The sequence below is a fragment of the Psychromonas sp. SA13A genome, from assembly GCF_011378715.1.
Taxonomy (GTDB): domain Bacteria; phylum Pseudomonadota; class Gammaproteobacteria; order Enterobacterales; family Psychromonadaceae; genus Psychromonas.
Map to the genome: position 1 here is coordinate 1 of NZ_WTKU01000013.1, position 57,671 is coordinate 57,671.

General features: G+C 37.3%; 43 protein-coding genes, 1 tRNA gene and 2 rRNA genes (1 of these 46 running past the window's edge). 28 read left to right on the forward strand and 18 right to left on the reverse strand.

Annotated elements, in window-relative coordinates; genetic code table 11:
• Positions 1 to 138: 138 nt before the first annotated feature.
• The 4 genes from rrf (GQR44_RS12245) (at position 139) to GQR44_RS12260 (ending at position 1,023) form a co-directional block, all read left to right on the forward strand.
• Positions 139 to 254, forward strand: a 5S ribosomal RNA gene (rrf, locus tag GQR44_RS12245).
• A gap of 69 nt (positions 255 to 323) precedes the next feature.
• Positions 324 to 439: ribosomal RNA gene (gene rrf, locus GQR44_RS12250) — 5S ribosomal RNA — on the forward strand.
• Positions 440 to 447: 8 nt separating this feature from the next.
• Positions 448 to 523, forward strand: a tRNA-Thr gene (locus tag GQR44_RS12255).
• Positions 524 to 771: 248 nt separating this feature from the next.
• A complete protein-coding gene (locus tag GQR44_RS12260) occupies positions 772 to 1,023 on the forward strand; it encodes a DUF2498 family protein (protein WP_166372060.1) in 252 nt (83 codons plus the stop codon).
• 231 nt (positions 1,024 to 1,254) lie between these two features.
• On the opposite strand, the gene GQR44_RS12265 is transcribed toward GQR44_RS12260, so the two are convergent.
• Positions 1,255 to 1,506, reverse strand: coding sequence for a hypothetical protein (locus GQR44_RS12265; protein ID WP_166372061.1), 252 nt, complete (start codon positions 1,504 to 1,506; stop codon positions 1,255 to 1,257).
• Between the two features lie 455 nt (positions 1,507 to 1,961).
• Here GQR44_RS12265 and GQR44_RS12270 point away from each other — a divergent pair, with 455 nt between their 5' ends.
• The gene (locus tag GQR44_RS12270) at positions 1,962 to 3,383 is read left to right on the forward strand and encodes an MDR family MFS transporter (RefSeq protein WP_166372062.1); all 1,422 of its coding nucleotides are present in this window, start codon (positions 1,962 to 1,964) and stop codon (positions 3,381 to 3,383) included.
• Positions 3,384 to 3,422: 39 nt separating this feature from the next.
• On the opposite strand, the gene GQR44_RS12275 is transcribed toward GQR44_RS12270, so the two are convergent.
• A complete protein-coding gene (locus tag GQR44_RS12275) occupies positions 3,423 to 5,147 on the reverse strand; it encodes a GGDEF domain-containing protein (RefSeq protein WP_166372063.1) in 1,725 nt (574 codons plus the stop codon).
• A 255-nt stretch (positions 5,148 to 5,402) separates the two neighbouring features.
• Here GQR44_RS12275 and GQR44_RS12280 point away from each other — a divergent pair, with 255 nt between their 5' ends.
• The gene (locus GQR44_RS12280; RefSeq protein ID WP_166372064.1) at positions 5,403 to 6,635 is read left to right on the forward strand and encodes a divalent metal cation transporter; all 1,233 of its coding nucleotides are present in this window, start codon (positions 5,403 to 5,405) and stop codon (positions 6,633 to 6,635) included.
• A gap of 191 nt (positions 6,636 to 6,826) precedes the next feature.
• On the opposite strand, the gene GQR44_RS12285 is transcribed toward GQR44_RS12280, so the two are convergent.
• Positions 6,827 to 8,887, reverse strand: a complete 2,061-nt coding sequence (locus tag GQR44_RS12285; RefSeq protein ID WP_166372143.1) for a bifunctional 2',3'-cyclic-nucleotide 2'-phosphodiesterase/3'-nucleotidase — start codon at positions 8,885 to 8,887, stop codon at positions 6,827 to 6,829.
• Positions 8,888 to 10,042: 1,155 nt separating this feature from the next.
• Between GQR44_RS12285 and GQR44_RS12290 the strand changes: the two genes are divergently transcribed.
• The 8 genes from GQR44_RS12290 (at position 10,043) to GQR44_RS12325 (ending at position 20,933) form a co-directional block, all read left to right on the forward strand.
• On the forward strand, positions 10,043 to 11,392 hold the full coding sequence (locus tag GQR44_RS12290; protein WP_166372065.1) for an extracellular solute-binding protein: 1,350 nt from the start codon (positions 10,043 to 10,045) through the stop codon (positions 11,390 to 11,392).
• A gap of 86 nt (positions 11,393 to 11,478) precedes the next feature.
• Positions 11,479 to 12,342 carry a sugar ABC transporter permease gene (locus tag GQR44_RS12295; RefSeq protein WP_166372066.1) on the forward strand — a complete coding sequence of 288 codons (864 nt, stop codon included), beginning with the start codon at positions 11,479 to 11,481 and terminating at the stop codon, positions 12,340 to 12,342.
• 6 nt (positions 12,343 to 12,348) lie between these two features.
• Positions 12,349 to 13,311, forward strand: coding sequence for a carbohydrate ABC transporter permease (locus GQR44_RS12300; protein ID WP_166372067.1), 963 nt, complete (start codon positions 12,349 to 12,351; stop codon positions 13,309 to 13,311).
• Positions 13,312 to 13,313: 2 nt separating this feature from the next.
• On the forward strand, positions 13,314 to 14,411 hold the full coding sequence (gene ugpC, locus GQR44_RS12305; protein ID WP_166372068.1) for a sn-glycerol-3-phosphate ABC transporter ATP-binding protein UgpC: 1,098 nt from the start codon (positions 13,314 to 13,316) through the stop codon (positions 14,409 to 14,411).
• 40 nt (positions 14,412 to 14,451) lie between these two features.
• Positions 14,452 to 15,450 (forward strand): LacI family DNA-binding transcriptional regulator, encoded by a 999-nt coding sequence (locus GQR44_RS12310; RefSeq protein ID WP_166372069.1) that lies wholly within the window; start codon positions 14,452 to 14,454, stop codon positions 15,448 to 15,450.
• 475 nt (positions 15,451 to 15,925) lie between these two features.
• The gene (locus tag GQR44_RS12315) at positions 15,926 to 17,596 is read left to right on the forward strand and encodes a diguanylate cyclase (RefSeq protein WP_240923647.1); all 1,671 of its coding nucleotides are present in this window, start codon (positions 15,926 to 15,928) and stop codon (positions 17,594 to 17,596) included.
• Between the two features lie 194 nt (positions 17,597 to 17,790).
• Positions 17,791 to 19,203, forward strand: a complete 1,413-nt coding sequence (locus GQR44_RS12320) for an esterase-like activity of phytase family protein (RefSeq protein ID WP_166372070.1) — start codon at positions 17,791 to 17,793, stop codon at positions 19,201 to 19,203.
• Positions 19,204 to 20,090: 887 nt separating this feature from the next.
• Positions 20,091 to 20,933 (forward strand): nitrate- and nitrite sensing domain-containing protein, encoded by an 843-nt coding sequence (locus GQR44_RS12325; protein WP_166372071.1) that lies wholly within the window; start codon positions 20,091 to 20,093, stop codon positions 20,931 to 20,933.
• A 49-nt stretch (positions 20,934 to 20,982) separates the two neighbouring features.
• Here the strand turns inward: GQR44_RS12325 and GQR44_RS12330 are convergent, their stop codons facing one another.
• From GQR44_RS12330 to betI, 5 genes are all read right to left on the reverse strand, one after another.
• Positions 20,983 to 21,462, reverse strand: coding sequence for a MarR family transcriptional regulator (locus GQR44_RS12330; RefSeq protein ID WP_166372072.1), 480 nt, complete (start codon positions 21,460 to 21,462; stop codon positions 20,983 to 20,985).
• Between the two features lie 149 nt (positions 21,463 to 21,611).
• Positions 21,612 to 22,829 (reverse strand): BCCT family transporter, encoded by a 1,218-nt coding sequence (locus GQR44_RS12335; RefSeq protein ID WP_166372073.1) that lies wholly within the window; start codon positions 22,827 to 22,829, stop codon positions 21,612 to 21,614.
• 269 nt (positions 22,830 to 23,098) lie between these two features.
• Positions 23,099 to 24,790 (reverse strand): choline dehydrogenase, encoded by a 1,692-nt coding sequence (betA, locus tag GQR44_RS12340; RefSeq protein ID WP_166372074.1) that lies wholly within the window; start codon positions 24,788 to 24,790, stop codon positions 23,099 to 23,101.
• Positions 24,791 to 24,792: 2 nt separating this feature from the next.
• The gene (gene betB / locus GQR44_RS12345; protein WP_166372075.1) at positions 24,793 to 26,259 is read right to left on the reverse strand and encodes a betaine-aldehyde dehydrogenase; all 1,467 of its coding nucleotides are present in this window, start codon (positions 26,257 to 26,259) and stop codon (positions 24,793 to 24,795) included.
• Positions 26,247 to 26,855, reverse strand: a complete 609-nt coding sequence (betI, locus tag GQR44_RS12350; RefSeq protein WP_166372076.1) for a transcriptional regulator BetI — start codon at positions 26,853 to 26,855, stop codon at positions 26,247 to 26,249. The genes betB and betI overlap by 13 nt, the downstream gene beginning before the upstream one ends.
• 737 nt (positions 26,856 to 27,592) lie before the next feature.
• Here betI and glpT point away from each other — a divergent pair.
• Positions 27,593 to 28,963, forward strand: coding sequence for a glycerol-3-phosphate transporter (gene glpT, locus GQR44_RS12355; RefSeq protein ID WP_166372077.1), 1,371 nt, complete (start codon positions 27,593 to 27,595; stop codon positions 28,961 to 28,963).
• Between the two features lie 377 nt (positions 28,964 to 29,340).
• Complete coding sequence (gene glpQ, locus GQR44_RS12360; protein ID WP_166372078.1) at positions 29,341 to 30,420, forward strand: glycerophosphodiester phosphodiesterase; 1,080 nt, start codon at positions 29,341 to 29,343, stop codon at positions 30,418 to 30,420.
• A gap of 141 nt (positions 30,421 to 30,561) precedes the next feature.
• Here the strand turns inward: glpQ and GQR44_RS12365 are convergent, their stop codons facing one another.
• From GQR44_RS12365 to rhlB, 6 genes are all read right to left on the reverse strand, one after another.
• Positions 30,562 to 31,341, reverse strand: a complete 780-nt coding sequence (locus GQR44_RS12365; RefSeq protein WP_166372079.1) for a DeoR/GlpR family transcriptional regulator — start codon at positions 31,339 to 31,341, stop codon at positions 30,562 to 30,564.
• Between the two features lie 261 nt (positions 31,342 to 31,602).
• Positions 31,603 to 33,132, reverse strand: coding sequence for a glycerol kinase GlpK (gene glpK / locus GQR44_RS12370; protein WP_166372080.1), 1,530 nt, complete (start codon positions 33,130 to 33,132; stop codon positions 31,603 to 31,605).
• A gap of 115 nt (positions 33,133 to 33,247) precedes the next feature.
• Positions 33,248 to 34,066 carry an MIP/aquaporin family protein gene (locus GQR44_RS12375; protein WP_166372081.1) on the reverse strand — a complete coding sequence of 273 codons (819 nt, stop codon included), beginning with the start codon at positions 34,064 to 34,066 and terminating at the stop codon, positions 33,248 to 33,250.
• Between the two features lie 682 nt (positions 34,067 to 34,748).
• Complete coding sequence (locus GQR44_RS12380; protein WP_166372082.1) at positions 34,749 to 35,414, reverse strand: hypothetical protein; 666 nt, start codon at positions 35,412 to 35,414, stop codon at positions 34,749 to 34,751.
• Between the two features lie 585 nt (positions 35,415 to 35,999).
• Entirely contained in the window at positions 36,000 to 36,914 is a 915-nt protein-coding gene (locus tag GQR44_RS12385) for a guanosine pentaphosphatase (protein WP_166372083.1), read from the reverse strand.
• A gap of 1 nt (position 36,915) precedes the next feature.
• Entirely contained in the window at positions 36,916 to 38,172 is a 1,257-nt protein-coding gene (gene rhlB / locus GQR44_RS12390) for an ATP-dependent RNA helicase RhlB (RefSeq protein WP_166372084.1), read from the reverse strand.
• Positions 38,173 to 38,296: 124 nt separating this feature from the next.
• Between rhlB and trxA the strand changes: the two genes are divergently transcribed.
• From trxA to polA, 7 genes are all read left to right on the forward strand, one after another.
• Complete coding sequence (gene trxA, locus GQR44_RS12395) at positions 38,297 to 38,623, forward strand: thioredoxin TrxA (protein ID WP_025563658.1); 327 nt, start codon at positions 38,297 to 38,299, stop codon at positions 38,621 to 38,623.
• A 165-nt stretch (positions 38,624 to 38,788) separates the two neighbouring features.
• Entirely contained in the window at positions 38,789 to 40,057 is a 1,269-nt protein-coding gene (gene rho, locus GQR44_RS12400; protein ID WP_166372085.1) for a transcription termination factor Rho, read from the forward strand.
• Between the two features lie 249 nt (positions 40,058 to 40,306).
• The gene (gene ubiD / locus GQR44_RS12405) at positions 40,307 to 41,776 is read left to right on the forward strand and encodes a 4-hydroxy-3-polyprenylbenzoate decarboxylase (protein WP_166372086.1); all 1,470 of its coding nucleotides are present in this window, start codon (positions 40,307 to 40,309) and stop codon (positions 41,774 to 41,776) included.
• A 117-nt stretch (positions 41,777 to 41,893) separates the two neighbouring features.
• Entirely contained in the window at positions 41,894 to 42,589 is a 696-nt protein-coding gene (gene fre, locus GQR44_RS12410) for an NAD(P)H-flavin reductase (protein ID WP_166372087.1), read from the forward strand.
• Between the two features lie 65 nt (positions 42,590 to 42,654).
• Positions 42,655 to 43,839: an HDOD domain-containing protein gene (locus GQR44_RS12415; protein WP_166372088.1), complete on the forward strand. Its 1,185-nt coding sequence runs from the start codon at positions 42,655 to 42,657 to the stop codon at positions 43,837 to 43,839.
• Between the two features lie 73 nt (positions 43,840 to 43,912).
• A complete protein-coding gene (locus GQR44_RS12420; protein ID WP_166372089.1) occupies positions 43,913 to 45,022 on the forward strand; it encodes a 1-acyl-sn-glycerol-3-phosphate acyltransferase in 1,110 nt (369 codons plus the stop codon).
• A gap of 381 nt (positions 45,023 to 45,403) precedes the next feature.
• Positions 45,404 to 48,202 (forward strand): DNA polymerase I, encoded by a 2,799-nt coding sequence (gene polA, locus GQR44_RS12425; protein ID WP_166372090.1) that lies wholly within the window; start codon positions 45,404 to 45,406, stop codon positions 48,200 to 48,202.
• 205 nt (positions 48,203 to 48,407) lie between these two features.
• Here polA and GQR44_RS12430 read toward each other — a convergent pair whose 3' ends face one another.
• The 3 genes from GQR44_RS12430 to GQR44_RS12440 form a co-directional block, all read right to left on the reverse strand.
• Positions 48,408 to 48,878, reverse strand: a complete 471-nt coding sequence (locus GQR44_RS12430; protein WP_166372091.1) for a chemotaxis protein CheX — start codon at positions 48,876 to 48,878, stop codon at positions 48,408 to 48,410.
• A 48-nt stretch (positions 48,879 to 48,926) separates the two neighbouring features.
• Positions 48,927 to 49,406, reverse strand: a complete 480-nt coding sequence (locus GQR44_RS12435) for a transcriptional repressor (RefSeq protein ID WP_166372092.1) — start codon at positions 49,404 to 49,406, stop codon at positions 48,927 to 48,929.
• An 84-nt stretch (positions 49,407 to 49,490) separates the two neighbouring features.
• The gene (locus GQR44_RS12440) at positions 49,491 to 50,564 is read right to left on the reverse strand and encodes a helix-turn-helix domain-containing protein (RefSeq protein ID WP_166372093.1); all 1,074 of its coding nucleotides are present in this window, start codon (positions 50,562 to 50,564) and stop codon (positions 49,491 to 49,493) included.
• Between the two features lie 159 nt (positions 50,565 to 50,723).
• Here GQR44_RS12440 and GQR44_RS12445 point away from each other — a divergent pair, with 159 nt between their 5' ends.
• The 4 genes from GQR44_RS12445 (at position 50,724) to GQR44_RS12460 (ending at position 55,503) form a co-directional block, all read left to right on the forward strand.
• Positions 50,724 to 52,124, forward strand: coding sequence for an ethanolamine ammonia-lyase subunit EutB (locus GQR44_RS12445; protein WP_166372094.1), 1,401 nt, complete (start codon positions 50,724 to 50,726; stop codon positions 52,122 to 52,124).
• On the forward strand, positions 52,121 to 52,981 hold the full coding sequence (gene eutC, locus GQR44_RS12450; RefSeq protein ID WP_166372095.1) for an ethanolamine ammonia-lyase subunit EutC: 861 nt from the start codon (positions 52,121 to 52,123) through the stop codon (positions 52,979 to 52,981). The genes GQR44_RS12445 and eutC overlap by 4 nt, the downstream gene beginning before the upstream one ends.
• A 29-nt stretch (positions 52,982 to 53,010) precedes the next feature.
• A complete protein-coding gene (gene eat, locus GQR44_RS12455) occupies positions 53,011 to 54,402 on the forward strand; it encodes an ethanolamine permease (RefSeq protein ID WP_166372096.1) in 1,392 nt (463 codons plus the stop codon).
• 333 nt (positions 54,403 to 54,735) lie between these two features.
• Entirely contained in the window at positions 54,736 to 55,503 is a 768-nt protein-coding gene (locus tag GQR44_RS12460; RefSeq protein ID WP_166372097.1) for a ferredoxin--NADP reductase, read from the forward strand.
• Between the two features lie 168 nt (positions 55,504 to 55,671).
• Here GQR44_RS12460 and norR read toward each other — a convergent pair whose 3' ends face one another.
• Positions 55,672 to 57,228 carry a nitric oxide reductase transcriptional regulator NorR gene (gene norR / locus GQR44_RS12465; RefSeq protein WP_166372098.1) on the reverse strand — a complete coding sequence of 519 codons (1,557 nt, stop codon included), beginning with the start codon at positions 57,226 to 57,228 and terminating at the stop codon, positions 55,672 to 55,674.
• A 192-nt stretch (positions 57,229 to 57,420) separates the two neighbouring features.
• Between norR and norV the strand changes: the two genes are divergently transcribed.
• Positions 57,421 to 57,671 carry the beginning of an anaerobic nitric oxide reductase flavorubredoxin gene (gene norV, locus GQR44_RS12470; RefSeq protein WP_166372099.1) on the forward strand. It continues 1,291 nt past the right edge of the window, so 251 of the gene's 1,542 nt are visible here — the first part of the coding sequence; it begins with the start codon at positions 57,421 to 57,423; the stop codon falls past the right edge of the window.

Sequence of the window (57,671 nt, forward strand, 5' to 3'; positions counted from 1 at the left end):
TACAACATTGATTGATTTAGAACGATATCTATTAGTTTTCCTAAGAGTGTTTTTTATTTAGAACTGCCAACGGACATTAACCAAAAGACGTTAATCTCCTCATGGCCGTTGAATAAAAAGACATTCACCGTTTTTATGCTTGGCGACAATAGCGCTGTGGTACCACCTGATCCCATGCCGAACTCAGAAGTGAAACGCAGCTGCGCCGATGATAGTGTGGGGTCTCCCCATGCGAAAGTAGGTCATCGCCAAGCGCCTAATTCAAAACCCCAGTCCAATGACTGGGGTTTTAATATTTATAACGCTATAAATATAAGATTTTTTCTGATAATAATAGCGCTGTGGTACCACCTGATCCCATGCCGAACTCAGAAGTGAAACGCAGCTGCGCCGATGATAGTGTGGGGTCTCCCCATGCGAAAGTAGGTCATTATCAGATCCCCATTTGCTGATATGGCTCAGTTGGTAGAGCGCACCCTTGGTAAGGGTGAGGTCGGCGGTTCAAATCCGCCTATCAGCACCATTCCCCTGTTCCATATCTTCAAAATTTTACTTCAAACATTCCACATAAAGTATTAACCACTATTCAACTTTATTAGCTTTCTTAATTTATCTCCCAAAACTTAGTTTTAATTTCTAATTTATTAATATTCTTAAATTCGCATAATAATGGCAATCTCGATTATTTAACAGTTTGCTGCTTTAACTTGCGGTTTACCTGTGACTCTGGGTAATATATTACCCATAAGTATTCATTACAGGAATAAAGCAATGAGCAACGATAAACAAACAATTAACAGTGCTGACATTATTAAACTAGCCAATGCACAGTTACCAGAGCATGAAGATTTTATCGAAGGCATTAAGGTAGAAGCTGTGTCAGAACAACATGGTGTGATCACCTTTAAAGGGGAATCCTTTTTAGATGACGAGGGTCTACCAACAGCAAAAAGTATGACTGCATTCAACCTATACAAATGGCTCTGCCACCATTTCTCAAATAAATACACGTTAGTTGATTGAGAGCGTAATAACAAAATACTCCATTCTTCTTATCTTATGTGTCTACTTTTAGCAAAAAAATAAAGTAGGCAAATAAAAAGAACTAATCACAGAAATTTTCGCCATGAACTATTTGACAGGATAAGGCCGTGGAGCAGATCTTTGTTTTTGCCTTTTTAAGATTAATGAGGGCAGCGATTATTGCTAATCCTCATTATTCTATTTTAAATATTTCTATTTAAATGCTCTGTGTTAGTGCTTAGTGGGATTGGTGCCATTGCGTACTAAATCTTGGCCTGTTTGAAAAACCTCTTCTGTAACCCAGCGTGAAAGCAGTAATTGATGCTTATCATCTAATACTGCGACGAAGCGGCGTCCATCTTTATTGTTTGTTGCTAATGCTACACCTTCGATGTTCGTAATACCTAGTCCACCGTTTTCAACAAGTTTTAAAAAATTTTCTAACTCTGTTAACGTTGAAATTATCTCTGCATTGTTATTCATAGTGCTTTTCCTATTGTTATTCTTTTTGTTGCCAAATAAATTATTGTTGGAATGTTACGGTGTTTATTTTTTTAAGGCAATCTTTGGCTCAGAGAAGGGGCTTCTCTGCTATATAACTATTGATAATAATGCCAGGTTATAAAGTGAAATCTGCTTCATCCTTTTAGCTCTCTCAGGTTTTATAATTACTAAGCGAATTCTTTACACTGGGGATTACTTACACCTTAAGTTTAATTATGTCAGTTCTGTTGTGCTTATATCTGTAGCACTTTTGCGATCAGAAATAGGTTGATGTGTCTTGGTAATCTGTCATTATTTAAGCTGTTAATTTTTAAACTGCTAATTTTTTGATTTGCTAACTATTATGTGAATCTAAGAAACGATTTGAAACTATTAATCATTAAAATAATGAGCGTCAACTTGAACCTATTATCTTCGTTATCTCTTCCAATATCATGAGTCAGCCTTTAACGCGACAAGCCTTTTTAGTGTTTTTTTCTGCGGTCTTTTTACCGATGTTTTTGGCTGCCGTTGATCAAACTATTTTGGCAACAGCGACACCTAGTATTGTCGGTGATCTTGGTCAGCTTCATTTATCTTCATGGATAGCAATTGGCTATCTACTTGCTACCGTAGCATCTGTTCCAATATATGGCTGGTTAGGAGACCGTTACGGGCGTCGTAATGTATTAGTCTGGGCGTTGGGTATCTTTTGTATTGGTTCGGTCGTTGGTGGGTTGGCTGAAAACATGTCGCATATGATCATCGGCCGTATTATTCAAGGTCTCGGTGGCGGTGGCTTGATGAGTCTTTCTCAAGCGCTGATCGGTGAACTCATTCCACCCAGACAGCGTGCTAAATACCAGGGTTATTTTGCCTCTATGTTTGCTTGTGCAAGTATTGGCGGACCGGTGATAGGTGGTTTAGTGGTCACCCATTATTCTTGGCATTGGTTATTTTGGGCGAACATTCCATTAGCTGCGATTGCCGCTTGGCGTTTAATGCGTTTAACATCTAAAGTGGATTTAGCACATCGCCATCGACCTATCGATTGGGTTGGGCTGATGACTTTTCCCATTTTATGTTGTTTATTTCTTTATTGGGTCTCGGTTGCAGGTCAAAATTTTGAATGGTTATCTTTGAACAGTGCTTATTACCTTGTCCTCATTTTATTATTAGCGGTGGTTTTTTATCGCAATCAAGTTCGCCATTCGACGCCATTTTTACCCAATGAGCTACTTAAAAATCGCGCTATCTATATTCCGTTAATCACTTCGATGTTGTTTGCTGCTTGTATGTTTGCATTGATTTTTTTCTTACCTATTTATTTACAGTTAGGTTTAAAGACTAATGCTGCTACTTCGGGATTATTGTTATTACCGTTAACTGTTGGGCAAATTTCTGGCGCGTTGATCAGTGGACGCGTGATGGCTAAAACGGGCGTGCCTAAATATATTCCGGTAGTGGGAATGAGCTTATCAACGGCTGGTTTTATTGCATTGGGAAGTATACCGCCTGAGCCTATGTTGATAGCAATATTAGGTATGTTTTGTGGGATTGGCTTTGGCACTGTTATGCCTACTACTCAATTAGTGATTCAAACTGTTGCTGGTAAAGCTAATATAGGCTCAGTGACTGCATTAGCGTCTTTGTCGCGTAATTTAGGTGCTGCGGTAGGTACTGCTTTGTTTGGTGTTTTGATTTATACCTTGCTTCCAGAGTTTGATCATAATACCAGTATTGAGATGTTACGTAGTGGCCCACAGGAACCGATTATTAATGCATTTCAAACGGCTTTTTATGTTGCAGCTGTGATCACTACTTTGGCTGCGCTTAATGCTGCTCGTGCGCCTTTAATTTTACTCGCTAACGAATAAACATATGGAGTTCACTCAAAGCATTCAAGCAGCCTAAGGTTAATCAAAGGTAACTTGGTTTTTGCCGTTACCTTTGGAAACATACAAAAAGTTATCGATTCTTTTGAAGATTGAATCTTTATTATCTTGCTCTTTAATTTCAGTTAAACCGATGCTAAGCGTGACATTAGCCTTGTCTTGATAAGTCAGGCTTTCATTTATTATGATCCTGATTTTTTCAATCACGATTTTACTTTCTATCAAGGTTGTATTTGGGAAGATCACAATAAACTCTTCACCACCTATTCTAAAAAGCATATCGTCATTTCTAATGCTGCACCTTAGCGTTTTGGTGATCGCTTTTAATACGCCATCTCCAAAGCTATGACCGTAAGTATCGTTTATCTCTTTAAAGTCGTCGGCATCAAAAATAGCTATGGAGAATGTTGTGCCATACCTTTTATATAAAGAGACTAATTCTTCAATTTTTTCATCGTAAGCTTTCCTATTTTTAACTTCGGTTAAGGGGTCGATATAGGATAGTTCTTTATTGATTCTAATTTGGTCATTTAACCTCGTTAACATACTGTTATAGCTATCGATTAGAATGCTGATATCTTTAATTGCCGATGTTTCATTTTCAATCATCTGATTGGTTTGAATCACCTTGGTGATAGAGGTGATTTTTGATGTTATTTCTCTCTCTTTAAACCACTCACAGAAAATTAACACCAGTAATACTAAAATAGTAATGAATAAAAAGGTACTCAGGTTATCGTTTAAATTTTTATCTAAAGGCTCCATAGGAAAAGACGTTTTGATAAATAATAAGGTGCCACTTTCATTGCCAAATAGTGAACTAGTCGCTGAGTAAAAGTTCATTGTATTTTCTGTTTTATCTACAAAACTTAGCAATTCTTCATTCAATGGTATGATTTTTTGTAAGGCTTTATTTAAGCTGATGTCTCTGGTATCGACCTTGGCAAGATCAGCTAATCGTTGATCTTTTAGGGGAATGTTGATGTCTAATAAAAACTCATTGGTGATCTTTTTGCAATATTCATTATGCTCAAACTTAGAACTGAAATCTGTCGATTTTACGTTAATATCTTGAATAAAAAATTCAGTGGCTAGGTATAAATTAGTTTTGCTTGCGTCAGAGGTAAGGTAATGTAATTGCTTGTTTATTTCATTACTATAATCCAATGAAAAACCTATTTGAAGAATATATTTTCCATCATCGGATAATTTAATAAGGTATCTTTTGAGTCTTGAATCCATGTCGAGTTTAGGCGATGAGATATCAATGTTAATGGTTTTATTGAATATATCGTCAAATAGACTTTTGACGCTTTTGAATTGCCCCAGATTAAGCCCTATTTCTTTTTCATAAGAGGCTTTTTCAATAATGTACTCTTTATTGATCATGAATATTTCATACTGACCAAAATCTACATTTTTGTTTAATTCTCTTTCAATTTTTTTGAGGTCAAAGTCTTCTTTCTGGTTTTTATATAATTCGAATAATTGATCTAGTTTTGCAAGGTTTTCTGCTTCTGATTGAATGAATTGATACTCTAGCTTATCGAAGATTAATCTAAACTTTTCTCTTATTTCTAATGATTTGTTGTAGCTAGTATTTTTGAAGTTTGCAGAGGTGTTTTCATTAGATGAAGTATATTGGTAATAGAGACCAGAAAATATAACGATGAAAAGGCTGACGAAGACAAATACGTTAAAAGATTTTAAGCTAGTTTTGTTCCGGGTAGGGTCATATATCGGCATAATATTTCAAAATATTTGTCATTTTCATGATGATTTCACTTTATTGTATATTAATAAATGATATTACATGATTAGTTAACAAAATAAAGTAATTCACTATGAAATAGGTTACTAAGTAAACGCTTATGCCATTCTGCTTCTGACCACGCTAATTAGCTGGCTTTAAAGGTTTTTAAAAATAACGACTTACTCTTTTTTATTCGCATTAATTTCTGTATCTTAGCTGTCCATATTAATGCACATCTAGAGTTCTTCATGAATCAATCCGTATCAACCCTAAAATCACGTCTTAATGCTTTTGGCCCCGGTATATTAATGGCTACTGCTGCCATTGGTGGCTCTCATCTCGTTGCTTCTACACAAGCTGGTGCTATTTTTGGTTGGCAATTGTTATGGTTAATTGTTGCCGTTAACGTCCTTAAATATCCTTTCTTCCGGTTTGGTGTTGAATATACATTGGCCACAGGCAAAAGCTTAATTGAAGGTTATCAAAGTCGAGGCCCATGGTTTTTCTATAGCTTCATCGTACTCAATATAATCGCCGCGATAGTTAATACGGCAGGGGTGATTTTATTAACCGCTAGCCTGTTGCATTATGCCTTGCCCGTTAGTGTTTCTATTACTTTATTATGTTGGTTAATTTTAGCAGTCTGTTTAGTTATTTTATTACTTGGGCACTTTAAAGCGCTAGATAATGTCGCCAAAGTGATTATGGTGATCCTCACGATTACCACTGTGATTGCTTTTATTATTGCCTTTAATAATGGTGCGATGGCACCTGCTGATTATGTTGGCCCATCTCCCTATGAATTAGTCATGTTAAGTTTTATGGTTGCGTTAATGGGGTGGATGCCAGCACCTATTGAAGTTTCTGCATTAAGCTCTTTATGGTTAAAGGAAAAGCAAACGCAACAGGTGATCAGTAGAGAGCAAGGTTTACTCGACTTTAATGTAGGCTATTGGCTAACGGCTGGACTCGCGTTAGTCTTTTTTGGGTTAGGCGTATTAGTTCAATACGGACAAAGTAGTACGGTTGTATTAGGTGGTGTTGCATTTGCGAAACAACTTATTGATATGTATGCCATGACCATCGGTGAATGGGCACGTCCTTTAGTGTCCATTATTGCTTTCCTGTGTTTATTTGGTACGACCTTAACGGTACTTGATGGTTATGCTCGAACGCTTAATGAATCTCATAAGTTGTTAGGTTTTAAGCAATCTAAGCATAGTTTGAATATTTGGTTATTATTGCAATCTTTTACAGGGATGGCGGTTATTTTATTCTTTAAATCATCGTTAGCGCCAATGCTAACCTTTGCTATGACACTGGCTTTTGTGACGACCCCTGTATTTGCTTGGCTTAATTTTAAGTTGGTTCGTTCTGAAGAAAGTATCAAACATGGTCCATTATTACGAAGCTTAAGTTGGTTAGGTTTATTGTATCTGGTTGGCTTTGCTGCCACCTTTGTTATCTGGAAAATGTTGTAACTTAATCTATTTTACTGGGCATTGGTTAGCGGGCATTGGTTAGTGGGTATTGCCTAGTGACTAGTGCTTAGGGAATTAAAAAAAGCTTGAAAGCAGACGTTTTCAAGCTTTTTGTTTGGCTCTTTTTACAGGCTAAAAATTGCCTGTTAAAGATTGGTTAGTCGTACACACTTTAATCTTGTTTAACTGTATTATTTTATTGTAGGTGTTAAATCAATATTATAAACCGCAAATCCTAGTTCATCGCTATCTGCTCGTTTGGTTAATGAACGTTGTCCGTAGGTTGCAATAAAACTATCTGCTGTTTCACTATTTTGTGTTTCAAAACGAACATCTAATATCACTGAGGTATCAATATCTAGAAAATCCCAGTTATTATCTGCAGAAGGATTAACAGTTCCGTTAGCCTCTGTTTCAGAAGTTATGTAAGCCGCCAACACATCACGGTTAGTATCTGGTTGCTCCATCACCACATAATTACTACCTGTACCTGCAAACTTGCCGCCGAATGCCCGATAATTATTGGTCGCAATAATAAATTCTTGGGCTGCTAACTCGTCGCCTGTGATTTCATTATCTTGATCATCGGTATAGGTTAAATCAACAATACGTTGAGCATTAGGGTTAATAACGGCACAGTCACCATCAAATTTGCTGGCTTGAGTAACATCGACTTTGTAAGTGACTCCATCAATGACATCAAAGTTATAAGTGCGGTGATCTTGCCAATTAATTAAGTATTGAGGTTCGGTACTATTTTTATCAATTTGATTAAACTGATTAACACTACACTCTAGCCAATCTTGTAATTGTGCGCCTGTCACTTTAAGTGCAACGACTGTATTTGGATAAAGGTATAAATCGGCTGCATTTTTGTAAGTTAGGTCGCCGCTCGGTACTTGAACATAAGAATCAGCATCTGAACCTGCACTATGTCGGCCACCTGCTTTAAAGGGAGCAGCAGCAGACAACACTGGTAATCCTTTGAGTGATTGGTTATCCGATGCTGCTACTTGATCTTTAACATATTGCATCTGTGCATTAGAAACAATCTGAACCGTTGGGTCGTCTTGTACCAAGGTTAAGTAACTGTACATATCACTATCAGCTTTACCGATTGGGGCATTTACAAAGTCTAAGGTTGCAGCGTGTTCGATAGCAACTGCATCTTGTATATCTTTATCTGCATCAACCACGGGTACGTTAATGTTTTCTTGATTGCGTGCATAGATTTGGCGTGACTCAGATGTGGCACTTTTTATCGTCCATTTTTGGTTGCTGTATGTTAAATCGAAATCGATAACGCCTAGGTTATCGCCCCATCGTCCAGGCATTACCGCAGGAATACCGTTAATTAATCCTTTTTCTATATCAACATTTGGGATATCGGCAAACTGTGCACTTGGGAAAACAGAATGGCTGTGGCCAAACATGATGGCGTCGATACCGTCAACGGTTGTTAACGCATAGGTGGCATTTTCTGCATTAACGTCGCTAGGGTTCTCACTTGATCCAATACCAGAGTGAGGAATTGCGATAATAATATCTGCGCCTGCCGCTTGCATTTCAGGGATAAATTTCTCAGCGGTTTCGACGATACCTTTAACGGTAACTTTTCCATCAAGATTTTGTTTATCCCACTGCAGGATTTGTGGTGGAACAAAACCAATATAACCAATATTAATACTACGTTCTTCACCATTGTTATCAGTTATTAGCGTTTTTTTAATTAAGTAAGGTGTGAATAAATTATCGCCTGCTTCTTTGTCATTCCAACAGTCTGCTTGACAGTAAACATTGGCGTTTATATAAGGGAAATTTGCACCGTTAATTGCTTTTTCAAGAAAACTTAGTCCGTAGTTGAATTCATGATTACCTATGTTGCCGACTTCGTAATCTAACAAATTCATCGCTTTATGCGTTGGATGAGTGGTGAACTCATTACCATCATTGAATTCACTTGCGATGTAGTCACCCATTGGACTGCCCTGTAATAAATCTCCGTTATCAACAAGTAACGTATTATCAACCTCTGATCTAGCAATCTTGATCAAACTTGCTGTACGCGCAAGACCGATTGTGATGTCCATTTTTGTTTGGTAATAATCATAATCCATCACATTGGCATGAATATCTGATGTCTCAAGTACACGTAACTGGGCTGAAAAGGTGTCGTCAGTATCGTTAGAGTTACAGCCTTGAAGACCGATTGCTGATGAAATTAACATGGCAAGAAGTGTTTTATTCAAAATATTGTTCCCTTATATTTATATTTAAGATCCGTTTTCAAAAAGTGGTTTAGCTTCAAGTCTGAGCTATCATTCTTCCAATTTTAATTGGCGATATGCATCACTACCGTTACAGGCTAAGGCGATATTATTAATCACGTTAGTTACACTTTTATGTTGGTGCTTATTTAGCCTAAGTAATCAAGACAACCTAAAGTGTGAGCTAGTTAATAGTAACGATGATTATTATTCTGAGGGTATTGTTAATTAACAAAATATGTTGTTTTTAGTGGTTAATTTATTTTTAAGGTTATGATTTTAAGGTATTTTATTTTTATTGAAATTGATGGCTGGAGCTTATTAGCATATTTTTTTGAAGGCTTTAAAAGCATTACTTAATTGTATTATTTAACGTCTTTAGGCATTGGATAATGAATGAAAATAAGGAGTAGAAAGGGTCAATAAATATTTTTAATTTACTTTTTTGAGCATTGTAAATACTAAGGGAGTTAGATATTAGAGGGCTATTTCTGCTTTGAGCTTTAGGTCATTAAAGTATGATATAATAGCTGTTTTAAATAACACTTTTTAAGTCAGCATGAACATTTTATTTTTTGTGTTTTTTATTAAAGCTTAGATTTAAATATTAAAAATTATTTTCAAGGATCTGATCTTTACAATATGAAATTATGACCGTATATGATGAGAATACTCATTTAGGGTGTGTAATTTTTGACGTTAATAATAGCTATTTATACTCACTTTTACTCTACATTCGGCTGATTTTTTGTGTGAAATTAGTTCCTTTTTATTGTATTTCCGCTTTATTTATTACCTCTCTGCTTCATTCATCACCTTAATTAAGTGCCTTTCTATTTGCCTTCTTACTCTTCCTTTTGATCATATAAAGGACATTTTTTATGTTTTAGTGCCATTTGTTTGTATAAACTTGGATCATTTGCACATTCGTCAAAACCGGTTTTGTAAATGTTCAATAACGAGACTTAGCTCAAATAATAACCACTGCCACCTAAGGTAGACTAAAAAACAAGCAATAAAATAACTTAACGAAATCACTTATCTACATTACTTAATAATAAGCAGCCATCAGGTATTGGTTATGAGGCTATCTAGCTGATTGATATTGATATCACGCTATTATCAAATAAGGAAATAACGATGAAACTCAAGACTTTGACTATTTTTTTTGCCGCCGCAGGCCTACCATTTTCTAGTTTAGTAAATGCGACTACTGTTGAATATTGGACGGTACAAACACAATCTGACCGTATTCAGACTATTCAAATCATGGCGGATGTATTCGCGGCATTAAATCCCGGTATCGATGTGAAAGTGATTGCTGTTGATGAAAACGATATGCCAAAGCAAATCGCTGCAGCAGCTGCTGCTAATACGCTGCCAGATATGATTGAAGTGGGATCAGACCTTTCACTCGCTTTTGCAGAAGAGGGCATTATTGATACAAAATCGAGTACAGAAGTGATTCAAAAGCTGGGTAAAGAGCGTTTTTATTCTGGTGCGCTGAAGTTAGTTGAAAGTGCCGAACTTAATGAATACGTTTCAGTTCCCTATAGTGGCTGGGTGCAAGGTATTTGGTATCGTGCCGATTGGTTTAAAGAGGCTGGGTTAGCGCCGCCAACTACCTGGGAATCGATAGAAGCTGCTGCAAAGTATTTTTATAAACCAACAGAAAATCAATACGGTATTTTGATTGGCACTAAAGCAGATAATTATGCTGAGCAATGTTATACACAATTTGCATTGTCTAATGATGCTGGGCAGTTTAACAAAGACGGTGAGCTTGTTTTTAACTCGAAAGCACAAAAAGAAGTGTTAGATTTTTATAAAAACCTATCGCAATACAATCCTCCTGGTCCACAAAGTTGGAGAGCACGTGATTATTATTTACAAGGTAAGTTAGCGATGTTCTTTTACTCATCTTATATTTTAGATGATATCGCACTGGCTGAAGCGGCTGCTAGTTCGTTAAGTTCTGAAAACTTTAAAGACCTTAAAGGTGCCGCTTTTGATCCTGATTTGGCCAAAAATACGCGCTTAGCAACCACCATTACCAAAACATCACCCTCATCATTTGGCACTTTGGTTGGGTTGAGTGTAATGAAAAATGACAATAAAGAGGAAGTTGAAGCGACTAAAGCGTTTATTGAATATATGAATGAAAAAGACCAAGTGGTTGCTTATTCGCATATGGCCGTTGGTGGTCACTTACCTATGCTACGTGACATTGCGGAAACAGATGAATTTCTAAATGATCCAAAAGGTATTTTTGCGCAATATGGTAAAGAGTCAATTAAAGAGATTGTCGCTGGTTTCGATAGCATTAGAAACTTCTCCGTCGTAGAGGGCAAAACCTTCCCTAAATCTGGTGAAATATTTGCCAAACAAATTATTCCTCGCATGATTTACCGTGCAACTATCGAAGATGAAAATACACAAACTTCATTAGATTGGGCTGAAAAACAGATGCAGCAGATTGTTTCTGAGTAATTTATTTACTCGCGCTTGTTACTCTTAAATGTATTTATCAATGATCAATATGGGGTATCTAAACCTCATATTGATAAGGGAAAATGATGACGCCATTAGAACGAGCTGAAGCTAAGTTTGGTTGGAAGTTGGTTGCGCCGACTATTCTGATCCTTGGTCTATTGATTCTTTATCCTCTGATGTATAACGTTTATTTGAGCTTTTTTGATGTTCAGTTAAATGGATATAAAACATTTGTTGGTTTTGAAAACTACATGAAATTGCTGTCAAACACCGATTATTATTCGGCAATTGGCACAACCAGTTTATATTTATTGGGTACTGTAGTAGGGACCACGCTATTAGGTTTAGCGATGGCACTGCTATTGAAGGAGCCCTTTAAAGGTCGTGGTTTGGTTAATGCGGCCATTATGTTGCCCTATGTTGCACCTGTTATTTCAGTGGTGTTTGGTTGGCAGTTTTTGTTTGATCCGATTTCGGGCGTTGTAAATTATCTGTTTGTGGATGTATTGGGTGTATGGAGTGAACGTACCAATTTAATTGGCAACCCTGACTCTGCATTATGGGTGGTTGTGCTATTTGATATTTGGAAGCATGCACCCATTGCCTATTTGCTTATATTATCAAAACTCGTTTCCATTTCAGGCGACCAATACGAAGCCGCTGCGATTGATGGCTATGGCCCAGTAGGGCGTTTCTTTCATGTGACCTTACCGGAATTGTACTTTGTATTAGCGACGGTTGTATTGCTGCGTCTTATATGGAACTTGAATCGTTTTGAAGATGTGTACCTTCTTGCTCCTAATGTGCAAACCTTGCCTATTTTTACTTATTACCAAGCCTTTACTGGCGTTATCGACCAAGGCTTAGCGGCGGCAACCTCTGTTATTCAGTTAGCCGTGTTGTCTGTATTCATTTGGTTTTATATCAAAAAAATAATGAAGTGGTGATTTAATATGATAGGAAAACGCACAATAACAGGCCGTATTGGATTTGCTTTAGCCGTATTATTATTGGTGAGTTTTAGTTTATTACCCTTTGCGCAAATTCTTTCAACGTCACTGAAACACCAGTATGACTGGGGTAATCCTTCGTTAATTCCACAAACTATTAATCTAGATGCTTATAAAGAATTGTTAGGTTTAACGGAGGCTAAAAAGGTTGAAATTCCTGCGGCTATTCAAAAGATACTGAATAATCCAAAGTTACCTCAAGATAAAAAAGATGCGATTGCCGCTAAATATATGTCTAACGACAACTTATTTCCTTTTGGAAAATATATGCTGAATAGCGTTATATTTTCTGTTGGGGCTGCAACATTTTCATTGGTTTTCTCTGTTATGGGAGCCTATTCAATCAGTCGATTGCGTTTTAAAGGACAAGTGGTAATACAGCGCTCGGTATTGTTTGTTTATATGGTTGGCGGTGTGTTATTGATGGTGCCTTTGTATCAAATGGCAATGAATATTGGATTAGCTTCTTCCTTGTGGGGGAGTGCTTTCTGTTTATTCTTAATTTACATTGTTCAAACCTTACCGGTCGGTATGTATATGTTAGGGAATTACTTTCGAGGCATTCCCTTTGCATTAGAAGAAGCAGCGATGATGGATGGTTGCTCACGCAAGGAAGCGATTATCAAAGTGGTGTTGCCTCTTTCTCTGCCTATGTTGGCCACTGTCTTTATTTACTGTTTTATTATTGGTTGGAACGAGTATTTATTTGCATCTGTCTTCCTTAAACAATATCCAGAATTTCATACGTTACCATTAGCGTTACAGGAGTTGTTTGTATCCAAAAATGCAATTTGGGATCGAATCATGGCGGCATCGATGCTGACCTTGGCTCCGATTGTAATTTGTTTCTTATTTGCATCTCGCTTTATGAAGGGCGGAAAAACAGACGGCGGGGTTAAAGGGTAATTATGGCTGCTATTACATTAAAAAATATTATTAAAAGTTACGATAAAACACAGGTTGTAAAAGGTATTGATTTAGCGATTGAAGATGGTGAGTTTGTGGTGCTGGTTGGCCCTTCTGGTTGTGGTAAGTCAACCACGTTACGAATGATTGCAGGCTTAGAGCAACCAACATCGGGCGACATTATTATTGGTGACCGTGTTGTGAATGACATTGAACCGCAGGATCGTAACATTGCGATGGTGTTTCAAAATTATGCGCTTTATCCTCATAAGTCGGTTAAGGAAAACATTGTTTTTGCACTACGTCGTTTAAAGGTTGATAACGAAGAAATTGAACGTCGTTTGAGCGAGATAAGCGAGATGTTACAACTTGAGGAACTATTAGATAGAAAGCCTGCGGATTTATCAGGTGGTCAACGTCAACGTGTTGCGATGGGACGTGCCATTATACGGGAAGCAGATGTGTTTCTGTTTGATGAGCCTTTATCTAATTTAGATTCTAAATTACGTAGTCACATGCGCACAGAGATAGGTAAAATTCATAATAAATTTGGTCGTACCAGTGTGTATGTTACCCATGATCAAGTCGAGGCAATGACCTTAGCGGATAAGGTGGTAGTGTTACACGATGGTTATATTGCTCAATCCGGCACTCCCATGGAGATTTATCTTAATCCAACCAATATATTTGTTGCACAGTTTATCGGTTCACCTTCCATGAATATTATAGAGGGAACATTGTTCAATGATTATTTGGATATTGATGGTTATCATTTACCTAGAGAGCAATTATCAAATGTAGTTTATCAAGCATCTATCCCTGATTCAGGTTTAAAGGTAAAAGTAGGTATTCGACCTGACTTTTTTAACGATAAAGCCTTCTTTTCTGAAACAGAGGCTGCGTTTAACTTTACTAATCTGACTATTGACCTCATTGAACCAATGGGGTTTGATAAAGAGATTTTATTTAATCTAGCGGGCGGCTCTGTAAAAGCAAGGTTGGATCTACGTTCTGAGATTAAACGCGGTGGTGAAATTGATTTACTCGTGGATCTTTCCCGTGTATTAATCTTTGACTATCAAACTGAGCAACGTCTTTAAATATCAGATTGCTTGTTTATATCTCAACATCAGGTGATTTATGTCGATTAAAAAACTGGCCGCACATTTAGGATTATCAAAATCTACTGTATCGAGAGCCCTCAATGGCTATACAGATGTGAATGAGCAAACGCGTGAAAAAGTATTAAAGGCAGCTCAGGATATAGGTTATAAAGCGAACCCTACAGCAAAACGATTAGCTTCTGGTAAGTCTCGAAATATCGGCATCATTCTGCCTGCTCATTCAAGAATGTTTGTTTCATCTGCATTCTCCAAGGTATTAGCATCTGCCGCTGAGTTTTTAGCAAAACATGATTACCAGTTAATCGTGACAACTATTTTTGATTGGCAAGATGAACAACAAGTCTATTTTGATTTCATTACTAGTGGATTAGTTGATGGTGTTTTTATTGTACGTACCCGCCACGATGACCCTCGGATCCTAATGTTGAGGAAACATCACTTCCCTTACGTTTGTTTTGGGTTTGGTGATGATTTTACGGCTGACAGCTTTGTTGATGTAGATAATATACAAGCTTTTTATGACCTTACAAAACGTCAAATAAAGAATGGCCATTCACGTATTGCCTTCCTCGATGCGCCATTTGAATTAACCTTTTCACAAGCGCGTAAACAAGGTTATTTAAAAGCGATGCAAGAAGCTAATTTGACGCTTGACCCACGTTGGTTGTTAAGTGGTGAACTAAATGAACGTGAAGCAATGGAAATGACAAAAGAGATCATGTCTTTAGAGCAACGTCCTACTTGTATTCTGTGTGCTGACGATACAATGGCATTAGGTGCGATTGCTGCCTGTGAAGCGTTAGGTTATCAAGTGGGTATTGATATCGCTATTGCAGGTTATGGAGATTATGAACATAGCCGTTATACTAAACCTTCAATCACCACGGTAAAATACGACACTAGTGCTGTTGGTGAAGGAATGTCTAAACTAATATTAAATAAAGTAGAAAATAAGCAATTTGAAGTTAGTAATTGGCACCGAGCAACGATTGTTTCCAGACAATCTGATGCTTAAGAAATAAAATGTGCTGAGTTTTCTGCTGATAAATTAAGGAGTAAAAGGCTGTTCTTTCTATCATTTTTTATTAAAAAATTTTATCAATAGCTTCACTTTTTATACTAATAACCCCTTCTTCTGCTTATTATGAAAATCTAGGTTTTAATCGAGCTCATTACATTGTTTTATTGATTCTTATTAGTTTTTAGTGCAATGAATCAGCTATATGATGATTAAAGTGCTACGCAGTAATTATTTTATATCGTATTCATACAATTACTAAAATAATCGGTGAGCTCCCTATTTCTTGTACTAACATTATCCCTTTATATTAACTTTTACCTCGAATTAGGCTATTTTGCTGTATGCTATTTACTCTTATCCTTGATGTTTTCTATACAGATTCTACTTTTAAACCAATATAGGCATGTTATTAATGAATGTCATTTATTAGCAAAAGACTATCTTCATACTAATAATTAAAGAGGTGGGGATGAATGAAATGAAAAATACTGATAGCGTTAACGCACTCTCTTTTATTTTTAAACATATCAAACACGTTCTTATTGCGTTGGTATTAATTGGTTTTTCTTTATTGTTATTGATTGGGTTGTTGCGGTTTATTGATCAAGAGATCACTTGGTTTTTTTTTTATCCCGCAGTGATAGTCGCAATACTTTATGGTGGCATTGCCGCAGGCTTCATTACAACCTTACTGACTCCCTTGATGTTATTTTTTGCCTGGCCCTGGATCTCTACACACCCTTTAATTAATAGTATTTTTGATGTGGTTGAAATGGGTTCATTCATTATTATTTGTAGTTATATCACTTATCTCCATGGCTTATTACAGCGTAATAAAGCACAACTAGCACAATCTCAATTAGCGCATCAATCGGATCAACATGAGCATCAATTTATTACTAAACTGATTGATTCTATGCCTAATATGATCGGTTATTGGGATAAAGATTTACATTGTCAATTTGCCAATAAAGCATTCAGCGAATGGCATACACAGCAGCATAAAGACCTAATTGGTATCTCTTTTAAGGAATTGGCCGGTGAAGAACTGTTTCGCCTGAATGAGCCCCATATTAAAAATGTATTAGCGGGCAAAGCACAACGTTTTGAACGTACTCTAAAAAAGACGAATGGCTGTATTGGTAGTATTCTCGCGCAGTATATACCAGATTTTGACAGTGATGGCTCAGTGAAAGGTTTTGCTATTCAATCTAGTGAAGTGACTGAGTTAAAGGAAACAGAAGCAGAGTTAAAACTGGCAACTTGTGTTTTTGATAATACGGTTGATGCTATTTTAATTACCGATGTTAATGGCATTATTTTGTCGGTAAATCCTGCTTTTAGTTATATTACTGGTTACTCTCCAGAAGAAGCAATTGGGGAAACACCACATATTCTTAAGTCATATCGTCAGCACGAAGATTTTTATACGACCTTATGGGCGAAACTTAAGGAGCAAGGAAAGTGGTCTGGTGAAATATGGAATCGGCGTAAAAGTGGTGATATTTTTTTAGTACGTGTCAATATCAATATGGTTAAAGACGAAGAGGGTAAAGTCATCAGGTATATTTCTGTATTCAGCGATATCACCGACCTTTGGCATAAAGATGAAAGCCTAAAACATTTAGCTTTTTACGATGCATTAACTGATTTACCTAATCGCACCTTATTGATGGAGCGTTTGGGTCAAAAAATTATTAGTAGCAAACGTAAAAACAATCAAATTGCAGTGTTGTTTTTAGATCTGGATGGTTTCAAATTAATTAATGATTCATTTGGCCATAATATTGGGGATGAGCTACTTAAAGTTATTGCTAGCCGATTATTAGAACTGGTTAGGCAGTCCGATATCGTGGCGCGCTTAGGAGGAGATGAGTTTATCTTTGTTGTGGATAACCCAAAAAAGAAAGAAGAAATTTTGCATCTTGCCGAACGTATTATAGAAGCGATTAAAAAGCCGATTGAAGTAGATAGTCATAGTCTGGAAATAGGCTCATCAATAGGCATCGCGATATTTCCTGAAGATGGCGCAACTTGCATTGAATTAATTGAAAAAGCAGATCAGGCGATGTATCAATCAAAAGCATCTCAGCAACGTTCCATCCATTTTTATACTTCGAATTCGAATAAAATAGAGTGATAATTTTTCATTTTATAGTTCATTTCAAATCGCATCTCTAAGCACAACCTTCGTTGCTTCTTTACAGTATGTCCCCCTGTGCGATAAAACTGCTCTTAATTTTCTCTCGTTCATTAATTTTCTAACATTCATTAAATCGTCATATTTATTGAGTACTTTTAGCGAATAAATAATAAATTGCTATAAGGTATCAAATGTTAATAAATAAAATTGGTTTAGTGAGTGTTGTTTCTGCATTAGTGTTATTTAGTGCTGCTAATCGTAGTGTAGCTGCGGATATGGATAGTATTTTAGATACCTTTCCTAAGCAGGGCAGTGATTTGCCCTATTCAGTGTTACGCGCAGACTTAAAAGATGCAAAAACGCTGCAGCCTTTTGAAATACGTAACGGTGGATATGGCTCAGCGATGACTGCTCATCCAACTCAAAAAAATCAATTTTATGCATTAACAGACCGCGGTCCTAATGCCAATCATCAAGGTGATTATGGTAAAGGGAAGAGTTTTCCCGTTGCTGATTACACTCCTCGTATTGGACTATTTGAAGTGAAATTGAATGGCGAAATTGTGCAGATAAAGGACATTTTATTAAAGCGTCCTGATGGCAGTGTCATTTCTGGTTTACCTAATAGCTCTGCGCTAGGAGGGACTGGTGAAACTCCTTATCATGCCGATGGAAGTCCCGTATTAGTGAATGACCAACTACCCTATAACGCTGCAACTAACCCTATTAAACTAGATGATTATGGATTAGATGGAGAGGGACTAGTGGCCTTGAAAGATGGAACATTTTGGGTGAGCGATGAATATGGTCCACATATTGTTCACTTTGACCGTGATGGCGAAGAGATTACACGTATTAATGCCTTTAAAGATGACACGCGTTCGTTGTTACATTTACCTGCTGTATTTCAACATCGTCGTGCTAATCGAGGCATGGAAGGTTTAGCGATCACACCGGATCAAACAACGCTGGTGGGTATTATGCAATCAAGCATGAAGAACCCTGATAAAGCTTCACAAAAGGGCGACCTTACTCGAATTGTTAGCGTCAATTTAACTAATGGTGAAACTGAACAATATCTTTATCGCCAAGAGAAAGCCGAAAATGCTAATTCAGAAATAGCGGCATTAACTGCCAATAAATTTTTAGTGATTGAGCGAGATGGTAGCTTCCTTTTTGGTGGCCCTAAAAAAGCCAACCCTAATGCACAAAAGCAGGTATATCGAATTGATCTTACTTCTGGGACTGCGCTTTCTAGTGTGTCGTTATCCTCTTCTATGAAAGAAGATGAAAGCCATGGTTTACTGATTGATGGACTGACGTTAGAGCAATATGTGCAAAAGCATGGTTGGGATGCATTGGCGAAACAGGGCATTAAACCAGTCACCAAAAAATTGATCGTTGATATGGTCGAGGAGGTTGGTTATGCACACGATAAAATGGAAGGTTTGTGGGTCATTGATAATCAACATTTAGGCGTATTAAATGACGATGATTTTGCGACTTGGTCAACGGATGGAAAATTAGAGCAAAAGTATCTGGATAAAAACACCGTGGATGCTAACCGACTTTTCATTATTAAAAAGAATTTATTGGCAGAATAAAGCTCTATTGTTCAAGGGGCTGTTGTAGCAGCTCCTTGAAGTAAAATGGCTATATACCTTTCAAGGTAATTAATTGTTCATCTTGAAAGGTATCTGCTTCATTATATTAATCTACCTATCAATCACCCTATTAATCTGTCTATTAGTCTAATTATGCTTGCTGGTAAAAAAGAGCATTGCTGTGTTGCATGCAATCGCAATAGTTAACTATTACCCAATCATGCCACTAATAATATCTTTTCTCTTCACAATAATTGTTTCTTGAATTCGAGTAATAATCGTCATTATATTAGTTAAGCACGCACTCTTCTGATTCTTCATTTCAAAAAAATGCACCATGGTATTGCACTTATTAATTCACTGCTCAGATGTTCTTTATTATTATCAGCAAGTTAAGTTTTGGTATGTTTTTTGTACCTAAATAATAATGATTAGAATTAATAAACAGGATTAATATCGAGCGAATAATATATCGACTGTTTTATTTACTTCTACAAAGGCTAATGCTGAAGATCATATTTATTCCATTAAGTATGTGTTCAAATATTGATTAGAAGCGATATATACCCGTTATCAATCGATATGCTTTATTCAGTCGTTAGCTTGGACAGCAAGGCAAGGCGTGAAATGATGACCTATCGAGCGATTAACTACGTTAATCCTCTGCCGGTAGATGTAAAAACAAGTCTTTACATCTTAAATGGCTAGTCCTTATCGAATGTTGCAACGCTGAATTGCTTTTCGAGCTAACGACCCACAGGGCAAGTTGTGAGGCAAGCATCTTGAATGGTAACGGGTATAGGTTAACCAACAACAACGATCTGTTATTTAGAGGGATGGGTATAAGCTCAATGAAGTTGTTGAATAGCTAGAGGCAAAGTGAGGGCATGGATATGACAATCTATATCATTATTTTATTACTGATGGTGTTGTGTTTGGTACTGTTACATCACTATAAAAATAAGCAAAAAAAAATATTACAAACACAGGGCCTAGCTAATATTACTTATTTAAAGTCGTTGATCGGAGCAGTACAAACTTATCGAGGTTTAAGCTCTGCTTGGTTAAACGGAGATCAAAGTAAAAAAGCGATGCTACTTACTTTTGAGCAACAAGCTAATAGTGATATTAAACACTTGCAACAATATATGCTATCCAATCAAGGTGGGCATTGGGATTCCTTTGTGGATCATTGGGGGCGTGTCAATCAGCCAGGTAATACTAATGATGCAGAGAACACCTTTAAACAACATACACAGATGATCGCTAACTTAATATACCTGTTGGAAGATGAAGCGGAGCATAAACATTTAAATGCTATGTCGTTAAAGCAATTAAGGCATATCGGGTTGGTGTGGAGAGAGTTGATAAGAGCAACTGAAACGATTGGGCAGTCTAGAGCCATTGGAGTCGGTGTTGCGACTAAAAAGCAGTGCTCTGATCTGGATAAAGTCCGTTTATCTTTTTTGCAGCAAAAAATGCAAAAAATAATCAATGATGTATTGCCAAAACTAGGTTCACTTGAGAGTGAAAAAGAACAGCATAAACTCTTATTAACGGCTGCGATATCAACAATATTGTGTTTAATGGAAGCAATTGAAAGTAAATTAATTGAAGCAGATAAAATAACCATCAGTCAGAAACAATATTTTACATTGGCTAGCAACAGCATCAAATCACTAGATGACATTTTCAAACATCAAATAGAACAAATAAAGCAGGTTATTTGACTAATATCGTACCTGTCTCTTTATTAAAGTTCTCTATTAAAGTGCTCCATTAAGATTCACCATCTTGGATAGTACCCACCAATAATACTGGTGCTGCATCCAGCTCAGTCGCATCCATCATTGATGCAATACGTTCTACTGCGGATAATAATTGGCTTTGTTCCCACTCTTCAAGGTGCTGATAACGTTTAATGAAGTGTTCTTGCAAAGGTTGGGGTGACGAGCTGAGAACAATTTTTCCGGTTTCGCTTAATGATAAATGAACTTTACGTTTATCTGTTTTGCTACGCGTTCTGATCACGAAGTCGCGTGCTTCTAAGCGATCGATAATAGTGGTCACAGTGGCGGCACTGAGCGTTATTTCTTGGGCAATTTGTTTGGCAAGCGGCGCTTCTAGTTGAGCAATTTTTCTCATTACTAATAGCTGAGGTCCCGTTAACCCTGATTCTTTATTCAATTGACGAGAGTGAATACTGATCGCTCTGATCACCCGGCGTAAAGAAATTAATAATTGCTCGTGCTTTTCCATAAATTCAACCTTATTTTTTGCGTAGCATAACAAAAATAACCGTAACTCTCATATAAAAAAAGCAGAATAATGAAGGTCATTATTCTGCTTTTTTGATCATCTGCTTAATAATTAAAGCAGAAGGTTAAACTTATAAAGTTCTGATGGTATTAATCCATTAACTCAATTTTAGTAAAGTCAATTTTGTTCTCTTTTGGAGAGCGTTCAATATCAGATACTTTACGGTAATGGCCTATCAAGATGTAACCAAAACAACCTAAAATTAAGCCAATTGCTAGCGCGCCTACCCATTGGATTTGTAAAAAATCTAATTTGAATAGTAAAGTTAAAGCGCTCAATAACGTAATGTTACCAACGATATAAGGAATTTTACCAAAGCGTTGTACGGTTAAGTTTAAGTTATCAGTGTATAAACGAACCAGTGAATCAAGTGAATTTATTACAAAGGTAATACCTACAATGACCATAGCTAAGTTATAAAATCCTGCTGTCGAGATTGCATTTGCACTGTAGTAGTAAAGTACAGTAAACCAAATCGCAATTGGGATAGAAGGGAATATCATCATTGCTGCTAGTACTTGATAAGTTCTCATACCACTTACAAAACGAGAGGTAAATTGACCAATCATGATGCTCCAAGCGAACCACCAGAAAAGGTAAAACTCATGGTAGTCATTAAGCGGTAAGACAAAATGATTTATATTAGCAAAGTAATCACCTATCAATCCAAAGGTAGTAAAGAACTCACCAACACTTGAGTTATCAGATAAGAAAGCGCCAGACCACATAATGAGGATTAGTGCAAAGAATAACCAGCTACTACCTAAACTTAAAATGCGTACGTAACGAATACTTGTGCTTGAATATACAGCCGCTGCGATCGCTAAGAATACGATTAAGTAAAAGCTACCAACGATCGATTCCCCATCACCGAGACCTGGTAAATACCAAGGTAAGTTAGTTAATAGTAAGTATGCGGTAAAGGCACAGGTACCAATAATAACAACATTGTTAATAAACTTGATCAGCGGCACTTCGAAAAATTTAACTCTTGGCTCAATGACACAAAAGTAGAAACAAGTCACAAAGTAGAAAGCCCAAATCAAGAATGCCCAAAATCCAAACTCAATAGAGAGCGGATTAGTGAAGCCATATTCAGGACTTGTCGCTATATCCGCATAACCTGCAAACTCAGTGAGCGGGAACATGATCAAACCTACATCTAAACCAGAGGTAAATAAGATTGCGATAAAGGTAAATTTACGCACTGGCGTGACACCAATACATTGCATATTACCCCAACGATATAAGATAAAGGCAATGGCGGCAAAAACGAACAAAATGCCGGTTGATAACCAAAGAGTCATTATGTAGCCTCCCAGTGGATAGTGTTGATAAACATAGATAATTCCTTGTTTTATGTTTTAAAACGCTACGCCATTATTTTTAAGACAGTCTTGCCCTCAAACCTTAAGTATCGTATTGATAATAGACATCGGTCACGATAGTTAAACCCTGAAAAATAACGTAGTTTAATAGGTCATTTGCATTAATTGCTTAGGCTGACCTTTTACCTCGCTTTTGCCATCGCTTGCTGTAACGCATTTGATGACAAAAGATTAAAAGCTGGTGGCTATTAACTAGTTTTACGCTTTGGTGCGGTTAGTCGCTGACTAGTTTGCCAATCATCGGCTACGATTACTTTTGCCGTACTAGGCGCTAGTAATGTCCTCCCTAAAATAATATCTGCTGCCCGCTCTGCGACCATGATCGTTGGTGAGTTCAGGTTACCGTTAGGGATAGTTGGGAAAATCGATGAATCAACAACACGAAGTCCTTCGATGCCATGCACCTTAGTTTCTGAGTTAACTACTGCCATCTCATCTTCACCCATTTTGCATGAGCAAGAAGGATGGTAAGCACTTTCAACAGAGCTTCTGACAAACTCATCAATTTCTTCGTTTGTTTGTATTGTTAGTCCAGGTTGGATCTCTTCACCACGATATTCATCTAAACCCGGTTGATTAATAATTTCACGTGTTAAACGAACACAGGCTCTAAAGCCTTCAATATCATCTTGGTGTGATAAATAGTTGAATTGAATCTGTGGCGCTACATTGACATCACTTGAAACAACTTTGACTGAACCACGGCTTTTAGGCTTGTTATGGCCAATATGTACTTGGAAACCGTGCCCAGCAAACGCTTCTTTACCGTCATAACGCATTGCTGCAGGTAAAAAGTGATATTGAAGATCTGGCCATTCTAAACTCGCTTTAGATCGTATAAATCCACATGATTCAAAGTGATTGGTTGCACCTAAACCTGATTTATTTAAGATCCAACGAATACCAATTAATAATTTATTAAGCGGATCTATTTTACCGTTCAGTGAAATAGGCTTTAAACATTTGAACTGGAAGTAAAACTCAAGATGATCCTGCAGATTTTCACCGACACCAGGTAATTCATGTTGTTGCTCAATACCCGCTGCTTGTAATGTTTCTGCTTTACCGATACCTGATAATTGCAAAATATGTGGCGAGCCAATCGAGCCTGCGCTCAATAACACTTCTTTATTACAAAGCTGATCGATTATTTGTCCCTTCACTTCATAACGAACACCAACTGCTTTTTTATCTTCAAGCAATACTTTATGCACTAATGCGTGAGTCACGACGGTGAGGTTGTTACGTTTCATTGCAGGTCTTAAGTAAGCATTTGCAGTCGACCAACGCACACCATTTTTGACGGTCATGTGCATGGGGCCAAAACCCTCTTGTTGTTCCGCATTATAATCAGCAGTTGCTAAATAACCGGCATCTACACCGGCATCAACAAACGCTTGATATAATGGGTTTTTCATATTGTTGCCATTATTAGTGGCAAGTGGACCTGTGTCACCACGGTAATCATTACCGCCAAATGACCAAGTCTCTGCTTTCTTAAAATAAGGTAAGCAGTGAGCGTAATCCCAATTATCAGCACCTGCTTGCTGCCATTCATCGAAATCACGTGCATGGCCACGTACATAAACCATACCGTTGATTGACGATGAACCGCCTAATACTTTACCGCGAGGGCAATGCATACGACGATTATTCAAAAAGGGTTCAGCTTCAGTTTCAAACTGCCATGCATACTTTTTGGTGTTCATTGGAATCGAGAGGGCAGTTGGCATTTGAATAAAAATGCTCTTATCACTACCACCTGTTTCTAGTAGTAAAACTTTATTGTTTGCATCTTCTGATAAACGGTTTGCAAGTACGCAACCTGCGCTACCTGCACCCACAATAATATAATCATAATTTGTTGTAGTCATAGTCATCCTTAAAATGGGCTTTCAAGATTTTGCATGCCAACATATACCGCTTTAATTTGGGTATAAGCTTTTAATGTTTCACTGCCATTCTCTCGGCCAATACCTGACATTTTGTAACCACCGACAGGCATTTCAGCAGGTGAAGCACCGTAAGCATTGATCCAGCAAATACCGGCTTTAATTTGGTGTATCACACGGTGAGCGCGGGTAATATCTTGGGTAAAGACGGCCGCTGCTAACCCTAGGTGAGTATCGTTTGCACGTTTCACAACTTCTTCTTCTTCAGAGAAGGTAAGTACAGACATAACAGGACCAAATATCTCTTCTTTAGCGATTGTCATTTGGTCTGTACAGTCAGTGAAAATTGTCGGTGCTACGAAATAACCGTGAGGGGCATTGTCTGGTTGTAATGCTGTACCGCCAGTCAATAACGTTGCGCCTTCTTTTTTACCTATTTCAATGTAATCCAATACTTTTTGCTGGTGGTCTTTTGAAATCAACGCACCGAAGTTTGTTTCCGGCTGCATTGGGTCACCACAAATAATATTTTGCTGTGTACGCTCAACCAGACGCTCAATAAATTGTGGGTAAATATCTTTTTGTACAAATACACGTGTACCATTGGTACATACTTCGCCCTGTGTATAGAAGTTGCCTAGCATTGCGGCAGAAACGGCATTTTCTATATCAGCATCATTAAAAATGATTAACGGTGATTTACCGCCTAATTCCATGGTCACTTCTTTCAGTGAGCTAGCGGCTGCTGCCATTACTTTTTTACCAGTACCAACTTCACCAGTGAAAGAAACTTTAGCGATATCTTCATTACCGGTTAACCAAGCACCAACGCGTCCATCACCTTGTACAACATTAAAAACACCATCTGGCACACCAGCTTCAGTAAAAATTTCTGCTAGGCGCATCGCCCCGCGTGGTGTTTCTTCTGAAGGTTTAAAGATCATTACATTGCCACAGGCTAAAGCAGGAGCTGCTTTCCAACAGGCAATTTGTATCGGATAGTTCCAAGCGCCAATACCAGCACAAATACCCAAAGGCTCACGACGGGTATAATAAAAATCGTCACCGACGGTTTGTTGATTACCTTCAATACTTGGCGCAAGCCCTGCAAAAAATTCAATAGAATCAGCGCCTGTTACAACGTCAACTTCTGAAGCTTCTTGCCATGGTTTACCCGTATCTAATACTTCGCCTGCTGCAAGGTCATCATTATTTTCACGTAATAAAGCCACTGCTTTAAGTAAAATTCGGCTTCGTTCTATTGCTGTCATTGCTGACCAAGTAGCAAACCCTGCTTTTGAGCTGGCGATCACTGCTTGTTGTACTGCTTCTGTCGCAGTTTCTACTAAGTAACTAACTTGCCCTGTCGCAGGGTTAATCACTTCAAATGTTTCACCGGTTCCGTTGGCGATATATTGGCCATGTACGTAATTTTGATAAACGATTAATGATGACATTGATTTTCTCCATACTGCTTAAGAACAGTATTAATAAAGGCTTTAGATAAAATTTGAGCTTGTTTGAAGTCTTCTTCTGGTGCGGGGCTTAACGCACTGCGAAGCCAGAAACCATCAATTACAGCGGCAGTTTGTTTGGCTGCATCAATGGCTGCTGAAGGCGGTAATAACTGTTTAAAACAAAACAGTAAATTACTGTATAAACGCTGACTATTGATGTTTTGCAATCTTGCTAAGCCTGGTTCATGCATCGCTTGAGACCAAAAACTTAACCAGGTTTTTGTTGCTGCACTTGAACGCTGTAATTCGGTAAAGTTTGCTTCGACGATCATTGCAAGGCGATCCACCGGGGATAACTGCTTATCTGAAATTCTGATTAATAATGCTTGTTTTAATTGATCGAGAAGATATCTGAGTGCGGCTTCTATTAAGCCCTGCTTACCACCGAAGTAATGACTAATAATGCCCGACGACATACCTGCTATGGCACTGATGGTATTGATAGTGGTGTGTTGTAAACCATGATGCTCAACTGACGTTAATGTGGCGTCGATCAGTTGCTGTTGTCGCACTTCTTTAACAGCCGGTCTGGCCATAAATAACTTCCCTTTTATTTATTATGAGTCATAAAACGTTATTAATTGAACGTTCAATTAATAACAATCCTAATGATTAGTGCACTAACTATCAAGGTCTAATTTGCATTCCTTTTACATTTTTTGTTAATGGAATGAGTGTTTTTTGTTGCTTTTAAATCTCTTTTTTTGTCATAAGTTATTGTTTAGCAATGATTTGGACCTGTATTTGTAAGCTAAATGTAAAAAAATAGTTGTAGTTAAAATAGTTCTTGTTGTAACTATTTTTTCTGTTTTATTTGTCGGATAGTACAAGTTGTATGTTTTTGTTAAGCGCGATCTTTGTTTGTTATTGGTTAAATTTTACTTAGAAAGGGGAGGAAATGATGTCGTGGGTGTTAATTAAATAGCTTGATTAATGGTATTCGTTTTCGAATACTTTCGAGTTTCATTTGGGGTGAAGGTAATAACTTAAAAATGCTATTGTCGCTTTATTTACTTTATTTACTTTATTTACTTTATTTTTTTAATTTTTTAATCAATTTTTTCAAGGTATTACCGTGATTAGCATGTTATTGTGCTTTTTTTGTTGATTTGAATCATTTTGTTTTCGATTGTGATCCATTTGGCAGTATTTTATGTTCGTTCGAACTATATTGCGCTCATAAAGCAGTTGATGTCGCGAGAGGAATATTCTCTTGTATAAAAACTAGCCAATGATTCTTATACCGTCCTCATTTACCCAAGGAATACCCGTTATGTTAAACATTTTTCGGCCAATGGCGCATATTGATCGCCTGCCTGAAAACCAAGTAGATCCATTGTACAAACGCTTACGTTGGCAATTGTTCTTAAGTATCTTTATTGGTTACGCAGGTTATTATTTAGTACGTAAAAACTTCAGTTTGGCGATGCCTTTTTTGATTGAAGAATATGGTTATAGTCGCGGTGATCTTGGGGTTGCGCTGGCATCTGTTTCTATTGCCTATGGGTTATCTAAATTTTTAATGGGGAATATCTCAGATCGTTCTAATCCTCGTTATTTTTTGAGCGCCGGTTTGATGATGTCTGCTTTAGTGATGCTGTGTTTTGGTTTCATGCCTTGGGCAACCAGCAGTATTACCGCTATGTTTATCCTTTTATTCTTAAATGGATGGTTCCAAGGAATGGGGTGGCCTGCTTGTGGTCGAACCATGGTGCATTGGTGGTCGCATAAAGAACGTGGTGGCATAGTGTCGGTTTGGAATGTTGCACATAATGTTGGTGGTGGGTTAATTGGTCCATTATTCCTTTTAGGCTTATGGGCTTTTAATGATGATTGGCGTGCCGCTTTTTATGTTCCAGCTTTCTTTGCTTTATTAGTTGCTGTTTTTACTTTCTTAACAATGAAAGATACTCCACAGTCTTGTGGTTTACCGGCCATCGAAGAATACAAAGATGATTACCCTGATAACTATACAGAGTCTTTTGAAAAAGAGATGACAGCAAAAGAAATCTTCTTTAAGTACGTATTCAATAATAAATTATTATGGTTTATCGCGATCGCCAACGCATTTGTTTACTTAATTCGTTACGGTGTACTTGACTGGGCACCTGTTTATTTAAGTGAAGTAAAAGAGTTCTCTGTTGATAAATCTTCATGGGCTTACTTTTTATACGAGTGGGCTGGTATTCCTGGCACGTTATTGTGCGGTGTAATTTCTGATAAATTATTTAAAGGTCGTCGTGCACCAGCTGGTATTTTATTCATGCTATTAGTAACTATTGCTGTGTTAATTTATTGGTTCAACCCTGCTGGTAATCCAATGGTTGATATGGCTGCCTTAGTTGCGATTGGTTTCTTAATTTATGGTCCTGTTATGTTAATCGGTTTATACGCGCTGGAACTTGCGCCTAAAAAAGCAGCGGGTACAGCGGCTGGTTTAACTGGATTATTTGGTTACCTTGGTGGTGCGGTAGCGGCTAATGCATTATTAGGTTACACGGTAGATATATTCGGTTGGGATGGTGGATTCTTAGTCATCGTAATTGCATGTGGTTTATCTATATTCTTCTTAACGCTTGCTATGTTTGGCGAAAATAAAATCCATAAGCAACGTAAGTTAGATTTAGAAAGTAAAACCGTTTAAGTCTATGTAATTAAATGTTATACATATGAATTAGAACAATCTTAACTTATTGAAATTAAGACTAAAACCCGTATTGGTTCATCGCTAATACGGGTTTGTTTTTTTAACCATAGCAATCTATGAATGCTTAATTGCATTAAGGATTGGTAATAATACCAATACTGTTAAATAGCCGATCATTTTTGTTGGTTAGAATGCTTCACTTCTGCGTTAGAAGTTTTGCAAAGGGAATAACAGTTTAGCGCAATCTTTGCTTTAAACCTTTGCTTTAAATTGAAGCATTTTTCCTGCCCAATGATTGATCAAATAGTTAATAAAGTTGGTATAAGTCAGCCGTTATTTAGCGGTTACATTTTATGATAAGGATGGATCAAACGATGTTTACAAAATTACCCCGTTTTAAAAAATTATGCTTAGGAATAATTGTAGCACTACCTATTATCAGCAGTGCTTATGCAGATAAAATCGTGGTTGCCCATCGTGGTGCAAGTGGTTACTTACCTGAGCACAGCATGGCAGCAAAATCTATGGCTTATGCTATGGGCGTTGATTATATCGAACAAGATGTAGTGATGACTAAAGATAACGCGTTAGTTATTTTACATGATCATTATCTAGATGGTGTTACTAACGTTGCTGATGTTTACCCAGATCGTAAACGTGAAGATGGCCGTTATTACGCTATAGATTTCACCTTGGATGAAATTAAAAAGCTAAATATGACAGAAGCCTTTAAGATCAAAGATGGCAAAGCAACGGCTGTTTATCCTAAACGCTTCCCTCTTTGGAAATCGCAGTTCAAAGTACATACTTTAGAAAATGAAATTGAATTGATTCAAGGTTTGAATGCTAGCACAGGTAACAATGTAGGTATTTATGTTGAAGTGAAAGCGCCTTGGTTACATCGTCATGAAGGTAAGGATATTAGTGCAGCAGTATTAAAGGTCTTTAAAAAATATGGTTATACGAAAAAATCCGACTTAGCTTATTTTCAATCCTTTGATGCGAATGAATTAAAGCGTGTTAAAACGCAACTATTACCTGAATTAGGCTTGGATGTTAAATTGGTTCAATTGATGGCTGAAACCAGCTGGAATGAGACAATGGAATATCAAGATGGTAAGGCGCAACCTTATAATTATGATTGGATGTTCAAACCTGATGCAATGAAAAAGATTGCTGAATATGCTGATGGTGTGGGTCCATGGAAGCCAATGGTCGTTGCTCCTGAGTCCACTAAAGATAAGCTTGTATTTACTTCTTTAGTTAAGGATGCACATGATGCTGGTATGGAAGTTCATCCTTATACTTTCAGATTGGATGAAGGAAGAATTCCTGCTTATGCAGAAAACTTTGAAGATTTATTAGATATTTTCTACAACAAAGCCAATGTTGATGGTGTCTTCACTGATTTCCCTGATCGTGCGGTTAACTTTTTAAAGCTAGATAAACAATAAATCGAGCGTCTTTCGCATGCTCAATGAAGTTTAATGTGAAAAAAGTCTAATCTGAAAAGCACTTAGCATGTTGTAAGTGCTTTTATTTTTTCCCTATATTCTTTCCTATAAAAGGATAAAATTAAGTCGTTTTTAGACCTATTAAAGCTTGGCTTTAGGCGAAGTTACTTCCAAAGGAATGTTATGTTCTTTTAAGATGGCGACAATTTCATCTGGCGGTGTAAGGTCCGTTATTAACATATCTAACTCGCTGATATTTCCTAAGTTAACCATCGCATTACGGCCAAATTTAGTATGATCTACTGCCAAATAAATACGGCGGCTATTCTCTATAATCGCTTTTTTAACACGTACTTCATGGTAGTCAAAGTCTAATAAAGAACCGTCATAATCAATACCACTAATCCCGAGAATACCAAAATCTAGTCGAAACTGTTTAATGAAATCCAGTGTTGCCTCACCGACAATCCCACCATCCTTGTTGCGTACTTCGCCACCGGCGAGAATGACTTTAAAGTCTTCATTACCCATTAAAATACCGGCAACATTAATATTATTCGTTACAACACGTAAATCCTTGTGTTTTTTGACCAATTCTTTAGCAATTGATTCCGGTGTAGTACCAATATCAATAAATAAAGTAGCGCCATCGGGAATGTGTTTGACTAATGCCTCTGCAATGGAGTCTTTTTCATGTGATTGCATTACTTTACGGGCACTATAAGCGGTATTAACAGAGCTTTGTTGTGTTGTTGCTCCACCGTGATGACGGCGTATTTTATTCTCGTCTGCGAGTTCGTTAAGATCGCGTCGAATGGTTTGCGGGCTAACGTTGAAGTGTTCAACTAGATTATCAGTACTGATATATCCATTTTTTTGTACGAGTTTTATTATTTCCTTATGTCTTGTTGTCTGCTTCACGGATATTGTTCCTTGTGTTACTGGCTAAATTCAATAAAACAAGTTTACTGCGCCATCAGTGAATAGCAAGAAATTACAAAATTTATGAGTGAAAAGAGAGGCTTCGGATAAAAATTAATTTATGGATTGATCGTGAATCTTTTAGATCTTATCCCTAAATAAGGGCATTGTGATCGAAAAAGAGCACCTTTGAGGTGCTCTCTAAATAGTTGACTTCGATAAACTTTCTATCGCTATAGAAGGAGGTGTTATGAGGTTAACTTAAAACGAATCTTCGTTGTTTTCGTTGTGAAGATCAGCCCATACCATGGCACATTTGATTGCTCGTTTCCAACCGTTGTAACGTTGCTGACGTTTTTCTTGCACGGCTTTAGGTTCAAATGAACGTTCTATAGTTGCTTTATCTTTTAGCTCTTCTAAACCATCCCAGAAACCAACAGCAATACCAGCAAGGTAGGCTGCGCCTAGCGCTGTCACTTCAGTAACCGCAGGACGATGAACCGCAGTATTTAGTACATCAGATTGGAATTGCATTAAGAAGTTATTAGCTACTGCACCACCATCAACACGTAATGAAGCTAACTGGATATTTGAGTCTGCTTGCATTGCGTCAAGTACGTCACGTGTTTGGTAAGCAATACTTTCTAATGTTGCACGAATAATATGGTTAGAATTAGTGCCTCGATTTAAACCTACGATTGTTCCTCGAGCATACGGGTCCCAATATGGTGCGCCTAAACCTGTAAAGGCAGGGACTACATAAACCCCGTTAGAAGAGTCAACTTTGGTTGCAAAGTATTCAGAATCTTTTGCATCCGAGATTAACTTCAATTCATCACGTAACCATTGAATCGAAGCACCACCCATAAATACAGCACCTTCTAAGGCATAGCTAGCTTCACCTCTAGGGCCACAGGCAAGTGTTGTTAGTAGGCCATTTGATGAGGTTATTTTTTCTTTACCTGTATTCATCAACAAGAAACAACCTGTGCCGTAAGTATTTTTTGCTTGTCCTTTTTCAACACACATATGACCGTACAAAGCAGCTTGTTGATCCCCAGCAATACCTGCAATTGGAATACGTGTTCCGCCTAAACCACCGATATTGGTTTGGCCGTAAACTTCCGATGAACTTTTTACTTCTGCCATCATAGATTTTGGAATACCAAAGTCTTTTAGTAGTTTTTCATCCCACTCTAAAGTGTTGATGTTAAATAACATAGTACGTGATGCATTGGTGTAATCAGTGACATGTACTTTACCTTGTGTCATTTTCCAAATTAACCAAGTATCAACGGTACCAAATAATAATTTCCCAGCTTCAGCATCTTCACGAGCACCCTCTACATTGTCCAAAATCCATTTTATTTTGGTACCTGAGAAGTAAGGGTCAAGCATCAAGCCTGTGTTTTCACGCACGTATTCTTCTAACCCTTGTGCTTTTAATTCTTCACAAATAGCCGCTGTACGACGACATTGCCAAACAATCGCATTATAAACAGGCTTTCCAGTTTCTTTATTCCAAACGATGGTTGTTTCACGTTGGTTAGTAATACCAATACCTGCAACTTGATCACTGCGAATGCTCGCTTTTGCCAGTGTTTCTATTAATACGGCACTTTGCGTTGCATAGATTTCCATTGGATCATGTTCAACCCAACCTGAATGAGGGTAAATTTGTGTGAATTCACGCTGGGAAACACTGACGATGTTGGCATCGTGGTCAAGAATGACTGCGCGAGAGCTAGTTGTACCTGAGTCCAGTGCAACAATATATTTTTTATCGGTCATGGTGTTGTCCTTTTATTTTCATTTGGTTATTAATTATTGAATGATATAGATACTTTTATTATGTATGTGTTGAATTAGCAGGATACTGAGAGGTAAGTCTCCTGCTATATCTTATTTAGTCACAATCGTTCGGGATCGTGCATCCTTGTCCAGCTACGGGTAAATATTGTGCGATTACTTTCGGGTAAGCCCAAGCACCAAAACATGCACCACAGATTGGCGCTAAAATAGGAATAATAAAGTAAGGAACTTCTTTTGCGCCAGTAAGAGCAAAGTCCCATCCCGCTAAATAAGCGAAAAGTTTCGGACCAAAGTCTCGCGCAGGGTTCATTGCAAAGCCAGTTAGTGGGCCCAAAGAACCACCAATGACGGCAATTAAAACGCCAATCAATACAGGGTTTAATGCACCACGTGATGCACCATTGTTATCATCACCCAATGCTAAAATAGCAACCATTAATACGGCTGTAATAACAAATTCAACAGCAAAAGCACCGATTAAAGAGATTGAAGGATGCGGATAGGTTGAGAAAATGCCTGCAGTTGAAAGTGCAGCTTCGCTGCTGCGAACAAAGTTATGTGCAATTTCATAATCAGTGAATAAGCTGCTATATAAAGCATAAATGAGTGCAGCAGAACAAAATGCGCCTAATACTTGAGAAACGATATAAGGTAAAACTTTACGTTTATTAAAACCATGAAAAGCAGCCAGAGCGATGGTTACAGCAGGATTTATATGAGCACCAGAAACACCAGCAGTACAATAAATCGCTATCGCAACGCCCATTCCCCACATGATGCTTATTTCCCATTGTCCGAAATTAGCGCCAGCTAATACTAGTGCAGCAACACAACCTACGCCAAAAAATATTAATAGCCCTGTACCTATAAACTCTGCGATGCATTGACCTAGTAATGAATGTTGTTTACTCATTTTACTTTCTTTTCCTTATTTCAATGTATGAATGTATTTTGATGTGGCAAAGATACTTATGATTAACAAATTAGCTACATTCTAAACCATTTTTTGCGCGTTCGGTCATGTTTTGTTCCAAATCGAGCTTTTACGCGCTTTTTAAATATTTCATTTGTTACATTCATGTAAAGTTAAAATTACTTTTTACGTGATATTAAGCATTATTTTGCTTATTTAGGTGCTAATTTTTAGAAGTGTGCCTGTTGTTTTTTCTTGTTTAGGAGCTGAGGAATACTTGGGTAGATCATTAATCTATTACTTGGATAAATGATGTTCGAATATGCGCATTTTAAAGGCTGCGTGATTTCTTTATGTTATTTCACAAATGATAGAGGGAAGATTTTAATGCGTGGGGAGTTTTTTGATTGGAATCGTTGTTTAAATACCAAGGTTTATTAACATTGATATGCTCTTATTTATTTTGCCCAGAATTATAGTTTTATGTAGCTTTATATGGTTTTAGGTCGTCCTATGTCGCTCTATACAATTTTAAATTGTTCTCGCTTGTTTTAGGTTAGGTGAGAATGAAGAAAATCGCACAGCGTTAAACTGCAAAACTTAAAACTAAAATTTTCAAATTCAAGTGTAGATATAATGTTACTTTTCACTTTCATTATTTTTGTACTTGTCTAAGTAAAAATTAACATTCGCCTTCATAACGAATAGTCTGGGCTTTTGTTTTACCATTTTCTCCTGGGAAGTCTTTAAACATAGCGGCTAATAATTGATCGAATACACCTGCAATAACATCGCATTCTCCGATACTTTTCACTCGTGATTCATAGACTTTCTTTGCTTGATTTTTGTTCTCGATAGATGCGTAACTAGGTTTTAAGGATTCAGCTTCCACAATGTCTAATGCAAAAGAAATAGTGTACAGCGTAATTAAGCTAGCAGGTTTACTGGTTGCTGCGTATTGCGGCATGACATAACGACGACCAGGAAAGGCGCTTCGCTTGTCATCTTCATCTGTATAAAAGGCGTAGGGGCCAAAAATGGGTGTTAACACAACGGAGGTTTTACCATTGTCTATACCATAGGCGACAATAGCTACGTATTGGGCTGCGTTTGCATTGTTTACAATTGAATAACCCACCATTGCGAGTTGGGTTTCAATTTTCTTTTTATAATTCGCAAACTCTAATGAGTTGTTTTTATCAATATCCGCAGACACTACAAATATGTTACCTGAGCTATTGTAATTCTGTTGATAAAAAGCGGTCGTTTTAGTGTCAACCTTAAGCGTTGAACAGGCCGAAATAAAAAGTATTAATGAAAGTAGGACAAATCGTTGTAGGTATTCCATTATAAATCCTCATTAATAACTTAACATTTTATTCATAGCGTACGATTGATGACCCTTTGATTAATGTATTTCTACTCAGGATAAGCAAAGCGCTGATGAGACTATGTTGCAACTATGTTGCAACTAAGTTTCAATTATATTTTAGCTATATTTCAGCTACGCACTTCATACATTCATGAATGAATAATCTAGCATAGTGTCTATGATGTAAAACATGATGACAGAAAAGGCTGTTTGAACCGTGAGTTGGCTCTGATAGTCGTATCAAATCATTAAACAATATTGTAATGAACAGAGATAATTTTTATCTTAAATATTTATTTTTAACACGGTTTTTAACTTTAACTTTAACTTTAACTTTAACTTTAACTTTAATTTTAATTTTAATTTTAATGTTGATTTTAATGTTGATTTTTAACACTGGTTTTTAACTTTAGTTTTAACATTGGTATTTTTAATACTGATTTTTAATATGACGTGGAATTTAGCTTTGTGTCGAATGAAGCGTATTGAGATTGCTAGTTAACAACTCATTACACCAATAAAAGTAAATTCTGCTTAGCAAAACAGAGTGTTCACACTTGCTTAAAAATGCGTTTGTCCATTAAACATCATACTTATTAAACCTTCGCGAAGTGCGCCATTGGAAAGTTGCATCGACTGAATATTCAAGGTTTCAAATAGTGCGATTAAAATAGCTAACCCACTAGCAAAAACAGGCATTCTGGATTCTTCTAAGCCAACAATATTGAGCCCTTGTATGGTGTGGCATTGTATACATTGTTGCTTAATGTTGTGTAGCAGTTGTAACGACAACTCTTGGCTTAAGTGCTGAGCTTGATTGACTTCATTAACCGCTTGAATAGTGCCTGATGCGCCTAACGTTAGTTGCCATTGGTGTTTTGTATATTGTGATTTGACAGTTGAAATAACCTGCTTTGCTGCATTTATTGCATTATTAAAATTATATTCACTTAACAAACCGTCAGCAAAATAATGATTTAACCAAGTAACACAGCCAATATCTAAACTATTAGCGACATGAATGTGGTTACCTTTTCCTAATACCAACTCAGTACTTGCGCCACCAATATCGATTACTAACAGTTCTTTTTCAGTTTTTTCAGTAAAAGAAACGCCTTTAAAAATCGTTTCAGCTTCTTGAATACCTGAAATAAGATTAATAGGGCGGTTGAGAATATCTTGTGCAGTATTTAAGAAAAGTTGTTTATTAGTAGCAATACGCAGGGCTGCGGTGGCAGTAATGAGAATACAGACAGGTTGAATCTCATCCAGCAATAGTCTGAAGTCTTGTAGGCAAGCCCAACCTTTTTCCATGGTGGCTAAATCAAGTTGTTTTTGCCCATTTAATCCGGCAGCTAAGCGTACTTTTTGCTTATGCTTTGAGACGACGTTAAAACCATTAGCTTGTTTGGTGACTGTAAGCATGTGGAAACTGTTCGAGCCTAAATCAATAATGGTATAACGCGCTGTTGCCATATTATCTTTTATGTGACCTATGATAGTTGTCTTTGCGATTATTTGGATGAACTTTATATTTAGTTACTTTCATCACTGGTAAAGAATCTAATAGTGAATCTTTATCGTATTCGCTAACCGGAATATTATGCTTAATATACTCTTCAATGGCAGGTAAATTAAACACATATTTTTCACAGGCTAAACTTATCGCTAATCCTTTTTCACCCGCACGGCCAGTTCGACCAATTCGATGAACATAATCTTCACAGTCATCGGGTAAGTCAAAGTTAAAGACGTGTGATACTTTTGGGATGTGTAAACCACGTGCTGCAACATCCGTTGCGATCAGAATATCCACATCACCTTGAGTGAATTGTTCGAGAATATGCTCACGTTTTTTCTGCGGTACATCGCCGGTTAATAGGCCTGCACGGTGACCGTCACCCGCTAAATATCCCCATACTTTTTCACAAGCATGTTTAGTATTAGCGAAAACAATCGCTTTTTCTGGCCATTCATCTTCCATTAAACTAAGTAATAACAACATTTTATCTTCGTTTGATGGGTAAAATAGTTCTTCAGTGATATTAGCTGAAGTCATCACTTCAGGTTCAATTTGAACATGCTCTGGGCTGTTCATATGTTCAAATGCAAGCTCTTGTACTTTGTGTGACAAGGTAGCAGAAAATAATAGGTTTAAACGCTTATCAGCGGCTGGCATACGACGGAATAAATAACGAATATCTTTAATAAAGCCCAAATCGAACATACGATCTGCTTCATCTAGGACAACACTTTGTATCGAATCTAAGTTAATGACACCTTGTTTAACGAAGTCGATGATACGCCCCGTAGTGCCAATTAAGATATCAACGCCTTTTTCTAGTTTATTTTGTTGAATTTCAACTTTCTCGCCCCCATATGCTAAACCAAGGCGTAAAGAAGTTGACTCTGAAAGAGTAATTGCATCTTTATGTATTTGAATCGCAAGTTCACGTGTAGGTGCTAGAATAATAGCCCTAGGTTGGTTCTTACGGCGATTTTCAGGTACATCGTTAGTTAATAGGTGATGGAAAACGGCAGGTAGAAATGCCAAAGTTTTGCCTGTACCCGTCTGAGCTTGGCCTGCAATATCTTTACCTTGTAAGGTAATTGGCAGTGACAAAGCTTGAATCGGCGTACAGTATTCAAAACCTATAGCAGTTAAACCTGAAAGTAGACTTGGCTCTAGAGGCAAGTCTGAAAATTTTGTTTGAGTTAGGTGTGTTTTATTCATTTGCAGAGCATAGCAGTTTATACTTGCAATAAATATTGAGATCGATTCAAATATCAAAAAATATATTTTACCAGTGAGCATGTTATAATAACTTTCTACTAGTAAATCTTTTCTGGAGATAAAAATGAGCGAAAATATCGTAACTTTAAGTGATGCAAGTTTTGACACTGACGTTGTAAATGCAGCTGGTCCTGTTTTAGTGGACTTTTGGGCTGAATGGTGTGGTCCTTGTAAAATGATTGCACCAATTTTAAGTGAAGTCGCTGTTGAATATGCAGGGAAAGTAACTGTTGGTAAATTAAACATCGATCAAAACAGTGAAACACCACCAAAATTTGGTATTCGTGGTATCCCAACTTTATTATTATTTAAAGATGGAAAAGTGGCTGCAACTAAGGTTGGCGCACTTTCTAAATCACAACTTACAGAGTTTTTAGACGCTAACGTTTAAATACTCTACTCAGAATGAGGTTAAGTTAATCTAGCTTAATCTTCATTCTGGACAGTTCCAATTATTAATGCTACCTTTACGCTCAAATTATGAGCAATTCATATTTAAGCTATTCAAACACACGTTATCTACCCATTTAATCCATATTAAAACATCAAAAGAATTATGAATCTAACCGAATTAAAAAATACTCCCGTTCCTGAGCTTGTTGAGCTTGGAAGTTCTATGGGGCTTGAAAATTTAGCCCGCCTTAGAAAACAAGATATTATCTTCGCAATATTAAAAGCCCATGCTAAAAGTGGTGCTGATATTTTCGGTGCTGGTGTTTTAGAAATTTTACAAGATGGTTTTGGCTTCTTACGTAGCTCTGACAGCTCTTATTTAGCTGGCCCAGATGATATCTACATTTCTCCTAGTCAAATTCGTCGTTTCAATTTACGAACTGGTGACAGTGTTGAAGGTAAAATAAGACCGCCTAAAGAAGGCGAACGTTATTTTGCATTGCTGAAAATTATGCAAGTCAATTTCGACAAACCAGAAAGCTCCCGTAATAAAATCTTATTTGAAAACTTAACTCCTATCCATCCAGATGAGCGTTTCCGTTTAGAGAATGGTAGTGGTAGTACTGAAGATATTACTGCACGTATTTTAGATTTAGTTTCACCGATTGGTAAAGGTCAACGTGGTTTGATCGTGGCACCGCCAAAAGCCGGTAAAACGATGTTGCTACAAAATATCGCGCAAAGTATTTCAATTAATTATCCTGAAGCTGAACTGATTGTTTTATTAATCGATGAGCGCCCAGAAGAAGTAACTGAAATGCGTCGCTTAGTACGTGGTGAAGTAGTGGCATCAACATTTGATGAGCCTGCTAGTCGACACGTTCAAGTTGCTGAAATGGTTATCGAAAAAGCAAAACGTCTTGTTGAACATAAAAAAGACGTGGTTATTTTACTGGATTCAATTACACGTCTCGCACGTGCTTATAACACCGTTATTCCAAGCTCAGGTAAAGTACTAACAGGTGGTGTTGATGCCAATGCATTACATCGCCCTAAGCGTTTCTTTGGTGCTGCTCGTAATGTAGAAGAAGGTGGTAGTTTAACTATCCTTGCTACTGCACTTATCGATACGGGTTCTAAAATGGATGAAGTTATCTATGAAGAATTTAAAGGTACAGGTAACTCTGAAATTCATCTAAATCGTAAGTTAGCTGAAAAACGTGTTTATCCTGCGATTGATATCACTCGCTCTGGTACTCGTCGTGAAGAGTTATTGACTAAGTCTGACGAATTACAGCGTATGTGGATCCTGCGTAAGATTGTTCATCCTATGGGTGAAATTGGCGCAACTGAATTCATGATCGATAAGTTAGGATTGAGTAAAACCAACGATAGCTTCTTTGATGCAATGAAAAATCAAAAAGCAAAATAATTGATTTTGTTTTACTGAATAATAACGCTACTTAGGTAGCGTTTTTTTTACTTTAAATTTTGTCTTGGATACTGATTTGCCCCAAACTTGATAAGTTACTGAGTTGAATTATGATTATGCTTCTATTCAATTAAGACATTACTTATTTTTATCAGTAAACTTGATCAGTTATTGACTATCTTTCGTATTAATCTTAGATAATGACTCACATAACAAGATGTAATCGTTCAATATAATAAGCAGGTGAATATGAAGTTTGATGATTTGCGTGATTTTTTAAATCAACTAGAAGAAAAAGGCCTATTAAAACGTATTAGCCAAGAAATAGACCCGAATTTAGAAATGACTGAAATATCCGACCGTACGCTACGTGCTGGCGGACCTGCTTTGTTGTTTGAAAATCCTAAAGGTTACGACACGCCTGTATTAACTAATCTCTTTGGTACCACTGAACGTGTTGCATTAGCAATGGGTAAAGAAAAAGTGAGTGAATTACGTGAAGTTGGTGAATGGCTTGCTTATTTAAAAGAGCCTGAGCCACCTAAAGGCTTAAAGGCGATGTGGGAAAAGTTACCTATTTTCAAACAAGTATTAAATATGCCAACCAAAAAGGTAAGTTCACCTGCTTGTCAAGAAGTTGTGATGCAAGGTGATGATGTTGATTTAACTAAACTACCTATTATGAAATGTTGGCCTGGTGATGTTGCTCCGTTAATCACTTGGGGGTTAACAATCACTAGAGGTCCTTATAAAAAACGCCAAAACCTCGGTATCTATCGTCAACAGTTGATCTCTAAAAATAAAATTATCATGCGTTGGTTATCACACCGTGGTGGTGCAATTGATTTTCGTGAATGGCAAGAAGCAAATCCGGGTAAACCGTTCCCCGTGAGTGTTGCTTTAGGAGCTGATCCTGCGACTATTTTAGGGGCTGTAACACCTGTTCCAGATACCTTATCTGAATATGCTTTTGCTGGTTTGTTACGTGGTTCCCGTACTAAAGTCGCTAGTTGTTTAAGCAATGATTTAGATGTGCCTGCTACGGCTGAAATGATTTTAGAAGGTTATTTGATGCCAGGTGAAGAAGCACCTGAAGGACCCTATGGCGATCATACTGGTTATTACAATGAAGTTGATGACTTTCAAGTGATGACAGTAACCCATGTTACAACTAGAAAAGACCCTATTTATCACAGTACTTATACTGGACGTCCGCCAGATGAACCAGCAATACTTGGCGTGGCGCTTAATGAAGTGTTTGTACCTATTATTAAAAAACAATTCCCTGAAATTGTTGATTTCTATTTGCCACCTGAAGGCTGTTCATACCGAATGGCTGTTGTATCGATGAAGAAAAGTTATCCTGGTCATGCGAAAAGGGTGATGTTAGGGATTTGGTCTTTCTTACGACAGTTTATGTACACTAAATTTATTATCGTATGTGATGATGATGTTAATGTTCGAGATTGGAATGATGTTATGTGGGCTGTGACCACACGGATGGATCCAAGTCGCGATACCACATTGATTGATAACACTCCTATCGATTATTTAGATTTTGCTTCTCCAGTATCTGGCTTAGGTTCAAAAATGGGCTTAGATGCAACTAACAAATGGCCTGGTGAAACTACCCGTGAATGGGGTACGCCTATTGTGATGGATGAAGCCGTAAAAGAAAAAATAGATGATCTTTGGAATGAGTTGGATATTTTGTCATAATATACTCATTATATATTGAATGATCACAAGTATAGATAGTTGATTAAATGTTAATGATATGATCAGCTATCATCACCCAAATCATCATTACCGCCAACACAATTAAAAGAGAAATTAATGCCACAAATTACTTGTAATGTTGCTTCGATTGAGAAGTTAAATGCGTTTTTATATCGTGTTTTTTTAGCGCCAACCAGTAGTGCACCTTTTAAAGCGGGTCAATATGTTTCAGTGGTAATGGGAGAAGGCGATAAACGCCATTTCTCAATTGCAAATACACCTTCAAGCGATTTAATTGAATTACATATCGGTGCCACTGAAGATAATAAATATGCAATGCAAGTTGTTGAGAAAATGCAGTCAGGTGAGTCATTAGAAGTTGAAATTGCTAACGGGGCAGCTTATTTACGTGAATCTTCAACTCGTCCTATTATCTTAATGGCAGGTGGAACGGGCTTCTCTTATGTGAAATCGATTTTAGAGCAAATTGTTGAATCTGAATTGAAGAATCCTGTTTACCTATACTGGGGAGTTAAGGAATATTCACATTTTTATTTTGAAGAGCAAGCTATCAACTGGTCTACCGAGCATAAAAATATCCATTTTCATCCCGTTGTTGAATTACCTGAAGCATTTTGGCAGGGTAAAAAAGGTTATGTTCATCAAGCAGTATTAGATGAATTTAGTGACTTGTCTGAGTTTGATATTTATATTGTAGGTCGCTTTGAAATGGCAAAAATTGCTCGTGAAGATTTCATTAAACAAGGTGCTTTAATCGATAATATCTATGGCGATGCGTTTGCATTCATTTAATGCTCCAGCAAGTGATAACGTTTGTTATCACTTGCTAACACCTACTACTGGGTTTAAATCGTTTAATGGTAAATAAAGTACTCTCTGCAGCAACAGATATCGATCAATTATTTCTTCGCTTCTTAGTCGGCAAAAGTAAAGTCTATAAAGAAGAGGACTATAATGACGGTCTAAATGAACAAGAAATTGATCAACAAGGTAGCGATCCTAATCAACCAAGTGGTTGGCATCAACGTACTTTATTAAGCGTTGAAAAAGAACGTAAAATGCGTGTGTTAGAGGAAAAAAAATTACAACAAAGACGTGAGGCATTATTAGTCCGTGATTTTCAGAAATTACTATTAACGACCATCGATGAAAAGCTGGGTAATACTCAACGTGTATTGTGTGACCACTTACAAATGCATCAACAATGTGTTGATTTACTAACGGCACTGATTGCGAAAGAAACGCGATATTCAGTATTGGCTGAGTTATTAGATCGTAACCCATATGCGCGTAATCATGTGATTGGCCTTGTTTCTAGTCAAGATTTTATGGCTTTATTAGGCAGACAAAAACGTATTGTTCATGATGTGCAAACTGCTGTTGGCATGATTGGTACTAATGGATTACGGTATTTAATTCCTGCGTTGATGTTTAAACATCGTATTAATATTTATAATCAGCATAATCGTTTGTTTACCAAAAAATTGTGGCGCTATCAATTGACCTTAGGTCAAACTTGTACTTCGTTAATGTTAGAAGCGGGATACCGTCATCCCTATGAAGGGCAGATGTTATCTGCGATGCTCAATTTTGCTTATACTGCCGCTTTCCATCAATACCTCGTCTCATTTGAAAATGTCCGCTCGCGCTTTATTCTAGAAGCTCGTGAACAAGGTGAAAGTATGCGCCATGACTTTTTTCATGACCTCAAGTCTGATCTTGCCTCATTGCAGGCGTTATTGATCACTAAATCCGATCTAATTATGAGCGTTAAGCTTGCGACTCCAGTATTCTCCAAGGACTTTCCTCATTTAGTCACTGCATTAACTGAAGAAGTAGAAAATATCGATTTTGACTCTCGTTCTGTGTTGGGACAAATTCTATTTAAAGCCGTTTATTTTGCAAAATATGAGCAATTGCGTGCTTCTCGTTTATTCAAGAATGAGTGGTTAGCAAGTTATTTTAAAACTGCTCATATTGATCAAGCAACTTTTAAACTCTTGTCTAAACAAGAGTTATTTCGATTTAAGCCCGACTGGTAGATGTTTGAAATATACTCGCTGAAATAGTCAAAATCGTGTAAAATACGTCATCCATTTTATAGAGAATTAAAACATGCCAAGTAACGTCGATAAGTTTAGCGATATTCGTCCATATAATGACCAAGAGATACAGCCTGCTATCAAGCGTGTCATTAATAGCGAAGAGTTTATTGATGCGATATTAAGTTTTCGTTTTTCTAAGTTATCTAAGTTTTTAGGGTTTTTACTAAAACCATTAATACGTCGCTACTTTTTGTATAAGTGGGGCAATATCAATAGCATCGATCAAATGCAAAAAATCATGGGTCATTACGTGCAACGTATGATCGATTCTACGACCACTAATTTCACTTATTCTGGATTACAAAATCTAGATCCAAATAAAAGCTATCTTTTTGTTTCAAATCATCGAGATATAGCGATGGATCCTTCTTTTGTAAACTGGGCTTTATATTCAGAAAACTTTAAAACAGTACGTATTGCGATAGGTGATAATTTACTTAGTAAACCATTTGTCGCAGATTTAATGCGCATGAATAAAAGTTTTGTTGTGAAACGCTCTGTGGTTGGTGTACGTGAAATGATGAAATCACTATCACATTTATCAGATTATATTTGTAGCTCATTAAAGGAAGATAGCAGTATTTGGATTGCACAAAAAGAAGGACGTGCAAAAGATGGTTTTGATAAAACTGATCCTGCAATCATTAAAATGTTTTATGTGAATGGTAAAAAACAGAAAATCCCTTTTGCTGAATATATTAATTCTTTGAATATTGTTCCTGTCGCTGTTTCTTACGAGTTGGATCCTTGCGATCAACAAAAAGCGCGTGAGTTATATGAAAAAGCAGAGTTTGGAGAATACAAAAAAACTGAATTTGAAGATATCGAAAGTATTGTTAGTGGCATTATAGGTCAAAAAGGCCATGTCCATGTCTCATTCGGTACCCCATTACAAAGTGAGTTTGAGAATGCGGATCAAGTAGCTGAAGAAATTGATACACAAATTTACCAGAACTACTTTTTACACCCTTCTAATTTGATTGCTGCAGAGCAAGATGTTGATAATATTTCAGCAGAAGAAATCGCTGCCTTTAAGGCGCGTATTCAAGCGATAAAACCAGAGTTACAGGATACCGTATTAAAAATGTATGCAAACCCTGTAGGGCATTACACAAGCTAATTTCTCCTAAATAACTGATTTACTCTATTTGTTATGCACATTCAACAAAATGTTGAATGTGCATTTTTCATTTTTATTTCATCTCTATCTAATTGAAAAATAAAGTTTAATTTCAATGTTTTGTGCTGCCTCAAATTTTCAACAAATTCATTAACAGAGTTATCCACAGATTGTTCCATGTTGAAAGTAAATGTTTATTTTTCACTAATACCTATTAATAGGTGATCATTGATCGTTAATTTCTACTATTGGTTAACACGTCACCTATTACCTTTATTTGATAACTTATGATTTGTCGAAGACAATATAATAAAACGTGATCACTATTTTATGTCGTGTAGGTATACTAGGTAACAATTTTATCTGATTGGTAGTTAATCTATGGCTGTAGTTCCTGAAAATCCCTTTGTACTTGTTGATGGGTCCTCTTATTTATATCGTGCTTTCTTTTCTCCACCACACTTAACTAATTCTGCAGGTGAAGCGACAGGGGCTGTTTACGGCGTTGTGAATATGCTGCAAAGTTTATTAAAGCAATTTAGCCCAACACATATTGTGGTTGTATTTGATGCGAAGGGAAAAACCTTTCGTGACGATATGTATGGTGAATACAAAGCCAATCGCCCGAGTATGCCTGATGATTTACGTAGCCAAATAGAACCGTTACATGCGGTGATCAAAGCAATGGGTTTGCCTATTTTAACTATTCCGGGTGTTGAAGCGGATGATGTGATCGGTACCTTAGCGTTACAAGCGAGTAAGATGGGAGTAAAGACTCTGATCAGTACTGGTGATAAAGATATGGCGCAATTAGTTGATGAACATACCTTCTTAATTAACACCATGACTAATACGACTTTAGATGTTGAAGGCGTTAAAGAAAAATTTGGTATTCCACCTGAAATGATCATTGATTATTTAGCATTAATGGGTGATAAGGTCGATAATATTCCTGGTGTCCCAGGCGTTGGGGAAAAGACGGCGTTAGCTATGTTACAAGGTTTAGGTAACATGGATTGTATCTATGAAAACTTAGATAAATTAGCTGATTTAGGCTTCCGTGGTAGTAAAACCATGGCTAAAAAGATGGCAGATAATGAAGCGATGGCGCGTTTATCTTACTTATTGGCTACCATTAAATTAGATGTTGAATTAGACCAAGGTTATGAAGATTTTAAACCTTCCCCACAAGATACTGATGAGCTAATTAAACTATTTGGAAAATTAGAATTTAAGCGTTGGTTAGCATCATTATTAGCAGGTGATAATTTAGTCGCTAAAGCTTCTTCATCTCAAGAAGGGCAGTTTGTTGCGCCTATAGAAGCCGCTAAATCAATGGTAGATCGTGATAGTTACAAAACAATTTATACAAAAGGCCAATTATTACAGTGGATTAAAAAGTTAAAGCAAGCAGACGTTTTTGCTTTTGACACTGAAACAACTAGCCTAGATTACATGAAAGCTAACATTGTAGGACTTTCATTTGCTATTCAAACTAATGTCGGTGAAGAAGCTGCCCCTATTATTGAAGCGGCTTACCTACCGTTAATGCATGATTACATTGATGCACCTACACAATTAGATTTTACTGAAACACTTGAGTTGCTAACGCCTTTATTGACGTCAGATGAACATAAAAAAGTAGGTCAAAATCTTAAATACGATCGCAGTGTATTATTAAATCATGGTATTACTTTAGGTGGTATCGCTTTTGATACTATGCTGGAGTCATATGTATTAGATAGTACCGGTAAGCATGATATGGATACCTTAGCGTTAAAATATCTAGGCCATAAATGTATCAGCTTTGAAGATATTGCTGGTAAAGGTAAGAAACAACTGACCTTTAATCAAATAGCGATTAAAGAAGCGGCTCCTTATGCAGCTGAAGACGCAGATATTACGTTGCGTTTACATCTTGAGTTACAAACACGCTTAAAAGAAACGCCTGAGTTATTGAAGGTATTAGATGAAATAGAAATGCCGCTATTAACTGTCTTATCTGACATAGAAAGAGGCGGCGTAGAAATTGATAGTAAATTACTGGGTGTGCAAAGTGTTGAAATTGCAAAACGTTTATTAGAGCTAGAAGAATTAGCTTATGAAGAAGCTGGTAAACCTTTTAACTTGAGTTCACCGAAGCAATTACAGACTATTTTATTTGAAGAGCTCAATATTCCTGTTATTAAGAAAACACCTAAAGGTGCCCCTTCTACAGCAGAAGAAGTGCTTCAAGAGTTAGCGTTAACTTACCCGTTACCTAAGTTGATTATTGAGCACCGTGGTTTAAGTAAATTAAAATCGACTTATACTGATAAATTGCCATTAATGGTCAATGAACAAACAGGTCGAGTACATACTTCTTACCATCAAGCGGTCACAGTGACTGGTCGTCTATCATCAAGCGATCCAAATTTACAAAATATTCCAATCCGTAGTGCAGAAGGTCGTCGTATTCGCCAAGCGTTTATTGCACAACCGGGATATAAAATTGTCGCTGCCGATTACAGCCAAATTGAATTACGTATTATGGCGCATTTGTCTCAAGATGATGGCCTATTAACGGCTTTCTCAGCGGGTAAAGATATCCATAAAGCAACTGCTGCAGAAGTATTCTCTGTATCACTTGATGAAGTGACGGTTGATCAGCGTCGTAGTGCTAAAGCGATTAACTTTGGTTTGATTTACGGTATGAGCGCATTCGGCTTAGCAAAACAGTTAAATATTGGTCGTCAAGAAGCACAAACTTACATGGATCGTTATTTTAGTCGCTACCCAGCAGTATTAACTTACATGGAAGATACGCGTTTGTTAGCGAATGAAAAAGCCTATGTAGAGACTGTCTTTGGACGTCGCCTACAGTTACCTAATATCAATGCTAAAAATGGTATGTTGAAGAAAGCGGCAGAACGCGCAGCGATCAATGCGCCGATGCAAGGTACCGCTGCTGATATTATCAAAAAAGCGATGATCAAAATGGCAGAGTGGGTGAAACAAAAGCCGGCTGGTAGTGTTCAAATACTCATGCAAGTACACGATGAATTAGTGTTTGCGATTAAAGAAGAATGCGTCGAAGAGTATACAAAAGAGATTCAAGCCATTATGGCGAATGCAGCTGATTTAGCTGTGCCATTAATTGCTGACGCAGATGTTGGTAATAATTGGGATGAAGCGCATTAATTTTGAACTTAATTAAAAATAATAGGACAAATAATATGAAGATATAACATTGTCCATGCTTTCTTCTCATTCCCCTCAATATGTGTTGCGTATATTGAGGGTTTTTTTTGGCTATTTTTTTAGATGTTTTCTGGGAGTGGATTTGCACTAGAGGTTAACTTTAGGGAGTTAATTTAAAGGAAGTTAACGTAAAGCTTGAAAGGGATTAATTAGGTTTAGTAAAACAAATCTCGATATAGGCATTACCTTTATCTGATTTAAAAGGCATTAATACTTTAGAACCATTAACTTGATGGCTAATTGAATGGTTTTCACCGGTAACAACAATAGGTGTTGCCATGTCAAATTCAAAGCCTTTTTCACCGAGTTGACGCTTGGCACCACCTGCGACCATGTTAGTGATTTCACCCACCATATCCGTAATATCATCAGAGATATCCTCGATTTTTTCACCTACCATCATTTCAAATACATTTAATGCTAATTTTTTCTCAAAACTAATTGAAAATGATCCTGAAGTAGTTGGGCCAACCATACCAATTAATCCTGAAACATCACCACGTGCGACGGTATCTTTTTTTAGGCTTGGACGCCCTGGTTTAATATCCAACATCGCCATGGTTTTTAAAACATTAATAAATGAGGATAAAAACGGGTTAACAAATTCTGCATTCATAGTTTAATTACTGCTCATAATGATTAAGTGGGTTAATTTTTTATGAGACTAATTATAGAGGCAGGTTTCACAAATTCCATGCGCTTCTAACACTTTATTGGTAATTTTAAAGCCAAACTGTGAAGCTTTCGCAGAAAATGCCTCATCAATAACAGGATCACTTAATTCAATGACCTTTTTACACTTATTACAGATCAACAATTGCATCGCATGTTCGCAACCTAAATGACAGCACATTAAATAAGAATTCAAAGATTCTATACGATGAATAAAGTGGTTTTCTAGCAGAAACTCTAATGCACGATAGATAGTCGGTGGCTTAGCTTTGCTATCAAATACTTGTAATTGCTCTAATAACTCATATGCCGTGATCGCGCCTTTATGTTCAGCCATTAAAGTGAAAACTTGTTGTCGTACTGCTGTAAAACGTACGTTGTTAGCTTTGCAGATATCGATAGCACGAGCAAGTAGTGGAGATGGCTTTATTGGTGGTATTGTTAGCGGCGTTGTTGACTGCGTTATTGACATAGTTACGTACTTTTTTCAGTGAAAGAATCAAGATAATAACATAGCAGTAGCAGATTAAAGAACGCAATTCATATACGTTAATACTTACTTATCAATAATTGAGGGCTTTAATGTATTTTTGCTGATATTGGCATCCTGGTAGCGTTCTGAACGTTGCAACGTTTGAGTCGGCGTTTCTGCAAATAATTGTTTATATTGCGCATTAAAAGTACCAAGGTGAAAAAATCCAAAATTTAATGCAAGATCAGCGATTGTATTCTGCTGACCACTACCTAATAAAACGCGCCTTATTTCGTTGAGACGACATTCTCTTATATATTGTATGGGTGAGATACCTAAACCTTGTTCAAAACAATACTGTAATGCTCTCCTGCTGACATGAGCAATTTGGCATAATTCAGTGATTGTTAATGGGTAATGATTGGTCTGCTTAATATAGTTGGTGATCTCTGTAATCACTCTTTGTGTCGTTTGGTAGTGACCAAAATGTTGTTCATTTGTATATTCAGTTTGTGCCAGTAGGTCGGCAACTTTAGATGTGATCAATGGCTTTAACGTGGTTAAGCGAGACAGGTTGTGTTCATTGATAATGCTATTTTTACCACTTGGTGAGTTGTTATTATTGAGGAGTAAACTGATTAGCTTAGCGAGTTCATAACTTACGTAATGATTGGGTGCAGAAGCTTGCATTGTATTATCTCGGTTTTCCCATAATGCTTGGTCAGGACCAACCATTTCTTGGCTTATGCTGTCTTTATTCACAACTAAACCATAAATATGAAAGTCGGCAGGAGTAAGCAACTCAAACTCAACGCCCGATGGGCGTGTCATTATCTGACCTGCTTCTATTTGATAATTATTAATTTTTGGACGCTGCGTTTGCAACGAAAAACCTAACCATAAATTATCGTCTTTTACTGCACATTGTTGTAGTAATGTTTGATTGGTGAATTCTTCAAAAAAATGGATACCCGCTAACTTCAATTCATCTAAATAACCGCTAAAAGTCCCACTACTATGTTGGTTATAGCGCTGTTCCCATTGCACCAAGCTTTCGGCTTGTTGGTTCACATCAAAAGTAAATGATTTGCACCTATCTAGTGCAGAGGTAGTACTACCTTGGTGCTGCTCTAAAAATTTTAAATTTTCACTTTTCATCTCGATGCCTTAATTTGATGCAATGCAAATATAACTTTATGTTTTAAAAGTATTTTATTGTTTGCGCAATAGCGTCACTCAGTTGGAATGATCCTCGCTAATTATTACTTATCTAGTTTGCAATGTTTGCGCCGAATTTAATGTTTTGAGGTATTTACCATGTCCAATTATCGCTATCAGCTAGGTAGTCATGTTTATCGATTTGATAATCTTGCTGATTTGATGGCTAAAGCATCACCAATGAGATCAGGTGACCAATTGGCTGGTGTTGCTGCGCTGTCGTCAGAGCAACGTGCTGTCGCACAAATGTTATTAGCAGAATTACCCTTAAAAACCTTTCTCGAAGAAACACTGATTCCTTATGAAAAAGATGAAATAACGCGCCTTATTATTGACGATCATGATGCCGCAGCATTTTCAGAAATTTCACATTTAACCGTGGGCGATTTTCGCAATTGGTTATTACAAGAAACAACGACTGAAGTTGATTTCAAACGTATACGCGCAGGTATTACACCTGAAATGGTGGCAGCGGTCAGTAAAATAATGCGTAACCAAGACCTTATTTTAGTCGCTAAAAAATGCAATATTATTACTCAATTCCGTAACACTATTGGCTTACCTGGACATTTATCTACACGCTTACAACCAAACCATCCAACAGACGATGTGAATGGTATTGCGGCGACTATTTTTGATGGTTTGATGTATGGCAGTGGCGATGCTGTCTTAGGGATTAACCCGGCCACTGATAGCGTTTCACAAGCAGTGAAATTAATGAAGTTAATGGATGACGTTATTCAGCATTATGAAATACCAACACAGTCTTGTGTATTAACGCATGTTACTAACACCATCGAAGCAATAGAACTTGGCGCGCCTGTGGATCTGGTTTTTCAGTCTATTGGTGGTACTGAAGCAACCAATCAAGGTTTTGGTGTAAATCTCAACGTATTAAATGAAGCACATCAAGCCGCATTAGAATTAAAACGCGGAACTGTCGGCAATAACGTGATGTATTTTGAAACGGGTCAAGGTAGCGCGCTTTCTGCTAACGGCCATCACGGAGTGGATCAACAAACCTGTGAGACACGTGCTTACGCAGTCGCACGTAAATTTAAACCTTTATTAGTGAATACTGTGGTTGGCTTTATAGGTCCTGAATACCTTTTTGATGGGAAGCAAATTATTCGAGCAGGTTTAGAAGATCATTTCTGTGGGAAGTTATTAGGTTTACCGATGGGGTGTGATATTTGTTATACCAACCACGCCTACGCCGATCAAAATGATATGGACAACTTACTAACGCTATTAGGGGTTGCAGAGTGTTCATTTATCATGGGCATTCCCGGCTCTGATGACATCATGCTTAACTATCAAACAACGTCTTTCCATGATGCACTTTATGCGCGTCAAGTATTAGGGCTGCGTCCTGCACCAGAGTTTGACCAATGGCTTAAAAAAATGCAATTGGCACCCGCTGATAACCTGACCCAATTAAGTAACACATTACCTGAACGCTTTGCTCATCCATTAAATATGATCAAGGAGCTTTTATGAGTGACATTAAACCCAACGACTCAAAAATAATACATAAAGACCCTTGGGAAAAGTTACGTCAGTTTACTGATGCTCGTATTGGATTAGGTCGCGTTGGTACAAGTCTTCCCACATCTGAATTACTGCGTTTTCAGCTTTCTCATGCGCAAGCTATTGATGCGGTTCATGTTCCACTTGATATCGATAAATTATGTGAACAATTTGCAGAATCTGAAGTATTAACGCCTTACTTACCAATACAGAAGTTACATAGCAAAGCACGTGACCGTATGGAATATCTACAACGTCCCGATTTAGGGCGTCAATTGGATGAAAAGTCTATTTCTTCTTTACAACCTACATCAGGTGAACGCTACGATTTAGTGTTTGTGCTTGCTGACGGTTTATCTTCTTATGCGATTAGCCACCATGCTAAAAACTTTGTTGAGCTTTTTATTCGTCGTCTCAATGAAGAGTCCAACAAAAAATTAAATATCGCTCCTATCTGTGTTGTTCAACAAGGCCGTGTTGCTGTGGGAGATGATGTTTGTGAAGCCTTGAATGCTAAACAGGTTGTACTTCTGATTGGTGAACGTCCGGGATTAAGTTCACCTGACAGTATGGGGATGTATTTAACATGGAATGCTAAACGCGGTATTGAAGATTCATTACGTAATTGCATTTCAAATATTCGCCCTGAAGGCTTGAAGTACCAAGCTGCGGTACATAAGGGGCATTATTTACTTACTGAGTCCCTTCGTCTTGAATTAACAGGTGTGAATTTAAAAGATCGTTCTGAAGATTCATTACTTGATAACACTGCGCAACAGCATTTCTGTTTGACCAGTGGTAACCACAATTTACTGTTTAATCATTAATTATCTAACCACAATAAAAAGGAAGTCTTATGTCTACTAATAAAGAGTATCTTGCTCAAAGACAATTAAAAAAGGGAGCTGCGGGTTGGATCTTACTTGCGGGCCTAGGTGTTTCATATGTTATTTCTGGTGATTTTGCCGGATGGAACTTTGGTATCGCACAAGCTGGGTGGGGTGGTTTTGTTATTGCTGCTGTTTTGATGGGCGTAATGTATTTAACCTTAGTTTTATCATTAGCAGAAATGTCCTCTGCGATTCCTGCCGCGGGTGGTGGTTATAGTTTTGCACGTCAAGCAATGGGACCTGTTGGTGGTTATCTTACTGGGTTGGCTGTATTAATTGAATATACACTTGCGCCTGCTGCGATTGTTATTTTTATTGGTTCTGCTGTGAATGAACTAATAGGTATGGACGGGCCCATTGTTTACGCTGTTTTTTATCTGATTTTTGTAGGTATCCATATTTTTGGTGCTGGCGAAGCCTTAAAAGTAATGATGGTGATCAGTGCATTAGCGGTGGTTGCTATTATTGCTACTGGCGTGGTTTTATTACCTGCTTTTAATACGGAAAATTTATTTGATGTGGCACCACTTGCCAATGGCAGTGAATTTTTACCGATGGGGTATTACGGTGTTTGGGCTGCTTTGCCTTTTGCAATGTGGTTATTCTTAGCTGTGGAAGGCGTACCGCTAGCTGCAGAAGAAGCAAAAGATCCTGCTAAAGATGTGCCTAAAGGAATTATTGCAGCTATGATTTTTTTATTAGGGACTGCGACATTAGTCGTCGTGCTGGTGGCAGGCGCTGCTGGTGCAAAAGCGACGGGCTCAAGTGCGGTACCGTTGGTAGATGCATTGAATATGACTGGGAATACTAACCTTGCAACCGTTGTTAACGTGTTAGGTTTAGCGGGCTTAGTTGCGTCGTTTTTCTCAATTATTTACGGTTATAGCCGCTTGGTATTTGCATTATCTCGTGCCGGCTATTTACCACAAAAATTATCATTAACTAGTAAACGTAAAGTGCCCGTTCGCTCATTAATTTTCCCTGGTATTTTAGGCTTCCTATTATCATTAACTGGTGAAGGTGACTTGATGTTATCAATGGCTGTCGTAGGGGCAACGGTATCGTATGCCATGATGTCGGGCAGTCATATATTATTGCGCATTAAACAACCTAATTTAAATCGTCCTTATAAAACTCCAGGTGGTGTAGTGACTTCAGGTATTTCATTTGTATTGTCTTTACTCGCATTAACCGGAGTTTATGCCTACGACGTAAGAGCCTTTTATTTTACATTGGCATTGTTTGCTGTGGGCATGTTGTATTACGTATTAATTGGCCGTAATAATTTAGTGGCGAATTCTGCAGAAGAGGAGTTTGCTTTATTATCTCAGGCTGAAGGAGAGCTGGCTGTCAGTTAGTACTTTTCCATTCATCATAAAACTTAAAGCTTGCATTATTGAGTGAGCTTTAAGTTTTGCATATCTTCCCTTTCACTATTCTTTTCTCTCTTTCTTATTGGATTTTTTAATTGATAGTCAGCTTGTAAAAAAATATTCATTGGTGGCGGTTATATTATTGCTAGACTGTTGTAATGGCTTGTTTTCCTACAAAGCATGTATCGCGTAACTTTATCTACAATATTAAAATAAACACAATCTAATTTTCTCATTGCTTGATAATTTTTCTGGGTATAACCTGTATATGTAATGCATGTCATGGTTCACCTTGGATTTTAATCTTGGAGAAACACTATGGATAATAATTCTATTCCCCCGCGTTTAATTGAAGGCACTGTTGTTGGTCGAACTGATTGGACAGAAAAACTTTTCAGTTTAAAAATACAGGCTTCAATGATGCCTTTTAAAGCAGGGCAATTCACTAAGCTAGCACTGCCGACACCTGAAGGAGAGTGGCAGCGCAGAGCCTATTCAATGATCAATGCACCTAATGAAAAAATACTAGAGTTTTTGTTAGTGACGGTACCTGAAGGAGACTTATCGCCTCGACTAGATATTTTACAACCGGGAGATAAGCTCTATGTTGGTGAAGATCCCGCGGGATTTATGACATTGGATGAGATCCCTGAAACCGCTCGTGATTTGTGGTTGTTATCTACTGGCACTGCCATTGGTCCTTTCCTATCGATACTTGCCGATCCGGCTTCTCAACAACAATTTGAGCGAGTGGTATTAGTACATGCAGTTCGTAAAGAAGAAGAGTTAATTTATCGCGAACGAATAGCGGAAATACAACAACGCTTTGGTGATCGCTTTCATTATATTCCAGTCGTTTCACGTGAAAAAGTATCCTACGCTCTGAGTGGCAGGATCCCTCAATTATTATCATCTGGTACTTTATCTGAATTTTCAGGCGTTGAATTGGATCCCATTAATAGTTTCTTTTTACTCTGTGGCAACCCTGAAATGGTTCATGACAGCCGCGATACATTGCAAGAAATGGGTTATAAAAAGCATTTGCGTCGTGAAGTAGGACAGTTCAGTTCTGAAAATTATTGGTAATCGTTAATAAATAAGTGCTAATAAATAATTATTTTATTACTAATAGATGATTGAGCTTGTAACAAATAAAGACTATTTTCTACAAGCTCTTCAATGCTAAATTGTGTTGATCATTATATGTAAAGCCGAATAACCTAAAGCCTCTTCCGTATAATAAGCATTGTAACTTTATTTCAAATTAAGTCGTTTAGCTAAGCGATGGAGGTTACCTGTGTCTAACTTAAGCTGCTTTGCTGTTGAGGCCCAGTTATTAGCATTTTCTTGGTATGCCTGTTTAATGATAGTCGCTTGAAAGTCATTGGTTGCTTCGCGTAATCCTTGATCATCTGTAGTGCAAAATAGTTTACTATTTTCAGCTGATGTTGTATTTGTTAATGATTGATCCTGTGTGAGCAGATGCTCTGCATTGAGTTGAAAGTGGCTTGCTTTTAATTGTAGGTATGAATCTGCCGCATGTGATTTTGCAATCACCGCCGCACGATTGATGGCATGCTCTAACTCCCGCACATTACCTGGCCACGAATACTGTTGTAAAATATTGATAGCAGCGGGATCAATGGTCAAACGTTTAAAGCCTAATTTGGCACGGCATCGTTCAGCAAAGAATCCTGATAATAATACGACATCATTATCTCGCTCTCTCAGTGGAGGAACATGTACAGGGAATACATTCAAACGATGGTAAAGGTCAGCACGAAAACGTCCTGCTTTAACTTCCTCATGAAGTGTACGATTAGTTGCTGCTACAATTCGTGTATTAACTTTTAAACTTTTTTCATCGCCAACACGTTGTATATCGCCGTATTGTAAAGCACGAAGCAGCTTTGCTTGTAACGATAGCGGCAACTCCCCAACTTCGTCTAGAAAAAGGGTGCTGTTATTGGCAAGTTCAAATTTACCTTTACGATCACTTATTGCCCCAGTAAACGCGCCCTTTACATGTCCAAATAACTCACTTTCTGCGACTGACTCTGGCAATGCTGCACAGTTTAAATAGATTAGGTTATTATCGCAACGCGTTGACTGTTGATGGATGGAAGAGGCAACTAACTCTTTACCGACACCTGTTTCGCCAGTGATCAAAACTGACAGTTCAGTATCAGCTACTGCTTTAATTTGTGATTTAAGATCTAAAATCCCCTGTGATTGACCAATCATGCCGCTTGCCTGTTGCGTAAATGCGTCAAGTGGGTCGCTATTACTGAATACGCCTGCTTGGTTTTCTAACTTCTCCACTAACAGTGAAGTATGCAAGCTTGCTGCGGCTAGAGCACTGATAATACGTAGGTCATCATTACTAAATTGATCAAATTGGTGAGGGTCGAAAGCATCGATTGTTAATGCACCAATTAAACTATCGTTAGCAAGTAATGGTAGCCCGATACAAGAATGAACATTTAACTCTCCATGATGATTTGGAATAAGCCCATCATAGGGGTCGGGTAATGTGCTGTCAGCAGGAAAGCGAACAACATCACCTGCTCTAGCAATTGCTTCTAATCTTGGATGTTCTTGAATATTAAAGCGTCGTCCCAACACTTCATCATATAGACCATTAATCGCTAGTGGGGAAAATTGTTGGTGCTGAAAAGCTAATAATGCTGAAGCATTACAATTAAATAGCTTACGGATAACTGACAGCAGACGATCAAATCTATCCTGACTAGAAACGCTGACCGTTAGATCAATCGCTAATTGTGTTAATGCCTGGTATTTATTACTCATGTTAAACCTAATATAAAGTGATTCACTATTGTCATTATGACACTTTATTGTTTAAATGACATTGTTTAAATGGTGTCATAATGACAATTTAAAATAATAAGTGTTATTAAATCAGTGTCTTATGTTTTGGCATGTAATCTGCAATATAGGAGATAACTTTTTAAATCTTTTATAAATTATGCAGGTATAAATATGACTATTCACATTAAAAATAACATTCATTGGGTTGGACAGCGTGATTGGGAAGTAGAAAACTTCCATGGTATGGAGTTTAAATTAACAAAAGGTACCAGCTATAACAGTTATTTGATCCGTGAACAAAAAAATGTATTGATTGATACGGTTGATCATCGTTTTAGCTTACAGTTTGTGCAAAATCTAGAGATGGAAATTGATCTAAATGAGATTGATTTTATTGTTATTAATCATGCGGAAGAAGATCA

Coding starts and splice junctions, on each gene's coding strand:
- GQR44_RS12260 (WP_166372060.1), top strand. CDS start 772: ATGAGCAACGATAAACAAACAATTAACAGTGCTGACATTATTAAACTA.
- GQR44_RS12265 (WP_166372061.1), bottom strand. CDS start 1,506: ATGAATAACAATGCAGAGATAATTTCAACGTTAACAGAGTTAGAAAAT.
- GQR44_RS12270 (WP_166372062.1), top strand. CDS start 1,962: ATGAGTCAGCCTTTAACGCGACAAGCCTTTTTAGTGTTTTTTTCTGCG.
- GQR44_RS12275 (WP_166372063.1), bottom strand. CDS start 5,147: ATGCCGATATATGACCCTACCCGGAACAAAACTAGCTTAAAATCTTTT.
- GQR44_RS12280 (WP_166372064.1), top strand. CDS start 5,403: ATGAATCAATCCGTATCAACCCTAAAATCACGTCTTAATGCTTTTGGC.
- GQR44_RS12290 (WP_166372065.1), top strand. CDS start 10,043: ATGAAACTCAAGACTTTGACTATTTTTTTTGCCGCCGCAGGCCTACCA.
- GQR44_RS12295 (WP_166372066.1), top strand. CDS start 11,479: ATGACGCCATTAGAACGAGCTGAAGCTAAGTTTGGTTGGAAGTTGGTT.
- GQR44_RS12300 (WP_166372067.1), top strand. CDS start 12,349: ATGATAGGAAAACGCACAATAACAGGCCGTATTGGATTTGCTTTAGCC.
- ugpC (WP_166372068.1), top strand. CDS start 13,314: ATGGCTGCTATTACATTAAAAAATATTATTAAAAGTTACGATAAAACA.
- GQR44_RS12310 (WP_166372069.1), top strand. CDS start 14,452: ATGTCGATTAAAAAACTGGCCGCACATTTAGGATTATCAAAATCTACT.
- GQR44_RS12315 (WP_240923647.1), top strand. CDS start 15,926: ATGAATGAAATGAAAAATACTGATAGCGTTAACGCACTCTCTTTTATT.
- GQR44_RS12320 (WP_166372070.1), top strand. CDS start 17,791: ATGTTAATAAATAAAATTGGTTTAGTGAGTGTTGTTTCTGCATTAGTG.
- GQR44_RS12325 (WP_166372071.1), top strand. CDS start 20,091: ATGGATATGACAATCTATATCATTATTTTATTACTGATGGTGTTGTGT.
- GQR44_RS12330 (WP_166372072.1), bottom strand. CDS start 21,462: ATGGAAAAGCACGAGCAATTATTAATTTCTTTACGCCGGGTGATCAGA.
- GQR44_RS12335 (WP_166372073.1), bottom strand. CDS start 22,829: ATGACTCTTTGGTTATCAACCGGCATTTTGTTCGTTTTTGCCGCCATT.
- betA (WP_166372074.1), bottom strand. CDS start 24,790: ATGACTATGACTACAACAAATTATGATTATATTATTGTGGGTGCAGGT.
- betB (WP_166372075.1), bottom strand. CDS start 26,259: ATGTCATCATTAATCGTTTATCAAAATTACGTACATGGCCAATATATC.
- betI (WP_166372076.1), bottom strand. CDS start 26,855: ATGGCCAGACCGGCTGTTAAAGAAGTGCGACAACAGCAACTGATCGAC.
- glpT (WP_166372077.1), top strand. CDS start 27,593: ATGTTAAACATTTTTCGGCCAATGGCGCATATTGATCGCCTGCCTGAA.
- glpQ (WP_166372078.1), top strand. CDS start 29,341: ATGTTTACAAAATTACCCCGTTTTAAAAAATTATGCTTAGGAATAATT.
- glpK (WP_166372080.1), bottom strand. CDS start 33,132: ATGACCGATAAAAAATATATTGTTGCACTGGACTCAGGTACAACTAGC.
- GQR44_RS12375 (WP_166372081.1), bottom strand. CDS start 34,066: ATGAGTAAACAACATTCATTACTAGGTCAATGCATCGCAGAGTTTATA.
- GQR44_RS12380 (WP_166372082.1), bottom strand. CDS start 35,414: ATGGAATACCTACAACGATTTGTCCTACTTTCATTAATACTTTTTATT.
- GQR44_RS12385 (WP_166372083.1), bottom strand. CDS start 36,914: ATGGCAACAGCGCGTTATACCATTATTGATTTAGGCTCGAACAGTTTC.
- rhlB (WP_166372084.1), bottom strand. CDS start 38,172: ATGAATAAAACACACCTAACTCAAACAAAATTTTCAGACTTGCCTCTA.
- trxA (WP_025563658.1), top strand. CDS start 38,297: ATGAGCGAAAATATCGTAACTTTAAGTGATGCAAGTTTTGACACTGAC.
- rho (WP_166372085.1), top strand. CDS start 38,789: ATGAATCTAACCGAATTAAAAAATACTCCCGTTCCTGAGCTTGTTGAG.
- ubiD (WP_166372086.1), top strand. CDS start 40,307: ATGAAGTTTGATGATTTGCGTGATTTTTTAAATCAACTAGAAGAAAAA.
- fre (WP_166372087.1), top strand. CDS start 41,894: ATGCCACAAATTACTTGTAATGTTGCTTCGATTGAGAAGTTAAATGCG.
- GQR44_RS12415 (WP_166372088.1), top strand. CDS start 42,655: ATGGTAAATAAAGTACTCTCTGCAGCAACAGATATCGATCAATTATTT.
- GQR44_RS12420 (WP_166372089.1), top strand. CDS start 43,913: ATGCCAAGTAACGTCGATAAGTTTAGCGATATTCGTCCATATAATGAC.
- polA (WP_166372090.1), top strand. CDS start 45,404: ATGGCTGTAGTTCCTGAAAATCCCTTTGTACTTGTTGATGGGTCCTCT.
- GQR44_RS12430 (WP_166372091.1), bottom strand. CDS start 48,878: ATGAATGCAGAATTTGTTAACCCGTTTTTATCCTCATTTATTAATGTT.
- GQR44_RS12435 (WP_166372092.1), bottom strand. CDS start 49,406: ATGTCAATAACGCAGTCAACAACGCCGCTAACAATACCACCAATAAAG.
- GQR44_RS12440 (WP_166372093.1), bottom strand. CDS start 50,564: ATGAAAAGTGAAAATTTAAAATTTTTAGAGCAGCACCAAGGTAGTACT.
- GQR44_RS12445 (WP_166372094.1), top strand. CDS start 50,724: ATGTCCAATTATCGCTATCAGCTAGGTAGTCATGTTTATCGATTTGAT.
- eutC (WP_166372095.1), top strand. CDS start 52,121: ATGAGTGACATTAAACCCAACGACTCAAAAATAATACATAAAGACCCT.
- eat (WP_166372096.1), top strand. CDS start 53,011: ATGTCTACTAATAAAGAGTATCTTGCTCAAAGACAATTAAAAAAGGGA.
- GQR44_RS12460 (WP_166372097.1), top strand. CDS start 54,736: ATGGATAATAATTCTATTCCCCCGCGTTTAATTGAAGGCACTGTTGTT.
- norR (WP_166372098.1), bottom strand. CDS start 57,228: ATGAGTAATAAATACCAGGCATTAACACAATTAGCGATTGATCTAACG.